Source organism: Pseudomonas sp. KUIN-1 (genome assembly GCF_009176725.1).
GTDB classification, from domain to species: Bacteria; Pseudomonadota; Gammaproteobacteria; order Pseudomonadales; family Pseudomonadaceae; genus Aquipseudomonas; species Aquipseudomonas fragariae.
Window position 1 is genome coordinate 284,262 of sequence record NZ_AP020337.1, and the last position, 56,408, is coordinate 340,669.

Below are 56,408 nucleotides of genomic sequence, written 5' to 3' on the forward strand. Positions count from 1 at the left end.
TGACGGCTGGCTGAAAGTGCCGCTGTATCCGCACCCGTTGCGCGGTCAGAAAATCTGGAACGTGCTGGGCTGGTTCCTGGCCATCGGATTGCTCTCCACGGCATCAGCCTGGATTTTCGTACGCCAGTTGAATCAGCCGCTCAAGCGTCTGGTGTTTGCGGCGCGCCAGTTGGGGCAGGGGCGCAGCGTACGGCTGCCGGTGAGTGACACGCCGAGCGAGATGACCGAAGTCTACCGGGCCTTCAATCAGATGGCCGAAGACGTCGAGCAGGCCGGGCAGGAACGCGAGTTGATGCTGGCCGGTGTTTCCCACGACTTGCGCACGCCGCTGACGCGCCTGCGCCTGTCTCTGGAGCTGATGAACGACAATGAGTTCTCCGAAGGCATGGTGCGCGATATCGAAGACATGGACGCCATTCTCGATCAGTTCCTGGCCTTCATCCGCGATGGGCGCGACGAAGAGATCGAAGAGGTCGATCTGGGGCACCTGGTGCGCGATGTGGTCGCCCCCTTCAATGACGACGAAGACAGCATCCGTCTGTGCCTGGAGCCCATTCCGCCCTTCCCGCTACGCCGCGTGTCGATGAAGCGCCTGCTGACCAACCTGATTGGCAATGCCAAGCACCATGCCGGTAACGGTATCGAAGTCGCCGCCTACGTATCCGGCGACCGAAACGCGCCCTACGTGGTGTTGAGCGTGCTGGACAGGGGGGCGGGCATCGATCCGTCCGAGCTGGACACCATCTTCAACCCGTTCATTCGCGGTGATCGCGCACGCAGTGGCAAGGGCACCGGCCTCGGCCTGGCCATCGTCAAGCGTATCGCTGCCATGCACGGCGGCAACGTCGAGTTGAGAAATCGTTCGGGAGGCGGACTGGAAGCACGCGTAAGGCTGCCGCTGGGGCTGATGCTGCCGAGAGATGCAATTTAAGGCGAGGGCGAAGCGAGAGGGTAAATATAAAGCGCCGTACAGGGTCGCGGGAGGCGTTCGAAAGGTCGACGCATTCTCGTGAACCTGCACGGCGGCTTGCCTGACCCGGCCCTTGGCGGAGGTACTCCCTGTACCCCTAGGTCACGCCGATCCACTTGATCAACGCGTCCCGGCCCCCTGGTCATGCGCGTACCTTCCTCAGGCCGCACAAAGCCGAAAGGTGTCGACTCCTGGAGCCGACACCTTTCTTCTGGATCAATACCAGTTCGGGTCTTTGCGCAGCTCTTCATTCAAGAGCTTTTGCATACCCTCGTCAGGCTTACCCAGGTAACGGTAAGTCGCGTGACGTGTTGGCGATTTGTCTGCAGGAAGACCGGCAGGCACTTCAACCAACATGGCGTAAGCATCTTCCTTGTCGAGGCTGAAAGCCACGATCAGGCGCTTGCTTTTGCACGTATCGGCCGTTTCGCAAAGCGGTCCAACCAGATAGTTGTCACCGTCTTCAGTGGCCGCTGTCATCTGCTGCCCGGAAGTACCGGACAGGTTGATCACCCAATCCGGCAAACGCTCTTCCTTCTTGACGACCTTCGCCCAGGTGGTGCGGTACTCGGGTGCGGAGCTCAGAAGCTCATTGACCCGAGACTGTCCATCATTGGCTGCCATGACCATGGCACTACCGCCCATCAACAGGGCGGCGGCCAGTGTGCGAAATGACGTGTGCATTATCAGCCTCGACCGCGACGACCGAAGAAGAACGACACAACGAACATCACCAGGAAGACGACGAACAGGATCTTGGCGATACCGGTAGCCGTGCCCGCGATACCACCGAAGCCCAGTACTGCAGCGACGATAGCGATGATCAGAAACGTGATTGCCCAACTCAACATGGTGATACTCCTTTTGATGCCGTTTTAATAAGGGTGCTGCTTTTTTTAAGGTCGGGTCAGAAAACCCATTTTTGCTGTGGAGCGACTTCATCTACAGAAACCAGGCCATCGACGTTGCGCAGGCTTGAGGACATGTCCTTGACCACTGGGGCGCTAACGCCGCGATAGGAGATGCTGCTGGTCTGGATGAATTGCTGTCTTGGTTGAGTTGCCTCGTTGGCTTGATTCCAACGCTGGAACTGCTGAATGGCGATCAGAGTGACGAGCAAGGCAAGGAGCAGAAAAAGACCTTGCTGGATATGCAGGGGAGAGATACGCAATTGTGCAATACGCTGGCTGTTCATCTGCAAAATCCCCTGGCCTGAGTGGGCATTCAATCTGATGGGTCGTTGTGTACCGACCTTTGTTGAATGGGTTATTGCAGACTGCATGCCAGTTTTTTGATCGATATAAATTCCTTTAAAATCAATGGCTTAATAAGTTTGGTAAGGGCGTGTTACCAGCAAGCTGCACGATTACCCCTTTGTAATCGTGCGTTCTGCACGAAGCGTTAGACGCTTTGCTCTGAACCGTCAGCCTGCGCTGCGCGCCATGACCTTCAGCGCGTCGCCGTTTACGCCCTTGACGCCACGAATATTTTTCGCGATTTCCACCGCCAGTTCTTTCTCGGCGAAGTTGGCGACCACGCCATTCAGGCTGACAACACCGGCCTTGGTGTCCACTTTGATGTTCAGCCCATCCAGCGTCCGGCTGTAGATCAGGCTTGCCTTGACCTTGCTGGTGATCCAGGCATCGCTCATTTCCTCGGTCGGGGTCAGAGATTGTGGCTGGGTCTTAGCCGCAATCGAATCGGCCGCGCTGAGGCTGATCAGGTTGTTGACGCTGACCACGCCATCGGTGTTGCTGGCCAGGCTACCGGCCAGTTCCTTCGCTTCGGGGCTTTGCGCTCGGCCCTTGAGGGTGATGACGCCGTCCTTGCTGTCGACTTCGATATTCAGCGCTTCGGTCACGCTGCTCCACAGCAGCTTGGATTTCACCGTCGCGACCAGCGTCGCATCTTCGAACCGCTGAGCCATGTTGGTTCGGGTTCCAGGCTCGCTGGCGACAGAAGGGTCCACCTCCAGCTGATTGTCGACCTTTTCGATGCCTTTGGTATCCAGCGCGATGCGCTCGGCCAGTTCGCGGTCCACCTCGTTTTCAACCTTGCCCTTGAGCGTCGCAGTGCCTTGTTCGACACCCACATCGATCTTGAACGGGCTCAGATGCTTGTTCAGCGCGAAAGCTGTCCAGATCGAACCTTCCTGACGCGCCTCGGTGAGCTGAGTAGGCAGGTCAGGCTGGGCGAGTACCGGGCCGCTGCCCAGCAGCGCAGCGGCGGCCGTGATCAGAGCAATCTTTTTCAGTGAAAACATAGAAGCGTTCCTTTTGCGGTGAGATTCCGTCTCCGAATAGACGGTTTTAACGGCATAAACGCGGATTAATCAGGCTGTTCGCCATTAGCTGATCAGAAAGCTACCATGCATGCCGAAGAATCAATCAGAATTGACCATGCAACTTGCCCGATGATTCCGAGACTAACTGAGACAATTCATTAAGGAGCGTAGGAAAAATGGAAGCAGCCACTGAGAATCAGGGCCGTATTCTGCTTGTGGACGACGAGTCCGCCATCCTCCGCACTTTCCGGTACTGTCTGGAAGACGAAGGCTACAGTGTCGCCACTGCCAACAGCGCAGCCCAGGCCGACACGCTCATGCAGCGTCAAGTATTCGATCTGTGCTTTCTCGATTTGCGTCTGGGCGAAGACAACGGCCTGGATGTGCTGGCGCAGATGCGGATTCAGGCGCCGTGGATGCGTGTGGTGATCGTGACTGCCCATTCGGCGGTGGACACGGCTGTGGATGCCATTCAGGCTGGCGCAGCCGATTATCTGGTCAAGCCGTGCAGTCCTGACCAGTTGCGTCTTGCGACGGCCAAGCAGCTTGAAGTCAGGCAACTGTCTGCACGTCTTGAAGCACTGGAAGGCGAGGTTCGCAAGCCCAAGGATGGTCTGGATTCCCACAGCCCTTCGATGATGGCCATTCTGGAAACGGCCCGTCAGGTTGCTGTAACCGATGCCAACATCCTGATTCTGGGTGAGTCGGGTACCGGTAAGGGCGAGCTGGCCAGGGCGATTCATGGCTGGAGCAAGCGGGCCAAGAAGTCCTGCGTCACGATCAACTGCCCGTCGCTGACCGCAGAACTGATGGAAAGCGAGCTGTTCGGCCACAGCCGCGGTGCCTTTACCGGTGCCAGCGAAAGCACGCTGGGTCGCGTCAATCAGGCCGATGGCGGCACCCTGTTCCTCGACGAAATCGGTGACTTCCCGCTGACGCTGCAGCCCAAGCTGCTGCGCTTCATTCAGGACAAGGAATACGAGCGCGTCGGCGACCCGGTGACTCGACGTGCCGACGTGCGCATCCTGGCCGCCACCAACCTCAACCTTGAGGACATGGTGCGCAGCGGACGTTTCCGTGAGGATCTGCTGTACCGCCTGAACGTGATCACCCTGAATCTGCCCGCCCTGCGTGAGCGCAGCGAAGACATTCTGACCCTGGCGGATCGCTTTCTGGCGCGCTTCGTCAAGGAGTACGCTCGTCCGGCTCGCGGCTTCAGCGAGGAGGCCCGCGCGGCGCTGCTCAATTACCGCTGGCCGGGCAACATTCGTGAGCTGCGCAACGTGATCGAGCGTGCCAGCATCATCTGTCCACAGGAGCGCGTAGAGGTCAGTCATCTGGGCATGGCTGAGCAACCGACCAACAACGCACCGCGGGTGGGGGCAGCCTTGAGTCTGGACGAGCTTGAAAAGGCACACATCGGGGCCGTACTGGCAACCAGTGAAACCCTTGATCAGGCCGCCAAGACGCTGGGTATCGATGCTTCGACGCTTTACCGCAAACGAAAACAGTACAACCTATGAAATACCTCAAATGAAGCTGGCCATGAAGTTGCGCACCCGCCTCTTTCTGAGCATTTCGGCGCTTATCACGGTCGCTTTGCTTGGATTGCTGCTGGGGCTCGTCAGTGTCATGCAGATGGCTCGTACTCAGGAATCACTGATTCAGCATAACTTCGCCATCCTCGATCTGGGCTTGAAGCTGCGCCAGAACATGGGCGATCAGTTGGTGTTGATGACCGGTTCCAGTCGCAATGAGCCTGAGCTGCAAAGAATGCAGAAGCAGTTTGAAGAGCTGCTGGAGGAAGGATCGGCGCAGGACACCCAGCAAAATGTGCGCAACGGTTTTGAAAAGACCCGAGGCGATTATCAGCGATTCATCGCCACCTGGCAGCAATACGGCAATGATCCGCGAGGCATACGCGGCAACTCGCAATTGAGCGAAAGTTTCGACACGCTGCGTAACGGTCTGATGGATGTGCATCGCAAGGCGTTGGAGAACATCAGCAACGCCGAGATCAATTCCAGGGATCGAGCATTGTGGATCGCCGGCTTGCTGGGCCTGGTCGGGCTGGCGGTGCTGTGCATCGGTTTTGTCACCGCGCACGGCATCGCCCGCCGTTTCGGTGCGCCGATCGAGGCGCTGGCCAAGGCCGCCGATCGCATTGGCGAGGGTGATTACGAGGTCACGCTGCCCATTTCCTCGGCTGCCGAAATGAACCTGCTGACCCGGCGCTTCGGCATCATGGCCGAAGCCCTGCGTCAGCATCAGGCGACCAACGTCGATGAGCTTCTGGCGGGCCAGCAGCGCCTGCAGGCGGTCCTCGACAGTATTGACGATGGTCTGCTGATGATCGATCGGCAAGGCCACCTGGAGCACCTCAACCCTGTTGCGCAGCGTCAGCTCGGATGGGACGAGAGTCGCCTCGGGCACAGTCTCGGTGAGGCGTTGGGCCGTCCCGAGCTGGATGAGCAATTGCATCTGGTGCTGCGGGGCGGAACGCTGGAGCGCGCGCCGGAAGACCTGGCCATCGAAATCGACGGCGAGTCGCGACTGCTGACCTACAGCATGACACCGGTCAGCCACACCAAGGGCCACATCCTGGGTGCGGTGATGGTGCTGCACGACGTGACCGAGCAGCGTGCTTTCGAGCGGGTACGCAGCGAGTTCGTCCTGCGCGCCTCGCATGAGTTGCGCACCCCGGTCACGGGCATGCACATGGCGTTCGGCCTTCTTCAGGAGCGTTTGCATTTCGCTCCCGAGTCCCGCGAGGCGGATCTGCTCAATACCGTCACCGAAGAAATGCAGCGCCTGATGCAGCTCATCAATGACCTGCTGAATTTCTCGCGTTACCAGAACGGTCTGCAGAAGCTCAAACTCGCGCCGTGCTCCATCGAAACGTTGCTGCAGGAAGCCAAGGCGCGCTTCGAGGATCAGGCCCAAGAGCAGGATATTGTGCTGATGCTGGATATGCAGGAGCCGATGCCGCGCCTGCATGCCGATCAGTCTCAGCTGGAGCGGGTACTGGACAATCTGCTGGACAACGCGTTGCGGCACACGCCGCCGAACGGCCTGATTCGCTTGCAGGCCAGGCGCCACGGCGAGCGGGCGATCATCAGTGTCGAAGACAACGGCGAGGGCATTGCCTATGGGCAGCAGGGGCGGATCTTCGAGCCCTTCGTCCAGGTCGGCCGCAAGAAAGGCGGTGCCGGGCTCGGGCTGGCGCTGTGCAAGGAGATTGTCCAGCTGCACGGCGGACGCATGGGCGTTTATTCACGGCCGGGGCAGGGCACGCAGTTCTATATGGCGTTACCGCTCTGAGGGCTTGAGCACCAGGCCCTCATCGGTTGACTGAGTATCAGCCTTCACACGTTTCAATTCGAGTGATTGAGCACCTCCAGGATGGCCGCGCTCTGTGCGTCCGGCTCGCCGTCGAAGCGTGCCGGGCGATAGTGCATCTGGAAGGCGGCCAGTACCTGACGTGTCGCGACATCCAGCTCACCGGTCTGCGGGGTGCTGTAGCCCAGGCGCGCCAACTGCTGCTGGAACCAGGTGATGCTCGGCAGGTTAGTTGCCAGCAGTGCCTGACGCTGGGCAACCTGGCGTTCATCCGGCCAGTTGCCCAGACCTTCGGCAGCGAGGCGTTTCCACGGGAACAATGGCCCCGGGTCCTGCTTGCGCAATGGGGCGATGTCGCTATGACCGATGATGTGTTTCGGGTCGATCCTGTTGCGTTTGACGATGTCCTTGAGCAGGACAATGATCGACTGGGTCTGCGCTTCGGTATACGGATACCACAGGCGCCCTGTCGGCGTTTCCTTGAAACCCGGATTGACGATCTCGATGCCGATCGAGCTGGAGTTGAGCCAGGTGCGGCCTTCCCACTCGCTTTCGCCGGCATGCCAGGCACGCGCGCTTTCATCGACCAGCTTGTAGATGGTGGCTTTGCTGTCGTCACCGATCAGGTAGTGGGCGCTGACCTCGCCATGCGTCAGTAATTGCAGCGAGTGTTCCAGCGACGTCGAGGTGTAATGCATCACCACGTACTGAGCACGGCCATCGAAATTTACCGAAGGATGGCTGGTGTCCAGCCTTGGGCCGCTGGCACAGGCAGTGAGGAGGAGCATGAGAAAGGCGGATAAATACAGCTTCATGAGGTCGGCAGCGTCGGCAGGAAATGAAACATCATAACAAAATGTATACAAATAGCATGGGGCACCAGCCATTTGTTCAGGTCAAAATGTTTCAGTCAGCCCTGTTCGATGCGGTTGCGACCGTTCTCCTTGGCCTTGTAAAGCGCCTGGTCGGCACGTTTGATGGCGGTGTCGCTCCGCTCTGACGGACGAAAGGCCGTCATGCCGATGGATACAGTGATGGTGACTCGTTCGCCCTTGAAGTGGAAAGGGCATGACTCGACGGCGGCGCGCAGTTCATCGAGCAGTTTCAGCCCGGTGGCAGGAGGTGTCGCAGGCAGCAGCATGACAAATTCTTCGCCGCCAAACCGTGCCATGAAGTCATCGGCGCGCAGGCGTTTGCTGAGGACATTGGCGACGATCTTCAATACCTTGTCGCCAGCCAGGTGCCCGTAGCCATCGTTGATGCGTTTGAAATGGTCCAGGTCCAGAATGCACACCAGCAGGCTGTTTTTTTCTTCGTGCCAGCGGGCCATCTCCCGTTCAAGGCGCTCGCCCCAGGCGGCACGATTGGGCAGTCCGGTAAGCGGGTCGATCAGGGCCTTTTGACGCTGTTCCTCCAAGTGAGTCCTGAAACCCAGGGCCTCCTGCTCCATGCTCGCGACGCGGGCCGCCAGACCTTGCAGGCGCGAGGCCACTTCGCGCTCGCGGGCATCGCGCTTGAGCTGGTAGTGATCCATGGTGCCGAGCAGGGCCTCAAGCCGATTGTCGAGCACCCGCTTGAGGCTGGGCAGATCGGAGGCGTCCTGAACACTGCTTTGCAGGCCGCCCACCTGTTCGCGCAACTGTTCGTTCAGGTCGCGCGCGGTGGACTGGTCCTCGGCGTGATCTTCACTGGCGGCCTGCAGGTGGCTCTGAAACGATTCGAGCCGTTCATTGAGCTGCTTGAGGTAAGTGCCGAACTCCTGTTGGCCGCCGTTGTTGATCGCCAGCATCAACACTGCCAGATCGTCGAGGATCGGCAGCAATTCGTACCAGTTAAGCCCATGTTTCAAGCGTAACTGCATGTCCTCGACCTGCGGGCGAAAGTGCTCTGACAGGGTCAGGTCGTCCAGCAGGCCCAGCAGGGTCTGTTCAATGTGTGCCGCCACCGAGCTATAGCTGGGCTCTGGTGAGGAGGGTAGCGCGTAACCTTCTTCGCCTTCTGCCGACTCGGGCTGCTGCTCGGCCTCTGCGTCGGGTTCTTCAACTGGCACGTCGATTGGCGCGGGTCGCTGCTGGTAGGGCACTGATGGGACAGGCGCCAGGAGATCCGCGAAATCGATGGGTTCGACAGTGATCGGTGCAGGTTCGGCGACGGCCTCTGTTGGTGCTGGAGCAATGTCCGCAGCGGTGGTCGATGGCGCAGGTTCTTCAGGCGTCGCAACGGCGGGTATCACTGCGGCAGGCGCATCGGTTTCCGGGGCCGGCGTTGGCGGCGTGCTGTCTGCGGCAACGGCGGCTGCGGCAGTGGAATCAACGGCCTCGGCTTCGACAGGAGACGCGTCTGGCGGGGCGTAAGTATTCGCTGCTTGCGGCGCGACGTCGGGTTCATGCGATTCCGGCGCCGAGGAGGCGGCGTCTTCGGGATGAGCCGCCTCAGGATGAGGCTCGTGGCCGTGACCCTCGCGCGAACCGAACAGGCGTTGCAGCAGCCCCTGACGGGGACCTTCTTCAGGTTTTTCAATCTGGGTCAGGGCCTGGCCCTGCAAATTGCTCAACTCGCCAAGCAGCAGGGGCAGCTCACGGGCCTGGGAGGCGCGCTCTTCAAGCTCCTTGGCAAAGCGCTTGAGCGGCTTGCGTACGTCGCGTGGCAGCGGCAGTGACTGCAGCTGTGCAACCAGTGCGGTCAGCGCCGAGCTGATTTGCGCGGCCCTGACTTCACGGCGTTGTTCAGAGTCCAGTACGGCTTTTTCGAGGCGCGGGATCAGGGCTGCCAGGCCCGCGTCCATATCGTCCTTGCGGACGATTTCGCGCATTTCCTTCATGCATTCATCGACGGCGCGGTCAGAGCCTTCTGCCGCCAGACTGCTGCGCACCAGACCGCGTCGCAACAAATCGAGCCGCGCATCCCAGCGCTTTTCGAGCGTGTCCTGTTGCTCGATCCCTTTGAGGTATTTCTCTTTCCAACGCTCCGCGTCGTCGCTCATGCAAGGCTTCCACCAGAGGGCACAGGCAGTGAGTCCCCACGCAATGAGTCTGGCAGGCGAATCTCGACAGCGACAGGCAGGTGATCGGAAATGGGTTGCGCCAGTACCTGCACGCGCTCGAGCGTCAGGGTCGGGCTGAGCAAAATGTGATCGAGGCAGCGTTGTGGCCGCCAGCTCGGAAAGGTCGCTTCTATCTGCGGCGCCAAAAGGCCCAGATCCCTTAGCGGCGAGTGTTCCAGCAGGTCATTGGCGTGGGTGTTCATGTCGCCCATCAGCACCTGATGGCGATAACCGCCGATCAGTTCGCGAATGTACGCCAGCTGCCGGGTTCGGGTTCGGGTCCCCAGCGCCAGGTGCATCATGACCACGACCAGGGCATCCTCGCCTTCACCGAAACGCACGAGAATCGCCCCGCGCCCGGCCGGGCCTGGCAGCGGGTGATCCTCGATCTTGGTCGGGCGCAGACGGCTCAATACACCGTTGCTGTGCTGCGCCAGGCGCCCGAGATTGCGATTGAGTTGTTGATACCAGTACGGAAAGCCACCCAACTGGGCGAGATGCTCGACCTGATTGACGAAGCCGGAGCGCATGCTGCCACCGTCGACTTCCTGAAGTGCCACCAGATCGAAATCGTTGATCAGGTCGCCGATCTTCTGCAGGTTGCCAGCCCTGCCGCCATGCGGCAGCAAGTGCTGCCAGCTGCGCGTCAGGTAATGATGGTAGCGCTGGGTACTGATACCCACCTGGATATTGAAACTGAGCAAACGCAGCCTGCCGTCTTGCGGCAGGCCGTTTTGCAGCAGATGATGTTCGTTGACCTGCGGATCATGCAGGCCAACGATACGGGTACTGCCTTTGCCCCAGCGGCGCATGATGTGCGCTTACTTGGCGGCTGCGGCAGCCGCTCGCTCTTTGGCAATCAACTGGTCGGCAACTTCCAGGGTCTTTTCCGGACCACCGGCAGAACCCAGGTCAAAGCGGTACTTGCCATTGACGATCATGGTCGGAACGCCGGTCACTTCGTACTTCTTGGCCAGTTCCTTGTACTGGGCGATCTTGCCCTTGACTGCGAAAGAGTCGAACGTCTTCAGGAAGTCTTCCTTGTTCACGCCCTGTGTGGCGACGAAATCAGCCATGTCATTCTTGTCGGTCAGACGCTTGCCGCCTTTCTGGATGGCTTCGAATACGGCTGCGTGAACCTTGTGTTCGACGCCCATGGTGTCCAGGGTGATGAACAGCTGGCCGTGAGCGTCCCAAGGGCCGCCGAACATGGCAGGGATGCGTACGAACTTCACGTCGGACGGCAGTTTTTCAACCCACGGATTGATGGTTGGCTCGAATGCGTAGCAATGCGGGCAGCCATACCAGAACAGCTCGACGACTTCGATCTTGCCTGGCTCGGCAACAGGCACAGCGCTTGCCAGCTCGACGTATTGCTTGCCGGCCTCGATGGGCGTGGCGGCCTGGGCGGACATACCGAACAGACTGGCGGCAACCAGAGCGGCGCTGATGATCAGATTACGCATGCTTTACTCCTGAGCAGATTGAATCGCCTTCAAGCGACGGTGTTTCGACCGGACGCGAAAGCCTGAGTTCGTTAGTGTAACGCTGAGGTTGTAAAAATGGGCGACCGAGGACGGCCTTTTTGCATAAGCAGTGAAGCAGGTCATGTCTGAATGTTCCAGCACGTCCGTCAGGGCGGGCTGATACGGTGTGAGTGTGGGCCGGGGGACAGGTGTGTCATTATATGCGCACGCATCCAAACGAAACCGACACCTCCTGCCGCACCCCTTGCAGGCAGGTCTTCACCGGAAATCACATGCAACTCAAAAACCCCATCCTCGGTCTGTGCCAACAGGCCACGTTCATGCTCAGCGCCGCCAAGGTCGACCAATGCCCCGACGACGAAGGTTTTGAGGTCGCATTTGCCGGTCGCTCCAACGCGGGCAAATCGAGCGCGCTGAACACCCTGACCCACGCCAGCCTGGCGCGTACATCGAAGACCCCGGGGCGTACCCAGTTGCTGAACTTTTTCGGTCTGGACGAAGATCGGCGTCTGGTCGACCTGCCCGGTTATGGCTACGCCAAGGTGCCCATCCCGCTCAAACTGCACTGGCAGCGTCACCTGGAAGCCTATCTGGGCAGCCGCGAAAGCCTGAAGGGGCTGATCCTGATGATGGATATCCGTCATCCAATGACCGACTTCGACGTGTTGATGCTGGACTGGGCCATCGCCAGCAACATGCCGATGCACATTCTGTTGACCAAGGCCGACAAGCTGACCTACGGCGCGGCCAAGAACACGCTGCTCAAGGTTCAGGCCGAGATTCGCAAAGGCTGGGGCGATGCAGTGAGCATCCAGTTGTTCTCGGCCCCCAAGCGCATGGGGCTGGAAGAGGCCTACACCGTGCTGGCCGACTGGATGGAACTGGAAGACAAGGCACCTGCGGAGTAAATCGCAGGCAAAAAAGACCCCGGACTTCGCATGGGGAGGGGGAAGTTCCGGGGCTTAAGGTCCAGACCTTAGGGTGGGATCTGGATAACTGCCAACACTTAACACAACTAGGAGCACGATCGATTTTTCAACCAATCGACACGTCTGACTCCTGTCCAAACGGTTAAGTTCCAGCAGTGAAGAAAAGTTCACATTTCCTACAATATTTGACGAACCTGCGTACAGGTTCGCCATTTCAGGCTCAGTGAGCCTCGTCCCAATTGTTGCCAACCCCCACTTCTACCAGCAACGGCACGGCCAATTCTGCTGCGCCGCTCATGTGCGGACGGATCTGTTCACTGATCTGATCGACCAGGTCCTCGCGCACTTCAAGCACCAGTTCATCGTGTACCTGCAGGATTACCCGTGCATCCAGGCCGGACTCGTCCAGCCAGCCGTTCACCGCCACCATGGCTTTCTTGATGATATCCGCAGCGGTGCCCTGCATCGGCGCGTTGATCGCCATGCGTTCCGCGCCTTTGCGCAGGGACTGGTTCTTGGCGTTGATGTCCGGCAGGTACAGGCGACGACCGAAGATGGTCTCGACGAAACCTTGCTCGGCAGCCTGGGCGCGGGTGCGTTCCATGTAGTTCAGCACGCCGGGGTAGCGGGCGAAGTAGCGGTCGACGTACGCCTGTGACTGCTTGCGGTCCACGCCAATCTGCTTGGCCAGGCCGAACGCGCTCATGCCGTAGATCAGGCCGAAGTTGATCGCCTTGGCGCTGCGACGCATGTCAGTGGTGACGTTTTCCAGCTCGACGCCGAAGACTTCCGCCGCCGTGGCGCGGTGAACGTCCAGGTCATTGCGGAATGCATGCAGCAAGCCTTCGTCCTGGGCCAGATGCGCCATGATGCGCAGTTCGATCTGCGAATAGTCGGCGGCCAGCAGCTTGTAGCCCTTCGGCGCCACGAATGCCTGACGGATGCGCCGCCCTTCAGCGGTACGAATCGGGATGTTCTGCAGGTTCGGATCGCTGGAGGACAAGCGCCCGGTAACGGCCACCGCCTGATGATAGGAGGTGTGAATACGTCCGGTGCGCGGGTTGATCTGCTCCGGCAGGCGGTCGGTGTAGGTGCTCTTGAGCTTGCTCATCGAGCGGTATTGCATCAGCACCTTGGGCAGCGGGAAATCCTGCTCCGCGAGTTCGGCAAGCACGGCTTCGGCAGTCGATGCCTGGCCGGTGGCGGTCTTGCTGAGAATCGGCATGCCGAGTTTTTCGTAGAGAATCACGCCCAGCTGCTTGGGCGAGCCGAGGTTGAACTCTTCGCCGGCAATGGCGAAGGCTTCGCGCTCCAGCGCGGTCATCTTGTCGCCCAGTTCGACACTCTGGATGCCCAGCAGGTTGGCATCGACCAGCGCGCCCTGGCGCTCGATACGCGCCAGGACAGGCACCAGCGGCATCTCGATATCGTTCAATACCGGCTGCAGGGTCGGAATCGCGGCCAGCCGCGCGTCGAAGACTTCATGCAGGCGCAGGGTCAGGTCCGCTTCTTCGGCGGCGTAATTGCCAGCCTGTTCCAGGGCAATCTGGTCAAAGCTCAGCTGTTTGGCGCCTTTGCCGGCAATCTCCTGGAAATTGATCGGCGTGTGCGTCAGGTACTTGGCCACCAGGCTGTCGCGGTCGTGGCGGGTGGCGGTGGAGTCCAGTACGTAGGATTCCAGAATGGTGTCGAAGCGCACGCCCTGCAGGTCGATGCCTTGAGCCTGATCGCCGTCGATCGCGCAATTGGCAAGCAGGTTGATGGCGAACTTGGCGTGCTGGCCGACCTTGATTTTGTCCGGGTCTTCCAGCAGCGGCTTGAGCGCCTTGAGCACCGTGTCGCGGTCCAGTTGCTGCGGCACGCCCATGTAGGAGTGGGTCAGCGGAATGTAAGCGGCTTCGTGGGTCTGAATGGCGAAGGACAGGCCGACCAGTTGCGCACGCTGGGCATCAGTGCCGTTGCTCTGGGTGACGAAGGCAAACAGCGGCGCGGCCTGCAGCTTCTTCAGCCAGGCATCGAACTGGCCCTGTTCAAGAATGACTTCATAGGCGGCTTCCCTGGCTTCGGCGGTCGGCTCTTCGACGGTCAGCTCCTGGCCGGCGCGCTTGGCGTCGCGTTGCAGGTCTTCGATCCAGCTCTTGAATTCCAGCTCGGCGTACAGCTCCATCAATGTGTCACGGTCAGGCTCGCCGCAATGCAATTGATCCAGCTCGATGTCCAGCGGGACGTCGATCTTGATGGTCGCCAGTTCGTAAGACAAAAAGGCCATCTCACGATGTTCTTCGAGTTTGGCGGCCAGGGTCTTGGCGCCACGGATCGGCAGGGAAGCGACCTTGTCGAGGTTCTCGTAAAGCTCCTTGATGCCACCGCCGATGCCAACCAGCAGACCGACCGCGGTTTTCTCGCCAACGCCGGGCACGCCGGGAATGTTGTCGACCTTGTCGCCCATCAGCGCCAGGTAATCGATGATGTGCTCCGGACCGACGCCGAATTTCTCTTTCACGCCCGCCACATCCAGCACGCTGCCGGTCATGGTGTTGACCAGGGTAATGTGGCCGTCGACCAGTTGCGCCATGTCCTTGTCGCCGGTGGAGATCACCACTGGACGATCGGCCGCCGCGCTGCTGCGTGCCAGCGTGCCGATCACGTCATCGGCTTCGACGCCTTCGACGCACAGAAACGGGTAGCCCATGCCTTTGACGCAGGCATGCAGCAGATCGACCTGCACGCGCAGATCGTCCGGCATGCTCGGCCGGTTGGCTTTGTAGTCGTTGTACAGCGCATCACGGAACGTCCCGCCCTTGGCGTCGAACACCACGGCGAGCGGGCTGTCCGGGTACTGGCGCCGCAGGCTTTTGAGCATGTTGAGCACGCCCTTGACGGCACCGGTCGGCAATCCTTTGGAGGTGGCCAGTGGTGGCAGTGCGTGGAAGGCGCGGTAGAGGTAGGAGGAACCGTCTACCAGGACGAGTGGCGCTTGGGTCATGAGCAGAATCAACCTTTTCGGCGGGGTCGGCGCTAGAATGCGCGGACCATTGACGACAAAGGGACAAGGTTATCATGTGCAAGGTAAATCGACTGATATTGACCGGCCTGTTGGCATTTTGCCCTTTGCTCGCTGTTGCAGCAGAAGATCCACCTTCAGCGGCGCCGGACGTTACTATTCGCACTGACGGTGACAGAACCATTCAGGAATACCGCCAGAATGGCTTTCTGTATGCGGTTAAAATCACCCCGAAACACGGCAAACCCTATTTTCTGGTGCGCGCCGATGGTACAAGCCCCAATTTCATTCGTTCGGACCAACCGGACATGCTGATCCCGCAGTGGGAAATATTCAGCTGGTAGCACCCTACATTCACTTCAATCGTTGGCAGTCCTGATATGTCCGTTTTTACCCCACTGGCTCGGCCCGAGCTGGAAACATTTCTCGCCCCTTACGGGCTCGGCCGTCTGCTTGACTATCAGGGCATCGCTGCCGGTAGTGAAAACACCAATTACTTCATCAGTCTGGAGCAGGGCGAGTTCGTGCTGACTTTGGTCGAGCGCGGTCCGGTTCAGGAAATGCCGTTCTTCATCGAACTGCTCGACGTGCTGCATGAGGCCGATCTGCCGGTGCCTTATGCGCTGCGCACCACCGACGGTCAGGCGCTGCGCGAGCTGGCAGACAAACCGGCGCTTTTGCAGCCGCGTCTGCCAGGCAAGCACATCAGCGAGCCGAACACCCAGCACTGTGTACAGATTGGCGAGTTGCTGGCCAACCTGCATCTGGCGACCCGCGGGCAGATCGTCGAGCGCAAGACTGATCGCGGTCTGGACTGGATGCTGAGCGAGGGGCGCAATTTTCTGTCGCACTTGGGCGAGACTCAGCGAGCGCTGCTTGAAAAGAGCCTTCAGGAGATCGAGGCGTGCAAACCGCAGATCATGGCGCTGCCGCGCGCCAATCTGCATGCCGATCTGTTCCGCGACAACGTACTGTTCGAAGGGACGCACCTGACCGGGTTGATCGATTTCTACAATGCCTGCTCGGGTCCGATGTTGTACGACCTGGCGATTACCCTCAACGACTGGTGTTCCCGCGAAAACGGTCAGCTCGATGCTGTCCGCGCGCGCGCCTTGCTGGGGGCCTATGCAGGCTTGCGACCGTTCACGGCTGCGGAGTCGAAGCTCTGGGCGACCATGTTGCGTATCGCTTGTGTGCGTTTCTGGCTGTCACGTTTGATCGCCGCTGAAACCTTCGCCGGTCAGGATGTGCTGATTCATGATCCTGCGGAGTTCGAGCGCCGCCTGGCCGAGCGCCAGGAAGCGCATATTGCGTTGCCGTTTGCGCTCTGAGACCAGACCTGTCTCCGCGAGTCGATTGTCGTCCCAACGCTCTGAGCTGATCCCAAAAAGTTGGACAGTTGACTATCGTTCCCATGCTCCGCGTGGGAATGCAGTTGGTGACGCTCTGCGTCGCAAGAGGACGCGGAGCGTCCATACCGGCATGCCCACGCGGAGCATGGGCACGATAGTGTTATCCCTGACGACTATCGTTCCTCACGCTCCAGCGTGGGAATGCAGTTCGTGACGCTCCGCGTCACACAGCAGTGCTGCTATGTGGGCGGTGGCAGTCAGAGACTGCTCAGGCAACCCGCCAAATCATCAGCCAGCTTCTGCAAGACTTGCTCGTAACCCTGCGCGGTGGCCGGGGTGTAGCCGCCCAGTGCATCCAGTTCGGCCAGTTTGACCGGCAGGCCGGCGCTCAGGGTTTCGGCCAGGCGCGGGCGCAGGGGCGGTTCGCTGAATACGCAGGTCTTGCCTGCAGCTTTCAGGCGTTCGCGCATGGCGGCGACGTGCTGGGCGCCGGGCTGGATCTCGGCGGCGATGGCGAATACCCCGGCATGCTTGAGCCCATAGGCCTCTTCGAAATAATCGAAGGCTTCGTGGAATACGAAGTAAGGCTTGCCTGCCACTGTGCTGACACGCTGCTTGATACGGGCGTCCAGCGTATCCAGACGTTTGCTGAACGCCTCGGCGTTGCTGGCGTAGCGGGCTGCGTTGGCGGGGTCGGCAGCGCTCAGGTCAGTGGCCATTTTTGCGGCGATCACCCGCGCGTTGACGGTCGACAGCCACAGGTGCGAATCGAGACTGCCGGGGCGGTGGTCGTGGTCATGTTCGTCTGCGTCGTTGTCGTGATCATGCTCGTGGTCATCATGCGAGGCGTTGTCTTCGCCAAAGTGCCGCAAGTGCATGCCCGGCAGTGTCTGTACGGCAACCGCAGGCAGTTTGCGGCCCTGAATGACGCGCGGCAGGAAGGTTTCCATGTCCGGGCCGATCCAGTAGAGCAACTCGACTTCCTGTACACGCCGTACGTCGGACGGGCGCAGCGCGTAGTTATGCGGTGAGGCGCCCGGTGGCAGAAGCACTTCCGGTGTACCGACGCCATCCTGTACAGCCGCCGCAATCAGCTGCAGAGGCTTGATACTGGTCAGCACTCGGACCTCGGCCTGAGCAGGGACGATGATCAGCAGGCTGACCCAGAAAACAGCAGCAAGATTTAAAAGACGGCGCACTCGAATCACTCATATCAGCCAGGAACGGGTAACATAATAACGTCTCTAGCCAATATCGTCGCTGCTCATGCCCAATACTCCCCTGGCCAGTCGCCCCCATGACCACTCTCACTGCGTGCATTCGGCCCTCGCCGAAGCCGATGCGCTATGCGCCAAACAGGGTCTGCGCCTGACCACCTTGCGCCGTCGTGTGCTGGAACTGGTCTGGCAAAGCCACAAGCCGCTGGGTGCCTACGACATCCTTGCGGTGCTGAGTGATGAAGACGGTCGCCGTGCGGCCCCGCCAACGGTTTACCGTGCGCTGGATTTCCTCCTGGAAAACGGTCTGGTGCACCGGATTGCCTCGCTCAACGCCTTCACGGGCTGTAACCACCCCACTCATGCGCATCAGGGCCAGTTCCTGATCTGCCGCCTGTGTCATGCGGCGATCGAGCTGCAGCACCCGGCCATCAGCAATGCCGTGGTCGATGCCGCCGCAGGCGTCGGCTTCGCGGTCGAAGGCCAGACGGTCGAGATCGTCGGCGTATGCGCTGGCTGCAAGGCCGCCTGATGTCGGATGCATTGATACGTCTGGACAAGGTTGCCGTTACGCTTTCCGGACAAAACGTCCTGGATGACATCCAGTTGAGCGTCAAACCCGGCGAGATCGTCACCCTGATCGGCCCCAACGGTGCCGGCAAGACCACGCTGGTGCGTGCGGTGCTGGGGCTGCTCAAGCCTGACTACGGGACCGTCTGGCGCAAGCCGAAACTGCGTGTCGGCTACATGCCGCAAAAGCTGCATGTGGACCAGACGCTGCCGCTGTCGGTGCTGCGTTTCCTGCGTCTGGTTCCCGGTGTGGATCGCACGGCCGCAGCGTCGGCGCTGGAAGAAGTCGGCGCCGGGAAAGTCATCGACAGCCCGATTCAGGGCATTTCCGGTGGCGAGATGCAGCGTGTTCTGCTGGCGCGTGCGTTGCTGCGCAAGCCTGAGTTGCTGGTCCTCGACGAACCGGTGCAGGGGGTCGATGTAGCGGGACAGGCCGAGCTGTACAGCCTGATTACCCGGCTGCGCGACCGCCACCAGTGCGGCGTGCTGATGGTTTCCCACGATCTGCATCTGGTCATGAGCACCACCGATCAGGTGGTGTGCCTGAATCGCCATGTCTGCTGTTCCGGGCATCCCGAGCAGGTCAGCCATGACCCGGCGTTCGTCGAACTGTTCGGCAAGAACGCACAGAGCCTGGCGATCTATCACCACCATCACGATCACGCCCACGATCTGCATGGCGCGGTGGTGAATGACGCTGCGACCTCTCACACTCACGTTCACGGAGACAGCTGCAAGCATGGCTGATTTTCTACTGTATGCCTTGCTCGCAGGCGTTGCGCTGGCCGTGGTCGCTGGCCCGCTGGGATCATTCGTGGTCTGGCGGCGCATGGCGTATTTCGGCGACACACTTTCCCACGCCGCGCTGCTCGGCGTCGCGCTGGGCTTCCTGCTGGATATCAGCCCGACCATCGCGGTGACGGTCGGCTGCCTGCTGCTGGCGGTGTTGCTGGTCACGTTGCAACAGCGCCAACCGCTGGCGTCGGACACGCTGCTGGGGATTCTCGCGCCAAGCACTTTGTCGCTGGGGCTGGTGGTGCTCAGTTTCATGCACGAAGTGCGCATCGACCTGATGGCCTACCTGTTCGGCGATCTGCTGGCCATCAGCCCGGCTGATCTGGGCTGGATTCTGGGCGGCAGCACGTTGGTGCTGGTGCTGATCGTCGCGCTGTGGCGCCCACTGCTGGCAATGACCGTGCATGAAGAACTGGCGCGGGTCGAAGGCCTGCCGGTTGCTACACTGCGCATGACCTTGATGCTGCTGATCGCCGTGGTGATCGCGGTTGCGATGAAAATCGTCGGTGTTCTGCTGATTACGTCGCTGTTGATCATCCCGGCAGCTGCGGCACAGCGTCACGCCCGTTCGCCGGAGCAAATGGCGCTGGGCGCGAGCCTGTTGGGCGTGATAGCCGTGTGTGCCGGGCTATCATTGTCCTGGTTCAAGGACACCCCTGCCGGACCGTCTATAGTGGTATCGGCTGCGGCGTTGTTCTTGCTCAGCTTTGTTCTACCCAGGCGAGCGGTGTAGACTTGCTCGTTTTTTGCGCAAACTAGAGAATCGCAGGAATGAAGCCGTTCGCCCCACGCTATCTGCTGCTTGTCGCATTTTCCATCCTGCTGGGTGCCTGCCAGAGTGCGCCCACTGTCGAGACGCCTGCCTCCGAGGCCCAGCCTGATGCATTCGCTCAGCTTGAGCAGAACATCGCCGGCAATGAGTTGGCAACGGCCGAGGACCAATTGGCGGCGTTGCAGGCTGCCAATCCTGCCGACATCCGTCTGGAGCCTTTTCAGCGTCGTCTGGCCGAAGCCTATCTGAGCCGCAGTCAGATAAGCCTGCAGAAGGGCGACATGAACGCGGCGGCCTCTGCGCTGAGCCGTGCACGCGCCCTGATGCCCAAGGCACCGGCGCTGACCAGTGGCGTCAACGGCGCCATCGCCCATGCGCGCAAGGCCGAGCTGGAAAAAGCCGAAGCGGATTTGAAGGCGGCCGAGGCCAGAAGGGTTGCCAAGCTGATTGATCCATCAGCAGAAAGCACGACGGTTGAGCTCAAGATCGGCGATATGCCTGCATTGCGTCGTCAACTCGACGATATCGCAGCCGATACCGTAGCGTTCAACTGTGAAGTGCTGATGGTGGTGCCGCGCACCGAAGATTACCCTTGGCTGGCTACGTTGCTGACCAAGCGGGTGGTCAAGGCCAATCCGGATTTCGAACTGCAATTACGTCGTCAGATCGAGCGCAATGAAAAAGCGCACATCATCCTCACGCCAGCGAAGTCCTGAGTCGATCCTTCAAGGCGGACGCAGAGCGTCCAGAACTGCATTCCCACGCGGAGCGTGAGGAACGACAAGTGTTCGGGAGTATAAGCGGGGGGAGAGAGCGTCCGGAAAGGCGCTCCCACGCCGGAGCGTGGGAGCGATAAACGCAAGCAGCGTCAGATCAAGCCGGAACAGCCTTGGCTTTCACTTCACGATCCCACACACGGTGCTGAGCAATCGCGTGGAAGAACGGCTTGAACGATTTGCTATCGGACACCTCCAGCAGGCCCGCATCTTCTTCCAAACGTAGCAGACTCAGCAGCTCTTTGGCTTCCCCGGCAAAGGAGATGGCCTTGAGGTGCTTGTAGGCTTCGAGGATGAAGTGCAATGCCACGCCGTCGCCTTTCAGCGCTTCGATCGAAGCCTCGCCTCCCGGCACGAAGACTGCGTCGAACGCGACCGAAGGCAGGCCTTCAGCCGACGCATCCACTGGCAGGCTCTGGCCGTCAGCTGTCTTGACCGGCGCGGAGGTCGGGCCCAGTACCTTGGCGTGTGCGCCTTCGGCAGTCAGTGCAGCCTTCATGGCTTCGACTGCTTTGCCGTTGACGCCGTCAGCCACGAGAATGGCAACCTTGCGCGAAACGATATCGCCAGACAGCAGGTTGACCTGGCTCAGCGCCGGCGACTCTTTTACCGAAGTCTGACGCGCAGGTACGGTACCGGCAGCCGGTGCTGGCAAGCCGAGGTTGGCGGCTACACGCTTGGCCAGATCCATATCGATGTTAGCCAGAATCTCGTTGACCTGACGGGCACGAATGTATTCGCGCTCGACCTTGCCCAACTCGAAGCTGTAGGCCGCGATGATGTGCTCTTTCTCGTGGTGGCTCATGCTCTGGAAGAACAGGGTGGCCTGCGAGAAATGATCGCCGAACGACTCGCTGCGCTCACGCACCTTGTGCGCTTCAACACGCTCAGGGTAGGTCTCGAAGCCGCCATCTACCGGGCCGGCAGGGGTTTCCTTCGGCCAGCCGCCATCGATCGAGTTCGGCTCGTAGGACGCGCGGCCCTTGTCGATAGTGGTGCGATGCTGTGCGTCACGCTGACCGTTGTGGTTCGGCGCAATCGGACGGTTGATCGGGATTTCGTGGAAGTTCGGCCCACCCAGACGGCTGATCTGCGTGTCGGTGTAGGAGAACAGGCGACCTTGCAGCAGCGGATCGTTGGAGAAATCGATACCCGGCACGATGTGGCCCGGGCAGAAGGCAACCTGCTCGGTCTCGGCAAAATAGTTGTCCGGGTTACGGTTCAGGACCATCTTGCCCAGTGGGGTAACCGGTACCAGTTCTTCCGGGATGATCTTGGTCGGATCGAGCAGGTCGAAGTCGAACTTGTGCTCGTCTTCCTCGGCAACGATCTGTACACCCAGTTCCCATTCCGGGTAGTCGCCCATCTCGATGGACTCCCACAGGTCGCGGCGGTGGAAATCGGTGTCCTTGCCGGCCAGCTTCTGCGCTTCGTCCCAGACCAGCGAGCACACGCCGAACTTGGGCTTCCAGTGGAACTTCACGAAGCTCGACTTACCTTCGGTGTTGATAAAGCGGAAGGTGTGGATGCCAAAGCCCTGCATGGTGCGCAGGCTTTTCGGGATCGCACGGTCGGACATGGTCCACAGCACCATGTGCGCGGATTCCGGCACCAGCGACACGAAGTCCCAGAAGGTGTCGTGAGCCGAGCCGCCAGTCGGGATTTCGTTGTGCGGCTCGGGTTTCACCGCGTGCACGAAGTCAGGAAACTTGATCGCGTCCTGAATGAAGAACACCGGCATGTTGTTGCCCACCAGGTCGAAGTTGCCTTCGTCGGTGTAGAGCTTGACGGCAAAGCCACGCACGTCACGCACGGTGTCGCCCGAGCCACGTGGGCCCTGAACGGTGGAGAAACGCACGAACACCGGGGTCTTCTTGCCCGGATCACGCAGGAAGCCCGCTTTACTCAGGGCGCCATGGTCTTCGTAAGTCTGGAAATAACCATGTGCTGCAGTACCGCGGGCGTGGACGATACGCTCCGGAATACGCTCATGGTCAAAGTGCGTGATCTTTTCACGCATGATGAAGTCTTCGAGCAGCGATGGGCCGCGGCTGCCGACTTTCAGGGTGTTCTGGTTATCGGAAATCTTGACGCCGTGGTTGGTGCGCAGGGCCTGCTGGGTCGCGTCCGAGCGAAACTGCTCGAGACTTTCCAGCTTTTCGTTGGTGTTGCCACGGTCCAGGGTGTCGGTACCTGCCATTTCGCTCTTGGGCGTTTCGGTTACAGGTGGTGCGTTCTTGCTAGCCATCAGAGACTCCTTATCTCGCCCCAATCATTGAGTTGGGTTCGCTGAATACGACTTCCCTGGCGTAAGCGGGAAATCACGGTATCCATGAAGTGACCGGAGCAAAAAACAGCCGTTCCTTTTATTTTCAGCATACGATCACCAACGGTCGTGTTATGCCCGTTGCGCAGGACAGCTGGTAAATAAATGCTAAGCACAGCGGGCCGGACAGGCTAAAATGCGCGCCCGGCTTTATCCGGCCGAGGTAACGAAGCAGGTGGTGCTCTAGCCACTGCGCTGATTTTTTAACGCGCCCCACAAGGTTCGCTCCGTGATCGAGTTTCATAACGTCCACAAAACCTATCGGGTGGCAGGCAAGGAAATACCGGCCCTGCACCCCACCAGCCTGCGCGTCGACAGCGGCCAGGTGTTCGGCATCATCGGCCACTCCGGCGCGGGCAAAAGTACCCTGCTGCGCCTGATCAACCGCCTGGAAACCCCCAGTGGCGGACAGATCGTGGTCGATGGCGAAGACGTCACTGCGCTCGATGCCAACGGCCTGCGCCGCTTCCGCCAACAGGTCGGGATGATCTTCCAGCACTTCAATCTGCTGGCGTCCAGAACCGTGGCCGACAACGTCGCCATGCCGCTGACCCTGGCAGGCGATATGCCGCGCAAGCAGATCGACCAGCGCGTGGCCGAATTGCTGGAACGGGTCGGGTTGTCCGATCACGCCAAGAAGTACCCGGCACAACTGTCGGGCGGCCAGAAGCAGCGCGTCGGCATCGCCCGTGCACTGGCCACCAAACCCAAAATCCTGCTGTGCGATGAAGCCACCAGCGCGCTGGACCCGCAGACCACTGCGTCGGTCTTGCAACTGCTGGCCGAGATCAATCGCGAGCTGAAGCTGACCATCGTGCTCATCACCCATGAAATGGACGTGATTCGTCGCGTCTGCGATCAGGTGGCCGTCATGGACGCCGGGGTGATTGTCGAGCATGGCAAGGTCGCTGATGTGTTTCTGCATCCGCAGCACGCCACGACCAGGCGCTTTGTGCAGGAAGACGAGCAGATCGACGAAAACGAGCAGCGTGACGACTTCGCTCACGTTCAAGGCCGTATCGTGCGTCTGACGTTTCAGGGCGAGGCCACCTACGCGCCGTTGCTCGGCACGGTAGCGCGGGAAACCGGCGTCGATTACAGCATCCTTGCCGGTCGTATCGACCGCATCAAGGACACCCCTTACGGGCAGTTGACGCTGGCCGTCACCGGCGGCGACATGGACGCTGCCTTCGCGCGCTTCACCGCCGCTGATGTTCATATGGAGGTGCTGCGCTGATGGACGCTTTTCTGAACCTGTTTTCCAATGTCGACTGGTACGAGATCTGGGTGGCCACTGGCGACACGCTGATCATGCTCGGTGTATCGCTCGGTTTCACCATCCTGCTCGGCCTGCCGCTGGGCGTGCTGATGTTTCTCACCTCGCCGCGTCAGTTGCTGGAGCACAAGCAGCTGTATGCGACGGTCGGGGTGATCGTCAACATGCTGCGCGCGCTGCCGTTCATCATCCTGCTGATCGTGATGATGCCGTTGACCGAGATCATTACCGGTACGTCACTGGGCATCCTCGGCACCTTGCCGCCGCTGATCGCAGGCGCCACGCCGTTCTTTGCGCGTCTGGTAGAGACCGCACTGCGCGAAGTGGATCGCGGCATCATCGAAGCCACGCAGGCCATGGGCGCGACGACTCGGCAGATCATCGTCAAGGCACTGCTGCCCGAGGCGCGGCCGGGCATTCTGGCGGCGATCACGGTGACCGCCATTGCGCTTGTGTCGTTCACGGCCATGGCCGGTGCCGTGGGCGCTGGCGGGCTGGGCGACCTGGCGATCCGTTATGGTTATCAACGATTCCAGAACGATGTGATGTTCGTGACGGTCGTATTGTTGCTGGTGCTGGTGCAGATTCTGCAGACCATCGGCGACAGACTGGTCGCGCATTTCACACATCGTTGATCGAATCCGTTGGTATTGGCCCGCCTGTGCGGGCCCAAAGGAGTTGTTGCATGAAAAAACTATTGGCCATATTCGCCGCTGTCACCGCCTTGTCCGCGCAGGCCAACGAAACTCTGACCGTCGCGGCCTCTGCCGTGCCGCACGCCGAGATCCTCGAGTTCGTCAAACCGACCCTGGCCAAAGAAGGCGTGGACCTGAACATCAAGGTGTTCAATGACTACATCCAGCCTAACGTGCAGGTGTCGCAGAACCGTATGGACGCGAACTTCTTCCAGCACCAGCCGTACCTGGACGAGTTCAACAAGGGCAAAGGCACTGATCTGGTGGCTGTGGCCAAGGTTCACATCGAGCCTTTCGGCGCTTACTCGGAGAAGTTCAAGACGCTGGCAGAGCTGCCCAATGATGCCAATGTCGCCCTGCCCAACGATGCCACCAACGAAGGCCGCGCCTTGCTGCTGCTGGCCAAGGCAGGCCTGATCACTCTCAAGGAACCGGGCAACATCCTGTCCAAGCCTTCGGATGTGGTGAATAACCCGAAAAACCTGAAATTCCGTGAACTGGAAGCGGCCACGCTGCCCCGCGTGCTGACTCAGGTCGATCTGGCGCTGATCAACACCAACTACGCTCTGAGCGCCAAGCTTGACCCGACCAAGGACGCGCTGATCCTCGAAGGTGCCGATTCGCCCTACGCGAACATTCTGGTGGCCCGCCCGGACAACAAGGACTCGGACGCGATGAAGAAGCTGGTAGCCGCCTTGCAGAGCCCGGAAGTGAAAACCTTCCTGGCCGAGAAGTACAAAGGCGCGGTGTTGCCGGCGTTCTGATCTGATCGCACCTTGCGGTTCTCGCGCCAGCGCTCTGCGTCCCTTGCGACGCAGAGCGTCGGGCTGCATTCTGGAACGCTCTATCGCTCCCACGCTCTGCGCTCATAGTTATACATGCGCGTCGTGGGAGCGAGCTTGCTCGCGAAGAGGCCGGTAAAGCCTCCAGGAAATAGAGCGTTTGGACCAAGTCGTCGTGAGCAATGCGGATCGCCGCCCCGGTTACTCCCGTAGGAATCTCATAGGCCCTAATCCCTTCCCAGCAACCCCGGCAATTGCTTCACCAGCTTCCTGTTGTTCAGCGGTGCGCGGATAAAGCCGCGCTGCGTGCCGTCCGGGCCGATCAGGGCCAGGTTACCGCTGTGGTCGACGAAGTAGTTCGGTTTACCGGTATCGGCCGGAATGAACGGGATGCTCACGGCACTGGCCAGTGTCTGGATATCAGCGACAGGTGCCGTCAGGCCGATGTACTGCGGGTCGAAGTAGCCCAGGTATTGCTTGAGCTGCTGCGGTGTGTCGCGGTTCGGGTCGACGCTGACCAGCACTACCCGCATGCGCTTGACTGTCTCTTCGGGCAGCTCGGACCTGATCTGCTTGATCTGCGCCAGGGTCGTGGGGCAGATGTCCGGGCAGAAGGTGTAGCCGAAGAACATCAGCGTCCATTGGTCTTTCAAGCCATCAAGGGGCACGGCCGCGCCGTTCTGGTCGGTCATGCTCAGGGCCGGCAATTGGCGGCTTTTGGGGAGCAGGACAATACCGGCGTCGTTGAGCGCCGCCTGATCCTGTGAGCTGCGGCCGGGCAGCACCTGACTGAGAATCACACCCAGAATCAGGGCGACGATGGCGGCAGCAATGAAAACGCTTTTCTGAGTACGGGTCATGGTGTCAGTGCGAGTAGTGATCGGCGTGCGGCCGGGGATGATGGCCTATATTGCGCGCCGAGCCTAGGTCTAGGGCGTGGTGACATCGAACAGCGTATAGGCCAGCGTCAGGTGTTTTACATCGTCGGGCATGTCCCGGTCGATGATGAAGCGTACCGGCATCTCGATGCGCTCGCCCGGCTGCAATGTCTGTTGCGTGAAGCAGAAACATTCGGTCTTGTGAAACCACGCAGCCGCTTTTCCGGGTGAAATACCCGGGACGGCCTGGGCTTTCATCGGTCTGTCGGTCGGGTTCTGCGCGATGAAGATCATCTCGTTGACCGTGCCGGGATGGACCTGCATCTGGCTGGCCTGTGGATAAAACGCCCAGGTCATTCCGGCAACGTTGCTGGCGGTGAACTGCACTTCGACCTGGCGCGAAGCGTCCTCACCCGGTAGGGCATTGTCATGTCCGGTCAGCACGCCATAGAGCGACGGCAATGCCAATCCACCTATCAGCATGATCACTATTAAGCACGTCAAACGCAGGACGAGCCGTTTGGACAAAAGAGGCTGGCTCATGCGTGGCTCACTTTTTTATGTCGGACAGCGTGTCGAAAGAGCTGCGGGCGACTTCAGAGTAGCCTGCTTATTCAAAACGCGAGCTGCAGCGCGCCCGCATGGCCGGGCACGGCAGCGGTATATAGCCAATGTATCTAAATGTGAGTCACATATAGCAAAACCGTCTTAGGCGTTTAGTTAAGCAAGCTAACGTATGACTTTCCATCAACCAACCACGGGGCCTGACGCCTCCAGGAGTCCCAGCAGCCATGAACACCGCCGCATTGCGCGAGCAGATACAACTAGCCCATCAACATGAGGCCCGGACCGGCCACTTGCTGCAACAGTTGGCACAAAAGCTCCCACATCTCCATCCTGCCATCCACCTGCCGGAAGTCGATGCGAAAGATGTTCTGGCGCGCTTCGTCACGGCCTACATCGATCTGGTACCCGATCTGCTGGACGCAGCTCATGAGGTCGCGCTGGAAGCCGGGATCGAAGGTCAGATAAAGCCGGTGCTGAAAATCGCCGAGCATTTTTTCGCGGCCCCACCTTCCATCATGGATGGGCATGAAGGCCTGGAAAGCCTGCTGGACGAGGCTTATCTGGCCCACCGGTTGGTCGAGGAAGTGAATGACCTGTACATCAAGCATTTCGGTCAGCCGCTGATACCGTCAAATACCACGGTTGCCAGCGTGATTGCCCACCAGTTGATCGGCGAGCAATTTGCCAACCAGCTGGACGAAGCGGTTCACCATGCCGTCGACGAGTTGCTTGATGAAGAGAGTTTCGCGCTGGACTCGGTCGAGGCCTACCGCGAGAAGCTGATCAGCCCTGAAACAGGAGCGGCCTGGCAGCGCTGGCCAAGCCTGTCACGGCAATTGGGCGTCGGCCTGGAGCTGGAGCGCTCCGCGGTCTGATTCAGAGGCCCGAATCACTGTCTTCGCCGGCAATGGAAGGAGCCGGATATCGCTCCGCTGCTACGCGAAGACCCATCCGGCTCCCATGTTTCCAGAGCTGTGATAACAGGGTGGCGACTATCAGGCTGCGCCCGAGCCGATCCCCGTTGTGGTGTAGATCCGCCCTTCAAGACGACGCTTCAAGCCCCGCGGTTCGATAAGCAACCGGGTGCCATGAGCGGCATTGGAACGACCCCATTCTTCCAGCAGTTCCAGACACGAGTGGTCGATGTAGGACAGATTGCCCAACGGCACATGCACCGTGCTGCCCTGTGGGATAGTGCCCAGTGCCTGAGTCAGCGCCGGTACCTTGAGGAAGGTTGCGGCACCGACCAGACGCAGCTCGAATTCCTTCTCGCCCGCCAGTTCGACCACATTGATCTTCAGACGCGAAGCCTTGAACGCAAGCTTCACCAGGGTCAGGCCGAAACCGACCAGTACACCGGTCAGCAGGTCGGTGAAGATGATCGCCACAGCAGTCGCCGCATACGTGAACATCGGCATCCGGCCATAGCGGCCCAGACCACGAAATGCCTTCAGGTCGACCAGCTTCAGACCGGTGTAGACCAGCACGCCGGCCAGACTCGCGACCGGAATGCTTTGCAGCACGCTCGACAGCAGCAATACGAACGCCAGCAGCCACAGGCCGTGGAAGATCGTCGAGAAGCGCGTGGTGGCACCGGCCTGGACGTTGGCCGAACTGCGTACGATAACGCCGGTCATCGGCAATGCACCGAGCACGCCGCAGAGCATATTGCCCACACCTTGAGCGCTGAGCTCCTTGTCGAAGTCCGAACGCTGGCCACTGTGCATGCGGTCGACTGCCGACGCAGAAAGCAGCGTCTCGGCACTGGCGATGAACGCTACGACGATAGCGGCCACCAGAATGGCCGGATCGGCCAGGTTCATCAGGTCAGCCGGGCGAAGCCAGTCGATGGCGTCGGCCAGGTTGTCAGGCACTTCGACACGCTTGACCTGCAAGGCCATGAACAGACTGATACCGGTTGCGATACCCACGCCCAGCAGTGCGCCGGGTACGAAGCGCAAAGACTGCGGACGGAGTTTTTCCCAGCCCCACATGATCAGCATGGTGCCCAGACCGAGCATACCGGCCTGCATGCCGGTGCCTGGCCCGAAGGCCTGGATCAGTGTGGACGGGAAGGCGATCAGATTGTCCAGCCCGGAGGGTTTGGGACCGCTGTCGAACATCACGTGTGCCTGTGACAGTACGATCAACACGCCGATACCGGCGAGCATGCCATAGACCACCGCAGGTGCCGTGACCCGGAACCAGCAACCAAGCTTGAATCGACCTGCCAGCAGCTGAAGCAATCCGGCGAGTACCAGGATAGGACCCAGCATGGCCATGCCGTGCTCGCGTACCACTTCAAAAACCAGTACTGCCAGACCGGCTGCGGGACCGCTGACCTGCAACGGCGAACCGGCTATCCAGCCGACTATCAGTCCGCCCACGATGCCGGTGATCAGACCCTTGGCCGGAGGCATGCCGGATGCAATGGCGATCCCCATGCACAGCGGCAGGGCGACCAGGAACACGACCACGGAAGCGAGCAGCTCCCGTGGTAAAGCGGTTTTCAATGCTGTAATACCCATGACGCTTCTCCGGGATTCTTCAGACGAGGCAAGACGGGCGACGCGCATCCTGCGCAGCCGCCATCAGCTGATAAAGAAGGGCTTGCCGTCAGTCGGACTGGTGATCAGTCGGCTGAAAAGCGTGCTTTCGGTGAAGCCATCGGCGTCGGTCCCGTACCGTCGAGCGGTATGAAACGATCGAGCTCGGCGTCATAAGCCAGGATCTCGCTGGTTTCGATGCTGTAGACCCAGCCATGAATGAACAATTGGCCGCTGGCCATTTTCGCTGCGACCGAAGGGTGGGTGCGCAGGTGTTGCAACTGGGAAATCACGTTTTCCTGAGTCAGGACCTGCATGGTTTCCAGTTCGCCGCTGCAGCTGCAGTTCTGCTCGACCACCGTGCGGGCAACCTCGGCATGGCGCAACCAGGCTTTTACCGTAGGCATCTTGTCCAGGCTGTCGGGGTTGAGCACTGCGCGCATGGCGCCGCAGTCAGAGTGTCCGCAAACGATGATGTGCTGCACGCCCAGTGCAACCACTGCGTATTCCAGAGCGGTGGACACGCCGCCGTTCATCTGGCCATACGGCGGTACGACGTTGCCGACGTTACGCGTGACGAACAGGTCGCCCGGGGAGCTTTGGGTAATCAATTCGGGCACGATGCGCGAGTCGGCGCAGGTGATGAACATGGCCCGTGGCGACTGAGCGGTCGCCAGCTTCTTGAACAGCTCTTCCTGCTGGGGGAAGACCTCTTTACGGAAATGCACAAAGCCATCGACGATATGTTTCAACGCTACGTCGGCGCTGTCTGAATGGCTTGATGTGCTGGACGACGTAGCCGAATGCTGTTTACCGATGTCTGTCATGTCTTCATCCTCTCTGACGAATTGATGTGGATTCTTCATGCCTGTTTGACCAGAGCCGGATGTGATCCCTCTCTGAAGGGCATCACGAACAAATCCCTTGAGCGCTATCGCTGATGACACTCCGAGTTACAGACTAATCGCCGAAGCTTAAACGAAACTGAATGCGATGGCTCTGGGACGCGGGTTTGCACGATAGTACCAAGTTCGTCACAGCAGCGACATTTGCCCTCCCGGCGGACAAAACGCATCGCAATCGAGTGCAAATCCACCCCGTTTGTTCAATCCGAGTCGTTTGATTGCCAAGGCATAGCGTTGAGCCAGCAGGTCGGCAAACGGTCCTTCGCCACGCATTCGAGAACCAAACGTGCTGTCGTACACGGCTCCGCCGCGACTTTGACGAATCAGACTCATGACATGCTCGGCGCGTTGCGGGTAATGCGTCTTCAGCCACTCGTCGAACAGCGGCGCGACTTCCAGCGGCAGGCGCAACATCACGTAGCTGGCGCTCAGGGCGCCTGCAGCCTTCGCTTCGCTCAGCAGTGCCTCCAGCTCGCTGTCATTGATCATCGGGATCATCGGCGCACACAGCACACCGACCGGGACCCCCGCCTGACGCAGTACCCGAATGGCCCGCAGGCGGGCCTTGGGCGCTGCGGCCCTGGGTTCGAGGATGCATTTGAGCTCGTCATCCAGTGTGGTCAGGCTGATGAACACCGACACCAGCCGCAGTCTGGCCATCTCTGCCAGCAGATCCAGATCGCGCAGGATCAGCGAGCCTTTGGTAATGATGCTGACCGGATGCCGATAGCGCAGTAACACCTCAAGCGTCGCCCGGGTGATGCGGTACTCACGCTCGATCGGCTGGTAGGGGTCGGTGTTGGCCCCGAGGGTAATGGGCGCGCAGCGGTAGCCGGGTTTGGACAGCTGTTGCTCCAGCAGCGCCGCGGCGTTGGTCTTGGCGATCAGCCTGGTCTCGAAGTCCAGGCCGGGCGACATGTCCCAGTAGGCGTGGCTGGGTCTGGCGAAACAATAGATGCAGCCGTGCTCGCAGCCCCGGTAGGGATTGATCGACCTGTCAAAGGGGATATCCGGCGAGCTGTTGCGGGTAATGATGCTTTTGGCTGTTTCGCTGGTGACCTGGGTGCCTTGCGTGAGCGGCACTTCCTGATACCAGCCATCATCTTCGGCCACCGACTGACTGGGTGCGAAGCGGTTATGCGGATTGCTGGCAGTACCTCGGCCACGAACCGGATAGGGGCTGGACATCGGGCATTACTCATATACTGTTCATGCATACAGTACAGTATAAAGCCTGGATGAATCACCATGGCCGGCCTGCAAAACACCGCCCGCCTGACGGGCGGTGCCTTGGGCAGGCAGGGCGACGATCAGGCATCGCCCTCGTGGGTCAGTTCCAGCACGCGGTCAACCAGCTTGTTGATGCCCGAGGCCGCCTCGCTGATGCTCTTGGCGACCATGTAGGCAGGTGTGCTGACCAGTTTTCGGGCTTCGTCCTCGACGATGTCATCGACGGCGCATTCCGCATGGCTGCCGCCCATTTTGGTGATGGCCGCAGCGGTTTCAGGGTCGTTGCCGATGGTGCAGGTAACGCCGGGGCCATAGATCTTGGCCGCGAGTGCCGGGGTGATGCAGATCAGCCCGACCGGTTTGCCGGCTTCGGCAAACGCCTCGGCCAGCTCCAGCAGTCCGGCTTCGACCTGGCAGGCCGGGCCTTGCAGGGCAAGGTCGGAAAGATTCTTTGCCGAGCCAAAACCGCCCGGGATGATCAGGGCGTCAAAGTCTTCGGCATTTGCTTCGCGGATGTCCTTCACTTCGCCGCGTGCAATGCGCGCAGACTCGACCAGCACATTGCGCGACTCGGGCATTTCCTCACCGGTCAGGTGATTGACCACATGATGCTGAGTGATATCGGGCGCAAAGCACTGAACCTGCGCACCGCGCTGATCCAGACGCAGCAGGGTGAGGACGCTTTCGTGAATCTCGGCACCGTCGTAGACGCCACAGCCGGAGAGGATTACAGCCACTTTTTTCTGCATCGATTTCGGCTCCTTTTGCTCGATCAACCTGAGGCTTGTTTTAATTTGTCTGTTCAGTTGATCGCTTAACGGGCCGAGTGTTCAGTTCAGGCATTGCTGGTTGTGCAAAGGTGCATGGGGAGGGCGGTGGTCGCGCTGTCGCCGAGCGATGCCTGTCAGCCTGCGCTCGGGAGGGGGACTGAGCGTTTATTCGTCGGATTTTTTCGTCAGGTCGACGGGCACGGTGATCGGCTCCTCCAGGTCGGAGGCCGCTGCCGATGCGCAGAAGCGGCTCCTTTCTTCACGCTCTTCACGGGCGATACGGGCGTTCTTGATGCGTCGGCGTATCCACAGGGCCAGCCCCAGCAGTATCAGTGCGCCCAGCACCCAGAGTTCATATTTCTTGACGTTGCCCAGCAAGCCTTCGAGCACCGCGCCGAAATGGTAGGCAGCTGAACCCAGCGCTGCGGCCCAGACAGCCGCGCCGATACCGTTCAGCAGCAGATAACGCCCGGGAGGATAGCCCGACAGGCCGATGGCCACAGGCATGACCGTTCGCAGGCCGTACACGAAGCGGAAGCCCAACACCCAGATGTCCGGGTGCTTGCGGACCAGCCGCAGCGCCTTGTCGCCCATGAGTTGCCAGCGAGGTTTGCGCGCCAGGAGCTTGCGGCCATGCTTGCGCCCCATGAAATACCACAACTGGTCACCCGCATAACTGCCAAAAAAGGCTACGAGGATGACGATGTTGAGGTCCATGTATCCGCGAAACGCCAGAAATCCGGCAAGAACCAGAATGGTCTCGCCTTCAAAAAAGGTGCCGAGGAACAGGGCGAAGTAGCCGAATTCGTTCAAGAAATTCTGGAGCATTGTCTGGATGCTGGCGAAATGAACGCGCAGCCTAACGCGCCCAAGGCAATCATGAAAGTGTCCATATGTGTCTCGACGTTAAAGATTCTTGCAACCACAATGGTCCTATCCCTTCAAAGGCCGTGACCGCGACGTGCAGTCGCAGGTCGAACCATGACTGTCACACATTGGTCATAATGGCGGCTTATAACTGTCGCGCTTGCCCGCGTAAGCGGGCTCAGGAGTCTCGCCGTGAGCTTTACCCCCGCTAACCGCCTGTTTCCTCTCACTCGTCTGCGCCGTAATCGCCGCGACGACTTTTCCCGTCGGCTGGTGCGTGAAAACGTTGTCACTGTCGACGATCTGATTCTTCCGGTATTTGTACTCGATGGTGAAAACCGTCGTGAATCCATCGCCTCGATGCCTGGCGTCGAGCGCTTGAGCGTGGATCTGTTGCTCAAGGAAGCCGAGCACTGGGTCGCGCTGGGTATCCCTGCGCTGGCGCTGTTCCCGGTGACACCACCGGAAAAGAAATCCCTCGACGGCGCCGAAGCCTGGAACCCGGACGGCATCGCCCAGCGCGCGACCCGCGCCCTGCGTGACCGTTTCCCGGAGCTGGGCGTCATCACTGATGTGGCGCTGGACCCGTTCACCACGCATGGTCAGGACGGCATCCTCGACGAAGAGGGCTATGTTCAGAACGACATCACTGTCGACGCGCTGGTGAAGCAGGCGCTGTCGCACGCCGATGCCGGTGCTCAGGTGATCGCTCCGTCGGACATGATGGACGGTCGTATTCAGGCCATCCGCGAGTCTCTGGAGCTGGCCGGGCATGTGAATGTCAGGATCATGGCCTATTCGGCCAAGTACGCCAGTGCCTACTACGGCCCGTTCCGTGATGCGGTGGGTTCCTCCCTGAATCTGGGCAAGGCCAACAAGGCCTCCTATCAGATGGACCCGGCCAACAGCAACGAGGCCCTGCACGAAGTGGCGGCCGACCTTGCCGAAGGCGCCGACATGGTCATGGTCAAGCCAGGCATGCCTTATCTGGACATTCTGTACAGGGTCAAGGATGAGTTCAAAGTGCCGACCTTTGTTTATCAGGTCAGCGGTGAATACGCGATGCACATGGCCGCAATCCAGAACGGTTGGCTGAGTGAAGGGGTGATTCTCGAATCCCTCACTGCCTTCAAACGCGCCGGCGCCGACGGCATCCTTACCTACTTTGCTGTTCGCGCCGCTCAACTGTTGAAGGGGCAATAGCCTCACAGGAACATTCATGAATACCGAAGCACTCATCGAAGCCGCTGTTCAAGTCGATGTCCCGGAGGCAACGCCCGTGGTCGAACCTGACATCGAAGTAATCCCGGCCATCGAGGCACCCGCCGCTCTGGTGCCCGCTATCGTCGCGCCCAACCTGGACGACAGCAGCCTGTATATCCACCGTGAACTGTCGCAACTGCAGTTCAATATCCGGGTTCTGGAACAGGCGCTCGATGAGTCCTACCCGTTGCTGGAGCGGCTGAAGTTTCTGCTGATCTTCTCCAGCAACCTCGATGAGTTCTTCGAGATTCGTGTTGCAGGCCTGAAGAAGCAGATCACCTTTGCCCGTGAACAGGCGGGCGCCGACGGTCTGCAGCCGCATCAGGCGCTGGCCAGGATCAGCGAGCTGGTGCACGGTCATGTGGATCGTCAGTACGCGATCCTCAACGACATTCTGCTGCCGGAGCTGGAGAAACATCAGGTCCGCTTCATTCGTCGCCGTCACTGGACGGCCAAGCTCAAGGCCTGGGTACGACGCTACTTCCGCGACGAGATCGCGCCGATCATCACCCCGATCGGTCTCGACCCGACGCACCCGTTCCCGTTGCTGGTCAACAAGAGCCTGAACTTCATCGTCGAGCTTGAAGGTATCGATGCTTTCGGGCGCGACTCCGGTCTTGCGATCATTCCCGCGCCGCGTCTGCTGCCGCGTGTGATCAAGGTGCCGGAAGAGGTCTGCGGGCCTGGCGATAACTTCGTGTTCCTGTCGTCGATGATCCACGCCCACGCTGACGATCTGTTTCAGGGCATGAAGGTCAAGGGCTGCTACCAGTTCCGCCTGACCCGAAACGCTGACCTGGCGCTGGACTCCGAAGATGTGGAAGACCTGGCGCGCGCACTGCGTGGCGAGCTGTTCTCGCGTCGCTATGGTGATGCGGTACGTCTGGAAGTGGCGGACACCTGCCCGAAACACCTGTCGGACTACCTGCTCAAGCAGTTCAACCTGCACGAGTCCGAGCTGTATCAGGTGAATGGCCCGGTCAACCTGACGCGTCTGTTCAGCATCACCGGCCTGGATAGCCACCCAGAATTGCAATACCCGCCGTTCACGCCAGCCATCCCCAAGCTGCTGCAGAACAGCGAAAACGTTTTCAGCGTGGTCAGCAAGCAGGACATCCTGTTGCTGCACCCTTTCGAGTCGTTCACGCCGGTGGTCGACCTGCTGCGCCAGGCGGCAAAAGACCCGCACGTGCTGGCGGTACGCCAGACGCTGTATCGCAGCGGCGCGAACTCGGAAATCGTCGATGCACTGGTCGATGCCGCGCGTAACGGCAAGGAAGTCACTGCGGTGATCGAGTTGCGTGCGCGTTTCGACGAAGAGTCCAACCTGCAACTGGCCAGCCGCCTGCAGGCCGCCGGTGCGGTGGTGATCTACGGCGTGGTCGGCTTCAAGACCCACGCCAAGATGATGCTGATCCTGCGTCGCGAAGCCGGCGAGATCGTGCGTTATGCGCATCTCGGGACCGGCAACTACCACGCCGGTAACGCACGTCTGTATACCGACTACAGCCTGCTGACCTCCGATGACGCCCTGTGCGAAGACGTCGGCAAACTGTTCAGCCAGTTGATCGGCATGGGCAAGACGCTGCGCATGAAGAAGCTGCTGCATGCGCCGTTCACGCTCAAGAAAGGCATGCTCGACATGATCGCCCGCGAGACGCAATTTGCGCTCGATGGCAAACCTGCGCACATCATCGCCAAGTTCAACTCGCTGACCGATCCGAAGATCATCCGGGCGTTGTACAAGGCCAGCCAGTCCGGTGTGCGCATCGATCTGGTGGTGCGCGGCATGTGCTGCCTGCGTCCGGGCATCGCCGGGGTTTCGCACAATATCCATGTGCGCTCGATCATCGGCCGCTTCCTGGAGCACACGCGGGTGTTCTACTTCCTCAATGGCGGCGACGAGCAGATGTTCCTGTCGAGTGCCGACTGGATGGAGCGCAACCTCGACAAGCGCGTCGAGACCTGCTTCCCGGTGGAAGGCAAGAAGTTGATTCTGCGTGTGAAGAAGGAGCTGGAAAGCTACCTGACCGACAACACCCACAGCTGGCTGTTGCAGTCGGACGGGCGTTACGTGCGCAGCACGCCGACCGGCAACCAGAACCCGCGAAGCGCCCAGGCGACCCTTCTGGAGCGCCTGAGCAACCCGGTCCTCAGCGTACGCTGAAGACGATGCCGACTCGGGTCAGCCACTCCGCTTCCAGGGCGAAGTCGGCCTGAGTCAGCTGGTTGTTTTCCAGCCAGCCTTTCGGGAATTCGGCGTCCAGATTCGGGCCGTCGGCACGCAACGTCACACGCGGCATCTCCTGGGTGCCGCGAATGTGGTGAAACAGAATCGCAAAGCGCAACAGCACGCACAGGCGAATCAGCTTGATGCCTTCAGCGCCGAAATCGGCGAACTTGTCCTTGGGAATGTTACGGCGATGACCGCGCACCAGCAGTGCGAGCATTTGCTGGTCTTCGCGTGAGAAGCCGGCAAGGTCGGAGTGCTCGATCAGGTACGCGCCGTGCTTGTGGTAGTGATAGTGGGCGATGTCCAGGCCGATCTCGTGCACCTTGGCCGCCCAGCTCAGCAGTTCGGCATAACTCTCGTGCTGCAATTCCCAGCTCTCGGCAACCTGCTCCAGCGCATGCAGCGCCTTGGCTTCGACGCGTGCAGCCTGTTCCAGATCGACGTGATAACGCTCCATCAACGAGCTGAGTGTGCGTTCACGTACGTCTTCATGATGGTGGCGACCCATCAGGTCGTACAGCACGCCTTCACGCAGGGCACCTTCGCAGTGATCCATGCGCTTGAGTTCGAGGGCGTCGAAGATGGCTTCCAGAATCGCCAGGCCTGCGGGAAAAATGGCGCGACGGTCGGGCTTGATGCCATCGAAGTCGATCTTGTCCACGTCACCCAGCTTGAACAGCTTGCGCTTGAGCCAGGCCAGCCCTTCGGCGTTGACCTCGCCAGCGCCGTAACCATTGGCCTTGAGCGCCAGACCGATAGCACGAATGGTGCCTGACGAGCCGATCGCTTCATCCCACTTGAGGCGATGCAGCGCGTGTTCAATGCTCATGATTTCCAGGCGCGCAGCGGTGTACGCCTGAGCGTAACGGGCCGGTGTCACCTTGCCGTCGCGGAAGTAGCGCTGGGTAAAACTCACGCAGCCCATCTGCAGGCTTTCCCGCAGCAGCGGTTCGAAGCGCTGGCCGATGATGAATTCGGTACTGCCGCCGCCGATGTCGGCGACCAGACGTTTGCCCGGGGTGTCGGCCAGCGTGTGGGAAACGCCCAGGTAAATGAGGCGCGCCTCTTCGCGGCCGGAAATCACTTCCACCGGGTGGCCGAGAATTTCTTCGGCGCGGTGAATGAAGTCGTTGCGGTTACGCGCCTCGCGCAGGGCATTGGTGCCCACGATGCGCACCGCACCGGGCGGCAGCCCGTTGATCAACTGGGCGAAACGTTTCAGGCAGTCGAGACCGCGCTGCATGGATTCTTCGGTCAGCTGGCGCTCTTCGTCGATGCCAGCGGCCAACTGCACCTTCTCGCCCAGGCGCTCAAGAATGCGAATCTCGCCCTGATTGGCTTTTGCCACAACCATATGAAAGCTGTTGGAGCCCAGGTCGATAGCGGCGATCAGTGAAAAATTCTTGGGTGTTGAGTGCGGCATGGTCAGGAAGTCCGGTTCGATAACCGGACCATCGTGCCACGATCCATGCCTGCCGCCAACGCGAAGCTGTTCAGGCACCGGAAATACCCGGTATTACTCGCGCGCGTGGCGTATGGCTATCAATGCCATGTGACGCAGAGCGTCACCAAAATGCATTGCCACGCTAAAGCGTGCGGAACGAGAGGTATCCCTAAGAACGCCATCGTGTCTATGCGCCGCGCTCAGCGTAATACACAAGTCTTCGTGGGAGCCAACTTGCTCGCGAAGAGGCCGGTGCAGCCCCCGGAAATATGGTGTTTGGACCAACGCCTTCGTGAGCAAGCTCACTCCCACCAGGATTTCTGTCCAGCCCGATACAGCATGTACACAGTCTTCGTGGGAGCGAGCTTGCTCGCGAAGAGGCCGGTGCAGCCCCCGGAAATATGGCGTTTGGACCAAAGTCTTCGTGAGCAAGCTCACTCCCACCAGGATTTCTGTCCAGCCCGATACAGCATGTAGCTGTGACGCGGAGCGTCACGAAATGCATTTCCACGCGGAGCGTGAGGAACGATAAGTGCCCGCAACATGCTCCGCGCTCAGCGTAATACACAGTCTTCGTGGGAGCGAGCTTGCTCGCGAAGAGGCCGGTGCAGCCCCCGGAGATATGGTGTTTGGACCAACGCCTTCGTGAGCAAGCTCACTCCCACAAAGATTTCTGTCCAGCCAGACACTGCCGCTTCAGCCCTTTTCCAGGCTCTTCGGGGTTTGTGTATAACGCTGATCGCTTCGCGTGGACATGCTGTTCCGGACGCTCTGCGTTCAGCGTCAGGCGTGCTCCACTGTGCCGATGAAGTTCGCCAGTTCCGGGGTTTTCGGGTTGGCAAAGAGTTCTTTCGGGTCGCCCACTTCGTGCACCTTGCCCTGGTGCATGAACACCAGCTTGTCGCCCACTTCACGCGCGAAACGCATTTCGTGGGTGACCATGATCAGGGTCATGCCATCGGCTGCCAGCTGGCGGACCACGCTGAGCACTTCGTTGACCAGCTCCGGATCCAGCGCCGAGGTGATTTCGTCGCACAGCAGTACCTTGGGCGACATCGCCAGCGCGCGGGCAATCGCCACGCGTTGCTGCTGACCACCGGACAGGCGATCCGGGAAGGCGTCGAACTTCTCGCCCAGGCCGACGCGTTCGAGCATCTTCCTCGCCAGTTTGGCGGCCTCGGCCTTAGGCACTTTCTGCACGACCTGCGGCGCCAGCATGACGTTCTCGCCCACGCTCAGGTGCGGGAACAGGTTGAACTGCTGGAACACCATGCCGACCTTCTGGCGCAGCGTGCGCAGGTCGGCGCGTGCGGCGTCCAGGTATTCGCCATCGACCTCGATCACGCCATCGTTGATCGACTCCAGACCGTTGAGCGTGCGCAACAGGGTGCTTTTGCCCGAGCCGCTGCGACCGATGATCGCCACGACCTGGCCTTCTTCGACCGATAGATCGATGCCTTTGAGCACGTGATGATCGCCATAGTATTTATGCAGGGCGGAAATTCTAAGCAGAGGCATGCAGTCTCCTTTCCAGATGGCGCGCGCACAGCGACAAGGGGTAACACAGGATGAAGTAGCCCAGAGCAACGAAGCCATAGACCATGAAAGGTTCGAACGTAGCGTTGGCCAGCATGCTGCCGGTCTTGGTCAGTTCGGTGAAGCCGATGATCGACGTCACCGCTGTGCCTTTGACCACTTGCACGGAAAAGCCGACCGTCGGCGCGACCGCGATGCGCAGCGCCTGCGGCAGAATCACATAGCGCATCTGCTCGAACGGGGTCAGCGCCAGGCTCGCGGATGCTTCCCACTGGCCCTTGGAGATCGACTCCACACAGCCGCGCCAGATCTCCGCAAGGTAGGCGCTGGTAAACAGCGTCAAGGCCAGTGCCGCCGCCGCCCAGGGCGAAATGTTCAGGCCCATCAGGGCGACACCGAAGAACACCAGAAACAGCTGCATCAACAGCGGCGTGCCCTGAAACAGTTCTATATAGAGTTTCGCGGTCACGCGCGGGCCGGATTTTTCCGAGGTGCGCATGCCCATGATCAGCAAGCCGATCAGCCCGCCGCCGATGAACGCCACCAGCGACAAGGCCACGGTCCATTGCAGGCCGATCAGCAGATTGCGCACGATGTCCCAGAGGGTGAAATCCATCAGCGGTTCCTCGAGATGTAGCGACGTCCGATCCAGGCCAGCAGTTGCCGGATCAACAGCGCCATGGCCAGGTAGATCAGCGTGGTCACGATGTAGGTTTCGAACGAGCGGAAGTTGCGTGACTGAATGAAGTTGGCAAAGAAGCTCAGCTCTTCAGTGGCAATCTGCGAGCAGACTGCCGAGCCGAGCATGACGATGATGATCTGGCTGCTCAGTGCCGGCCAGACCTTGCCCAGCGCCGGAACCAGCACCACGTGGCGAAAGGCTTCGTAGCGACTCATCGCCAGCGCAGCCGATGCTTCAAGCTGGCCCTTGGGAATCGCCTGGATACCCGCCCGCACGATTTCGGTCGAGTAGGCACCCAGGTTGATAACCATCGCCAGCACCGCTGCCTGCCATTCCGTGATCTGCACGCCCAGCGACGGCAGACCGAAGAAAATGAAGAACAGCTGGACCAGAAACGGTGTATTGCGGATCAGCTCGACATAGATGGCGAAGATCGTCGCAAAGGGCTGGATCTTCCAGGCCCTCACGACGGCACCGACAATGCCAAGGCTGACACCGAGCAAGGTGCCTATAGCGGTCAGTTCCAGCGTGAACAGAGCCCCACGCAACAGCACGTCGAGGTTCTGCAGGACCGGTGTGAAGTCGAAGTGATAAGCCATGGGTGAATCCTGTGACCGAAAAAAGCAGTGATCAGAGATCGGCGGGTAGCGGGTCCTTCAGCCATTTCTGCGACGCTTTTTCCAGCGTACCGTCAGCCTTGGCAGCGTTCAGAATCTCGTTGACCTTGCCCAGCAGTTCCGGCTGACCTTTGTTCACGCCAACGTACACCGGCGAGTCCTTGAGTTTCACTTTCATCGCCGGAATGCGCTTGGGATTGCGCTCACTGATGGCGACCATCACCACGTTGCCGCTGGCGATCAGGTCAGTCTGGCCAGCGAGATAGGCCGCGATGGTCGAGTTGTTGTCTTCAAAGCGCTTGATGGTCGCGCCCTCGGGAGCAACGTTCGACAGCTCGATATCCTCGATCGCGCCACGGGTCACGCTGATAGTCTTGCCTTTCAGGTCAGCGATGTCCTTGACCGGCGAATCAGGTGGGCCGAATACCGCCAGATAGAAAGGTGCGTAGGCGCGCGAGAAGTCGATGACTTTCTCGCGATCCGGGTTCTTGCCCAGGCTGGAGATCACCAGGTCGACCTTGCCGGTGGTCAGGAACGGAATGCGGTTGGTGCTGTTGACCGGGGTCAGCTCCAGCTTGACCTTCAGCTTGTCGGCCAGCAGCTGTGCGGTGTCGATGTCCAGGCCGCGCGGTTTCATGTCCGGGCCGACCGAGCCGAATGGCGGGAAGTCCTGCGGAACGGCCACCTTGAGGGTGCCGCGCGCTACAACGTCGTCCAGGCCGTTGGCGTGGGCGGGTGTCTGGCTCAGCATCAGACTGGCAAACAATGCAGTAAGCAGGGCGCTGTAACGCTTGGTCATATGAAGTCTCCGGGCGAAACGAAAGGTGTTGGCCTGTCTCCAGTGCACAGCGCATGCCATTCGCTCTTGAGCTGCCATGAATAAGGGTTTGCAGCGTGTTTATGGTCTTACTGGTCTGACCAGTTGAGCGGCGCCGCGCCCTGCTTTGGCGCGCTTTAAAGCCTTGCCGCCCCAGGGCTGGGCGTCGCTTGCCGAATGTTCGAGATGGGGATAAAAGGGATTTTTACTGGACTGACTGGCCTGAACAGTGATGCCGCACACTTCACTCGCAGTACCCGAATCAGCCCTCCGGGCCATTCGCAAATTGATCGCCGAGCAAGGGTACAAGCCCGGCGAAAGCCTGCCGTCGCAACGCGATCTGGCGGTATTGCTGGGGGTCAGTCGTGCGTCCTTGCGTGAAGCCTTGTCGTCGCTCAGCGCACTCGGAGTGGTCAGTGTCCAGCCCGGCAAAGGCGTCTTCGTGCAGTCGATTTCTGAACCAGAACAGCGCACGGGTGGTTTTTCCTGGCCTTATGAAGCTCAGGTTTCCCCGGCCGACACTTTTCAGTTGCGCTATGCACTGGAAGGTTTCGCTGCAGGCATGGCCGCCGTGACCCTGACCGCCGACGAGCGCGATGTACTGGAGGACAACGTCGAAGCCATGCGCCTGGAATTGCGGGCCGGTGACTTCGAGGCTGCGGCGCGGCTGGACTTCGAGTTTCATCGGCACATTCTGGCCGCCAGCGGCAATCAGGCGATGCTCGGGATCGTGACTGCCGGGGCCGACATCTTCCTGGAAAGCCAGAAGATGCCGTTCATCCGGGCGGCCAGGGTCATGGAGACCTGGCAGGAGCACCGCAAGATCCTTCGCGCGCTGGCCCGACATGCGTCAGGGCCTGCGCAAAAGGCCATGCAGGACCATATTCGTGGCGCGGCACTGCGCACCGGCATCGTCTTCGTTTCACCCGCGAACTGAGCTACTGCCATAACCTCAGTCATGTTCTACGATAGCAAGACTCAATGAAGCTTCGCTTCCTGAATAGCATAAGGACCGCTATGATGAGCGTCGTTTTTAGCCTATGACCTCGGAGACTTCCATGAGTAGCGACCTTATCAAACACGTCACCGACGGCACCTTTGACGCCGAAGTACTCGAGGCTCAGGGTCCTGTGCTTGTTGACTATTGGGCTGAATGGTGTGGCCCTTGCAAAATGATTGCCCCGGTTCTGGACGAAATCGCCAGCACCTACAAAGGCAGGCTGACGGTTGCGAAGTTGAACATCGATCAAAACCCGGACACTCCAGCCAAGCATGGTGTTCGTGGTATTCCTACGCTGATGCTGTTCAAGGGCGGCAATGTGGAAGCGACCAAAGTTGGTGCGCTGTCGAAGTCGCAGCTGACTGCGTTTCTCGAAGGAAACGGTATCGACCTTCCTAAACCTGTTTGAGACGTTTCAAAGCCCCGCAAAATGCGGGGTTTTTTTCGGGTGTCGTACTAGACGCCTGGAAAATCAGGTGGTACATTCGGCCCCGCAACGGCTTCTCCGTTGCCCCCTGCTAGCCGTCGCCGACGCTCTCCTTTCGATTTAGTACGCGATCCTGTCGCCTTTTCTGCGGCGCGGCCTCATTAAGCCAAAAGCTTAATTTCCCCCTCCATACATGATTACGTCATTCCCCATATGAACCTGACTGAACTCAAGCAAAAGCCGATTACCGAATTGCTCGAAATGGCCGAACAGGCTGGCATCGAGAATATGGCCCGTTCGCGCAAGCAGGACGTCATTTTCTCCCTGCTCAAACGGCACGCCAAAAGTGGCGAGGAAATATCCGGTGATGGCGTGCTGGAGATTCTCCAGGACGGCTTCGGTTTCCTGCGCTCTGCAGATGCTTCCTACCTGGCCGGCCCGGATGACATCTATGTCTCCCCCAGCCAGATCCGCCGCTTCAACCTGCGTACCGGCGATACCATCGTTGGCAAGATCCGTCCACCCAAGGAAGGCGAGCGTTATTTCGCTCTGCTCAAGGTCGACACGATCAACTACGACCGTCCGGAAAACGCCAAGAACAAGATTCTGTTCGAAAACCTGACGCCGTTGTTCCCGACGATTCGCATGAAGATGGAAGCCGGTAACGGTTCCACCGAAGACCTGACCGGTCGTGTGATCGATCTGTGCGCACCGATCGGTAAGGGCCAGCGTGGTCTGATCGTTGCTCCGCCGAAGGCGGGCAAGACCATCATGCTGCAGAACATCGCGTCGAACATCACGCGTAACAACCCGGAAGTGCATCTGATCGTTCTGCTGATCGACGAGCGCCCGGAAGAAGTGACCGAGATGCAGCGCACCGTGCGCGGCGAAGTGGTCGCCTCGACGTTCGACGAGCCGCCAACCCGTCACGTACAGGTTGCCGAAATGGTGATCGAGAAGGCCAAGCGCCTGGTCGAGCACAAGAAAGACGTCGTTATCCTGCTCGACTCCATCACCCGTCTGGCCCGTGCCTACAACACCGTCATCCCGAGCTCCGGCAAGGTATTGACCGGTGGTGTCGACGCTCACGCACTCGAGAAGCCAAAGCGTTTCTTCGGTGCTGCGCGTAACATCGAAGAAGGCGGCTCGTTGACCATCATCGCCACCGCACTGGTTGAAACCGGTTCGAAGATGGATGAAGTGATCTACGAAGAGTTCAAGGGTACCGGCAACATGGAACTGCCTCTGGATCGCAAGATCGCAGAGAAGCGCGTGTTCCCGGCCATCAACATCAACCGCTCCGGCACACGCCGTGAAGAGCTGTTGACCGCTGATGACGAGCTGCAGCGCATGTGGATCCTGCGCAAGCTGCTGCACCCGATGGACGAAGTCGCGGCTATCGAGTTCCTCATCGACAAGCTTAAGCAGACCAAGACCAACGACGAGTTCTTCCTGTCCATGAAACGCAAGTAACTGGCAGGCTGAAACAAAAAATGGTGTCCTTCGGGGCACCATTTTTTTTGCCTGCATGCCGCCGATTAGCTGCCTTGACGGGCTGGAGCAGGTACGATGTGTGTCTATTGGATAAATGGCCGGGTTAATGAAATTCAAAGATCTTAGGGATTTCGTGCAGCAGCTTGAGCAGCGCGGAGAGTTGAAACGCATTCAGATGCCGATCTCGCCTGTGCTGGAAATGACTGAAATCTGTGACCGTACCTTGCGTGCCAAGGGCCCGGCCCTGCTGTTCGAAAAACCGGTCGGTTTTGATATCCCGGTGCTGGGCAACCTGTTCGGCACGCCAGAGCGCGTCGCCATGGGCATGGGTGCCGAAGCGGTCAGTGAGCTGCGTGAAATCGGCAAGCTGCTGGCGTTCCTCAAAGAGCCTGAGCCACCCAAGGGCTTGAAGGACGCGTGGTCCAAGCTGCCGATCTTCCGCAAGGTCATCGCCATGGCGCCGAAGGTCGTCAAGGATGCGCCCTGCCAGGAGGTCGTCATCGAAGGCGATGACGTCGACCTCGGCATGCTGCCTGTACAGACCTGCTGGCCGGGCGATGTCGCGCCGCTGATCACCTGGGGCCTGACGGTCACCAAAGGCCCGAACAAGGAGCGCCAGAACCTCGGCATCTATCGCCAGCAGGTCATCGGTCGCAACAAGATCATCATGCGCTGGCTCAGCCATCGCGGCGGCGCGCTGGACTTCCGCGACTGGTGCGTCAAGCATCCCGGCGAGCCTTATCCGGTGGCCGTCGCACTGGGCGCGGACCCGGCGACCATTCTCGGTGCCGTGACGCCGGTACCGGACAGTCTGTCCGAATATGCCTTTGCCGGGCTGCTGCGTGGCTCGCGCACCGAACTGATCAAGTGCCGTGGCAGCAATCTGCAAGTTCCGGCCAGCGCCGAGATCGTCCTCGAAGGTGTGATTCACCCGGGCGAGATGGCCGACGAGGGGCCTTACGGGGACCACACCGGCTATTACAACGAAGTCGACAGCTTTCCGGTGCTGACCGTCGAGCGTATCACCCACCGTATCAAGCCGATCTACCACAGCACCTACACCGGTCGTCCACCTGATGAGCCGGCGATTCTGGGCGTCGCGCTGAACGAAGTGTTCGTGCCGATTCTGCAAAAGCAGTTTCCGGAGATCGTCGATTTCTACCTGCCGCCCGAGGGTTGCTCGTACCGCATGGCGGTGGTGACCATCAAGAAACAGTATCCCGGCCATGCCAAGCGCGTGATGCTGGGTGTCTGGTCGTTCTTGCGCCAGTTCATGTACACCAAGTTCGTGATCGTCACCGACGACGATATCAATGCGCGGGACTGGAACGACGTGATCTGGGCCATCACCACGCGCATGGACCCCAAGCGCGACACGGTCATGATCGACAACACGCCCATCGATTACCTCGATTTCGCCTCGCCGGTGTCCGGCCTGGGTTCGAAAATGGGGTTGGATGCCACGAACAAATGGCCAGGTGAGACTAGCCGCGAGTGGGGCAGGGCGATCGTCAAGGACGAAGCCACCACACGCCGGGTGGACGAAATCTGGACTCAGTTGGGAATAGACTGATGCGCGTAACCTTGCAGCCATCAGGTGCGGTGCTGGAAACCCTGCCGGGCGAGCGGATACTTGATGCGGCACAACGCCTGGGTTACGAGTGCCCGCAGAGCTGTCGCAATGGCAACTGCCATGTCTGCTCGGCCCTGCTGGTCGAAGGCCGGGTGATGCAGTCAGGGCTGACGCTTGATCACGGCGAAATTCATACCTGTGTGGCCGAGCCGCTGACAGAGTGCTTGGTGCTGTGGGATGGCGTGTTGGCCAAGGGTGAACTGCCGGTGCGCAGTTTTGCCTGCCAATTGAGCGAATGCGTCGAGGTGGGTGGCGATGTCTGGCGGGTCGGCCTGCGCGCCCCGGCCGGCAAGCCGCCGCGTTATCATGCCGGGCAGTACCTGATGATCGAGCGCGAGAACGGCGAGAAGTCGGCGTTTTCCATCGCATCGGCGCCGCACAGCGGTCGCGACCTGGAGCTGCACGTGCTGGCCCGTGAAGACAGTGCGCGCAGCCTGATCGAACAACTGCAACGCAACCGCATGGCGCGGGTCGAGCTGCCCTTTGGCGACACCCACCTCGCCGAGCTGCCGGACGGGCCGCTGGTGCTGATCGCGGCCGGTACGGGCATGGCGCAAATGAACAGTTTGTTGGAACACTGTCGCTCCACAGGCTTCAGTCATCCTGTGCACCTGTATTGGGGCGTGCGTCGTCCCGAGGATTTCTACCAGGTCAGCCATTGGGATGAGTGGGCGAAACTGCCGAACCTGTTCCTGCACAAGGTCGTCAGCGACCTGTGCGGTTGGGAGGGGCGTTGCGGTCTGCTGCACGAGGCGGTTTGCGAGGATATCAAGGACCTGTCGGCCGTTCACGTCTACGCCAGCGGCTCGCCTGCGATGATCTACGGAACCCTGGACGCCCTGGTTGACGCCGGAATGGATGCACATCAGATGCGCGCAGACGTATTCGCCTACGCACCGCGTCCGTAATGCCGGACTGACGGCTGCAGGAGTGGAGTGTAAATTGCTTTAACTGATTACAACCGATGGCGATGCCTGTTCGTCGCCAGGCAACTTTTAGTAGAGGCAGGTCCTTGGCCTGTGGCAACAACCGAACCACGACACCCTGATGCCGCTCAACCACGAGCGAGTCGGCGGGGCTCGGTAAAAACTGGCAGTCAGACTGTCAGGGAGGCAAATGGAGAATCCAATCAACGAGTTGGCCGCTGCAGTGCATGACGGTCTTGGCCTGACGTATCCGCCCGTTATCGATATGGGCCCACAGCTTACCCGCGAGCAACTGCTCGCATCCATGAACGCCACCATGCGTCGTCACAAGGGCGGCCCGGTCTGGCTGTTCGCCTATGGTTCACTGATCTGGCGTCCCGAGTGCACCGCCGTGGAGAGCCAGCGCGCCCGAGTGCACGGTTATCACCGCGGACTTTACCTCTGGTCGCACGAACACCGTGGCACGCCGGAAGTGCCGGGGCTGGTATTCGGTCTGGACCGTGGCGGTTCATGCACCGGCTTCGCGTATCGTCTGCCGGATGAATGCCTGGAAAAATCACTGCTGGCCTTGTGGGAGCGCGAGATGCCGTACCCCTCGTATCGCCCGCACTGGCTCAATTGTCGCCTTGAAGATGGCCGGAAGGTACAGGCCCTGGGCTTTGTGCTGGAGCGGCATCTGCCCAGCTACGCAGGCAACCTGCCGGACAGCGTGCTGAGCCAGGTGCTCGCCAGCGCCAGAGGGCGCTATGGAACCACCCGCGAGTACGTCGAGCAGACCGCCAAGGCCCTGCGTAGCCACGCCATGCCAGACCTGAATCTGGAGGCGCGGCTCAAGCGCTGCAAGTCAGAGACTGCCTGATCAGCCTTTGGTGTCGCGAGATGTGCTGGCGACCTGTTTGTGCCGCAGCGTCGGCGCAAGGAACACCATCGCCAGAATGCACGCGCCGATCAACAGCACGAAGCCGCCATCCCAGCCGAAGTGGTCAACCGTGTAGCCCATCGCTGCGCTGGCCGCGACCGACCCGCCCAGATAGCCGAACAGCCCGGTAAAGCCGGCGGCCGTGCCTGCTGCCTTCTTCGGTGCCAGTTCCAGAGCCTGCAGGCCGATCAGCATCACCGGTCCGTAGATCAGGAAACCGATGGACACCAGCGCGATCATGTCGACGGTCGGATTGCCTTCAGGGTTCAGCCAGTACACCAGCGTGGCGATGGTCACCAGAAACATGAACACCATGCCGGTCAGGCCGCGATTGCCCTTGAAGATCTTGTCCGACATCCAGCCGCACAGCAGCGTGCCCGGAATGCCCGCCCACTCGTAGAGGAAATACGCCCAGGAAGTCTTGTCGACCGTGAAGTGTTTGGCTTCTTTCAGATAGGTCGGTGCCCAGTCCAGCACGCCATAGCGCAGCAGGTAAACGAACACGTTGGCCATGGCGATGTACCACAGGAACTTGTTGCGCAGCACATACTTGACGAAGATTTCCCGGGCGCTGAATTCTTCCTCGTGGCTGGCATCGTAGCCTTCCGGGTAATCGTTCTTGTAGTGCTCGATAGGCGGCAGGCCGACCGATTGCGGGGTGTCACGCATGGTCGCGAAGGCGAACACCGCGACCAGCAACGCAACCGCCGCCGGCACGTAGAACGCCGCATGCCAGTCGTTGGTCCAGCCCATGCCGAGCAGGAACAGCGGGCCGATCAGGCCGCCGCCGACGTTGTGCGCCACGTTCCACACCGACACCACACCGCCGCGCTCTTTCTGCGACCACCAGTGGACCATTGTCCGCCCGCTCGGCGGCCAGCCCATGCCCTGTGCCCAGCCATTGATGAACAGCAGCACGAACATGATCGTGACACTGGACGTCGCCCACGGCGCGAAGCCGAAGATGAACATGATCCCGGCAGAGACCAGCAGGCCGAACGGCAGGAAGTAACGCGGGTTGGAGCGATCCGAAACGATGCCCATGAGGAATTTCGACAAGCCGTAGGCAATGGCAATGGCAGACATCGCCACGCCCAGCTGGCCACGCGTGTAGCCTTCGTCGATCAGATACGGCATCGCCAGCGAGAAATTCTTGCGCAGCAGGTAGTAACCCGCATAGCCGATAAAGATGCCTGCGAAGATCTGCCAGCGCAGACGCCGATAGGTGCTGTCGACCTTTTCTTCGGGAAGGGGTGCCTGATGCCTGGCAGGACGGAAAAACCCAAACATGGAGAAGCTCCTGATTATTGTTGTTTTTGCGAATGCGAATATTACATTTTCATTACAGAAAAAAGCAGTGCCTTCGGGCTGATTCTTTGTAGGAAATGCAGGCAATCAGCTGTTGTTTTACGAACATTGCGTAAATGTTTACAGGTGTTTCAAGTATTTGGGATGGATCCTACAGGCGTATCGGAAGTCGTGTGCTGACTGATGTGTCGGCAGGTTCATACCATCGTCATCACCGCGCCCTGGAGGTGCACCACGACGATGAGCCCCTACAACAATGAGAATGACCGCGTTCATGATTACCGCAGCACTGGCCGCTCACGTCGGCGCTGCAGAGCCATTTCTGGTGCCGATATACACGCCGACACCGGTTTTTCCGCCTGAGCTGGTCAAGACCCGCTATGCAGGCAAAGTCCGCGCCCAGTTGTGGATCAAGTCCGATGGGCAGGTTCGTGAAGTCCGGGCCGTCGAGAGCGGGCATCCGCAGCTCGCCGCAGCGGTGGAGCAGGCACTCCGCCAATGGCGCTATAAACCCTGGGTCGGAACAGTCGGCGCGCCGCCCATGACCACGATCACCGTGCCCGTCATTTTTGGTTCCCACGGCTATCGGCGCTTCAACACCGAAGTGACCGTGGGCCTGGGAAACATCCGCTGCGGCTACCTGAACCACGAAGTGAAATCCGCCCGCCAGGACTATCCCAAGGAACCACTGAGTAAGGTCGACGTGTTCTGGTACACCGGGCAGGCGCTGTTCGGCAGCCATGTTGCCCACCTGCGCAGCGAGCCCCTGCGCCAGGTCCTGCTTGAGCAACTGGGCGCCGCGATACCGATGATGGTCAGCAATTGCCGAAGCAATCCCGATCGTCTGTACGGCGATTATCTGCCAGCGCCGATCAAGACGTTGATCGTCGGGTTGGCCGAGCAAGCGGAGTGCGGCGAATGAGCTGCGTGCTGGGTTGTATTGATCATGGTCGTCGTGAGCGCCGCGTACTTGTGGGAGTGAGCTTGCTCACGAAGGGGCCGGTACAGCCGACGGATATCTCTCGTTTCGCACGCGTCAGCGGGAATCCCTTCTGTAGGGATCAGCGTCACAGTTTGCGCCACGACGCACATTCAAGATTGAACTCAGAGTCTCAAGAGCCGAATGACCAAGCATTGAAACGAAAAGGTTTACTGCTCTGTGAGTGCGCCTTCGCGAGCAAGCTCGCTCCCACAGTTCAGGTAATCCCCCTGCTTTTGAACGAGTTTCAGTCTGGAGGTCTGAACCGGATATTGTCGTCAGTTACCAAAATGATCCGACCTCCAGGTAGGTGGATCATTTGCCGGAGAATGTCAGGTCTATCGTGTGGTTCCGGACTCAAAGCATTGCTGCCTCGAGTCCGACACCCTCAGAGAAATGATCAGTGAGCGGCGCTCATATTCTGAATCGCTTCAAGCTGATTAATAGTCAGTACATGCCAAACGTTAAAGCCCATAGATTAACTCGGACTACTGAGTTTAAGAGTTTGGTCCAGGGCGAAATGAGCTGGATTATCAGGGCTTCGCTATCATCGCAGCCAGCTCGCCAATAGTTTTTGCGTTTGCGATCTCGGTGTCAACATCGGGAGTGAACTCGATGCCTTTCACAACGGCATACTCAAGTTCGCTATTAACAGCGTCCTCAAGGTAGGCGGCATCAACCGTAGTACTGGGATAGTTAGGGATATTTTTGTTAATAACGTTCCCTACAAAAATGCCTGCATCCGCGAGTTGGTCTACGTAAAATTTTTTGAAACGATCAGGGATGTCGAGCCTTTTTTGGATCATGCTGGTAAATACTGAAGCTAAAAGCTTGTTTTTATCCAGAGGCTTGTACTCCTTGCTCAGATCGGAAAAACTGGTTTCCCTGGTGATCTTACTCATGGCTGCAGCTGTGCTTCCATAGTCTAGATCTACATCAAGGCGAAACCATCCATGAATAGCTGATTGAATAACGTTTTCGATTTCATACTGGTCCATTGTACACCTCCCTTCGCATCGAAAATGATGCATATCCATACTCTCCGTAGTAGAGGCATCCGACTACTATCAAATGTACTAGCTATGCCTGAGTGTTTCACCTTGCTACGATAAATGCAGGGCAGAAGCAGTAAGGCGCTGCATGAATGTAAATGAGCTGCTGGAGGCAGTACCAAACATTGTCGGCAAGTGCCGAGATAATCCGATGCGCAGATAGGTGGATTATTTGCCGAAAAATGTGAGAAAGGCGCTGTAAGGGTGGGGCGCGTCAGCGAAGTGCCGGGGCCAACGCGTTAATGCGTTGGCACCGGCACTGTTGGTGAGCGGTTAGTGAGTCGCGCTCATATTTTGAATCGCTTCAAGCTGACTCATGTCAAGCGCCCCGTGAGCGCTGATCGCATTCGAGAAGTCGGTGATCGCGATTTCGATAGTGCCTCTCAGCACCTTGATCGCATTATCGATTTCTCGCGACGCCTCAGGCCCGAACGTCATCTCTATCGCTCGGTTGGATTCGGCCTCTTTAGCGCGAGCTTCCTCGGCGTTGCGTAGGGCCAATGCGTGCTCGGCTTCTTCGACCTGACGCTGTGCAAGCTGGAATGCTGCTTCTATGGCTCGCTGCTGCGCAGCCTGTTCTTCCGCGAGTCGGCGAGCCGCCTCTTCCGCCTCGGCTCTTGCGCGCGCGGCTTCTTCGGCTCGGGCTTCCAGGGCAAGGCGCTCAGCGTGTTGGCGATCAAGTTCTAATAGCCTGGCAAATAGGTCTTCGATGCTGCGCTTGAAGTTCTCCAAACCAAGAATGCTGTCTAAGAAATATCTCGCTTCGGCTACCAAATCCGCAAGGCCGCCGTTCCCCGGCGCAACTCGTATGTTTTCCTTAGGCGTATTGGCAAGCTCGATATATCCCGGCTGCAGATGTGCTCGTTTACTGCTGATCAGATGGTTTGCGGCATGTATGTGTTTGTCGGCTATTTCTAAATAGTTCATCCCGCTCCAGTCGCCGACGTAAGCTGCAATCTCGGCTTGTAGATCGCCACGTAATTGTTGCAGGTGATGATGTAGTTCTTCCATAGACGATTTCCTTTTTATATTGGTTAATATGAGAATGCGTTAAGTGTTTAACTTTTGAATCCTGGCTTGCCATTTTTTGCTCGCCATTCTTTGATTACTTTTAGAATGCCCTCGGGAGTATCTTCCTGGCCTTCTTCGGGATAAAATATTACGTCTGTTTGTGCCGGGTGTTCTGTTATTTTTACAAAATGCTCAACTGAGCGATCCATATGTTTAATAAACTCATCTCCATGAAGTTGGCTGTATTCGGAAGAGAGCCCTTTCAAAAACTCCAGGAACTCTTCTTCGGTATAATCTTCTATCTTTTCTTTAAAGATCATTCTCATGGCTCCTGTGATGGTCAATATGTTGTCTTGGGGTCATGATAACCAAGTTGTCGATGTCGTACACTGCACCTCCGTTTGCAATATGTTTTTTATGGTGGATTTCAAATTTTGTACGGCCCCCAGCTTGGTCGACTAGCCTTGGGTATGGCGCACCGCCATCTCGCATTATTTCAAGGTTATGTTGAGTAAACTGTTTAACTAACTCGGGATCATTGGCTACGGCTATCCAGGTTGCTTTCCTCAGTGAGTCAAAATTACCAAATCGTCGTCCACGCAATTGATCTGCGATATGCGCCGGAATTGATGCGCCCTCTGCCCGAGTTTTGTCCCCTAGCCAAACTCCATTGACCGCTTCACCATACCCACTCGCAACCCCCGGAATCGACCTCGGGTCCTTGAACAGCAGGTAGCTATTCGGCAGCCCTGAATCAATCGGCGATATGAGAATGTAATCATCAGGATCATCTCGATCAATCGCCGGGTAAGCTTCAAGCTCGGGTACAAAAGGTGTCACCACGTTGCCTGGATCTACCGGCAAAGCGGGTGGTCCTGCGGGTGAGCTTGTCGAGCTGTCCGCCGGTCGTGCTATTGGCGTCCATATCAGTGCCGGTGTCGATTCCCCGTCACGGATAAACTCGTAGGAATTGTTCTGTGCGTTATAGGTGAAAGTTCTTACGCGAACCTTGGTACCAACTTCCACACCGTCCGTAGCTACCCAGCGTGCAGCGCCGCTTGTGCCAGCTTCATCGGATGTCAGTCGATGAGGCACATCCAGCGTGCCTTTGACGCTGGCAAGGTAGTGCAGATCGATATGCGGCGGCAGGTTGAGCTGCGACAGAGGTGTGGCGATAACGGCGGGCGGCAGTTCTGCGTCGCCCAACGGTTGTGGATACATCGCCAGCAACGTAACCAGATTGCTGCCCAGTGTTCTGGTTGCAATCCTGATGAGTTGATCCTTCGCGATGTTGGTCGCGACGGTTCTGATGCCTGTTGCTGCGGTGGTGGTTGACGCGGGGGCAATAACTGACCACAGCTTGTCGATGCCAGCGGCCTGTCGTGCATCCTGACTCGCCGGTTTATTGGCCAGCGACAGTTCAGCATGGCGCATGGAAAGCGCTGCTGATTGTTCGTTGAGCAGCGTGACCGACTCGGCAAGAAGCTTTGCTTCGTAGGTCTGAGATAACGCCTGTATCCACGCTTCATGGGCCTGCTGCACACGTGGCGGATCACCCTGGCTGTAGTACACCAGATAGTTCAGGTGGTCTTTTTGTGTAGCATGGTCAAGTTCTTGACCGGTGAGACTCAGAGCCTGAGCGCGACGCTCGTCCAGTAACGACCCTTTGGATTCAATTAAATAATTTATCCTGGCCTTTTCCTGGAGTATCAAGTCGCGTAGTTGCTGTTCGTCCGAGTGGACGACATTCAGATCGAGCCTCGACACTATTTCTGCTTGAATAGAATTCGGCAGCGCTGCGGAAGCCTGAGAGTAGCGTTGTGCCAATCCAGATTGTAACGAGGGATAGGACGCTGTCAGCGTTTCAAGAGCCTGTCGATGTGCCTGATCTTTTTCGGCCTGTGCGCGTACCTGCGCTTCAATACGTGCTCGTTCTGAGGCTTCTGCCTGGGCTCTTGCTTGAGCTGCTGCATCTTCTGCAGCCCGACGCTCTGCCTGCGCTTGAGCTTCAGCATAGGCTTGAGCCTGCGCTGCTTGCTGTTGTGCTCGCGCCCGTAAACGCCTCCTTCTGCGTTTACTGCTAGAGGCTCCAGTATTAGTAAAGCTGCCTCCAAAAAAGCCAGTGTTTTGGGGCTTGGATGAGCTTCCATGACTTAGGGTTACAGTGCCACTTGTCTGGTCATGTAATATATTTGTTTGTCGCTTTCTTCGTGTAGCCATACAGTTCTCCTTGTCTGTATGGCGATGTTGTTTTAATTCCTAAGTGTCAGTGATATACATATTTATTAATAAGCTCGTGTTTCTGGCTAATGGGATGACTTTATGAGATCAGCGCTTAACGCGATCACCACTTTCCCCACAGCCCTGCGCCCACCCAACAAATCAATCGCCTCCCCAGCCCTTTCCAGCGGATAAACCGTCGACACCAGCGGCGTCAATTTCCCTTCTTCAAACCACGCAAACAACTGCTTGAAGTTCGCCGCATTGTCCTGCGGTTGTCGCTGGGCAAACGAGCCCCAGAACACGCCGACCACCGAAGCGCCCTTGAGCAGGGTCAGATTGACGGGCAGTTCGGGGATGCGGCCGCTGGCGAAGCCGACGACCAGCAGGCGACCGTTCCAGGCGATGCTGCGGATGGCCAGGTCGAAGAGGTCGCCGCCGACCGGGTCGTAGATCACGTCGGCGCCGTTGCCATTGGTGAGGCGTTTGATTTCGTCCTTGAGGCTGGTTTCGCTGTAGTTGATCAGTTCGTCGGCGCCTGCGTTTCTGGCGACTTCGAGTTTTTCTGCGCTGCTGGCGGCGGCGATCACGCGTGCTCCGAGGGCTTTGCCGATTTCTACGGCGGCCAGGCCCACACCGCCGGATGCACCGAGCACCAGCAGGGTTTCGCCGGGTTGCAGGCGGGCGCGTTGTGTGAGGGCGTGCATGGAGGTGCCGTAGGTCATGCTGAATGCGGCCGCCGTGGTGAAGTCCATGCCCAGTGGAATCGGCAGCACGTTGTAGTGGGGAACGGCGACCTGCTCGGCAAAGCTGCCCCAGCCGGTGAGCGCCATGACGCGGTCGCCAGGTTTCAGGTGGCTGACGTTTTCCCCGACGGCGGCTATCACGCCTGCGGCCTCGCCACCCGGTGAGAACGGGAAGGGTGGTTTGAACTGGTACTTGCCTTCGATGATCAAGGTGTCGGGAAAGTTGACCCCGGCGGCGTGCACGTCGAGCAGAATTTCGTTCTTTTTGATCGCGGGGCCGGGCACGTCTTCGAGTACCAGTGTGCTGGCAGGACCGAAGGCTTTGCATAACAGGGCTTTCATCGGGCTATTCCTTTTCCGGTAATGGCCGATAAAGTCAGTTAAGCGGGTTCTCGGGTCAACAAGCATGGCCCTGCCTGATAAGCACACATAAGCTGTAAGCTACGTGGCAAACCGTATTAAGGAGTGGACTGTGAAAGCGTGGATTCTGATGTTGCTGGCCTTGTCATTGCCTGTCATGGCGCAAGAGGAAGCCAAGGAAGAAGGCGGCCCGCCAAAAGCGGCCTATGTCTCGCTGACGCCTCCGTTCGTGGGTAACTACGCACTCGATGGCGGCCCCAAGCTGCGTGTCTACAAGGCCGACATTGCCTTGCGTGTAACCGGTGCCGACGCCGAGGCCGCCGTGAAGCGCAATGACGCACTGATCCGCAATCAACTGGTG

53 protein-coding genes (2 of these 53 cut by a window edge) are annotated in these 56,408 nt (G+C 59.3%); 24 read left to right on the top strand and 29 right to left on the bottom strand.

Going from position 1 to position 56,408, the window contains the following annotated elements:
• Positions 1-931 carry the 3' portion of an ATP-binding protein gene (locus KUIN1_RS01400; protein WP_003403907.1) on the top strand. The gene continues 380 nt to the left of window position 1, outside the view, so 931 of the gene's 1,311 nt are visible here — the last part of the coding sequence; the start codon falls outside the window, past its left edge; the stop codon is at positions 929-931.
• Positions 932-1,186: 255 nt separating this feature from the next.
• On the opposite strand, the gene KUIN1_RS01405 is transcribed toward KUIN1_RS01400, so the two are convergent.
• The 4 genes from KUIN1_RS01405 to KUIN1_RS01420 form a co-directional block, all read right to left on the bottom strand.
• Complete coding sequence (locus KUIN1_RS01405) at positions 1,187-1,654, bottom strand: inhibitor of vertebrate lysozyme family protein (protein WP_003403906.1); 468 nt, start codon at positions 1,652-1,654, stop codon at positions 1,187-1,189.
• Between the two features lie 2 nt (positions 1,655-1,656).
• Positions 1,657-1,821: a DUF1328 domain-containing protein gene (locus tag KUIN1_RS01410; protein ID WP_002555679.1), complete on the bottom strand. Its 165-nt coding sequence runs from the start codon at positions 1,819-1,821 to the stop codon at positions 1,657-1,659.
• Positions 1,822-1,877: 56 nt separating this feature from the next.
• Positions 1,878-2,165 (bottom strand): hypothetical protein, encoded by a 288-nt coding sequence (locus KUIN1_RS01415; RefSeq protein ID WP_116886709.1) that lies wholly within the window; start codon positions 2,163-2,165, stop codon positions 1,878-1,880.
• 228 nt (positions 2,166-2,393) lie between these two features.
• On the bottom strand, positions 2,394-3,233 hold the full coding sequence (locus tag KUIN1_RS01420) for a BON domain-containing protein (protein WP_116886707.1): 840 nt from the start codon (positions 3,231-3,233) through the stop codon (positions 2,394-2,396).
• Positions 3,234-3,430: 197 nt separating this feature from the next.
• Between KUIN1_RS01420 and algB the strand changes: the two genes are divergently transcribed.
• Entirely contained in the window at positions 3,431-4,777 is a 1,347-nt protein-coding gene (algB, locus tag KUIN1_RS01425; RefSeq protein ID WP_003318895.1) for a sigma-54-dependent response regulator transcription factor AlgB, read from the top strand.
• A 10-nt stretch (positions 4,778-4,787) separates the two neighbouring features.
• Complete coding sequence (locus KUIN1_RS01430) at positions 4,788-6,575, top strand: KinB sensor domain-containing domain (protein ID WP_011266285.1); 1,788 nt, start codon at positions 4,788-4,790, stop codon at positions 6,573-6,575.
• 53 nt (positions 6,576-6,628) lie between these two features.
• Here the strand turns inward: KUIN1_RS01430 and KUIN1_RS01435 are convergent, their stop codons facing one another.
• The 4 genes from KUIN1_RS01435 to KUIN1_RS01450 all read right to left on the bottom strand — a co-directional run bounded on the left by KUIN1_RS01435 (position 6,629) and on the right by KUIN1_RS01450 (position 11,102).
• A complete protein-coding gene (locus KUIN1_RS01435) occupies positions 6,629-7,408 on the bottom strand; it encodes an N-acetylmuramoyl-L-alanine amidase (RefSeq protein WP_024652530.1) in 780 nt (259 codons plus the stop codon).
• 95 nt (positions 7,409-7,503) lie between these two features.
• Complete coding sequence (locus KUIN1_RS01440) at positions 7,504-9,576, bottom strand: GGDEF domain-containing protein (RefSeq protein WP_011266287.1); 2,073 nt, start codon at positions 9,574-9,576, stop codon at positions 7,504-7,506.
• On the bottom strand, positions 9,573-10,448 hold the full coding sequence (locus KUIN1_RS01445; RefSeq protein WP_011266288.1) for an endonuclease/exonuclease/phosphatase family protein: 876 nt from the start codon (positions 10,446-10,448) through the stop codon (positions 9,573-9,575). Before KUIN1_RS01445 ends, KUIN1_RS01440 begins: the two co-directional genes overlap by 4 nt.
• 9 nt (positions 10,449-10,457) lie before the next feature.
• Positions 10,458-11,102 carry a thiol:disulfide interchange protein DsbA/DsbL gene (locus tag KUIN1_RS01450; protein WP_003403888.1) on the bottom strand — a complete coding sequence of 215 codons (645 nt, stop codon included), beginning with the start codon at positions 11,100-11,102 and terminating at the stop codon, positions 10,458-10,460.
• A gap of 293 nt (positions 11,103-11,395) precedes the next feature.
• Here KUIN1_RS01450 and yihA point away from each other — a divergent pair, with 293 nt between their 5' ends.
• A complete protein-coding gene (gene yihA, locus KUIN1_RS01460; RefSeq protein WP_003341625.1) occupies positions 11,396-12,031 on the top strand; it encodes a ribosome biogenesis GTP-binding protein YihA/YsxC in 636 nt (211 codons plus the stop codon).
• Between the two features lie 241 nt (positions 12,032-12,272).
• Here the strand turns inward: yihA and polA are convergent, their stop codons facing one another.
• Positions 12,273-15,038, bottom strand: coding sequence for a DNA polymerase I (polA, locus tag KUIN1_RS01465; RefSeq protein WP_024652531.1), 2,766 nt, complete (start codon positions 15,036-15,038; stop codon positions 12,273-12,275).
• A gap of 74 nt (positions 15,039-15,112) precedes the next feature.
• Here polA and KUIN1_RS01470 point away from each other — a divergent pair, with 74 nt between their 5' ends.
• Both KUIN1_RS01470 and KUIN1_RS01475 read left to right on the top strand, forming a co-directional pair.
• The gene (locus KUIN1_RS01470; protein WP_003397794.1) at positions 15,113-15,400 is read left to right on the top strand and encodes a DUF2782 domain-containing protein; all 288 of its coding nucleotides are present in this window, start codon (positions 15,113-15,115) and stop codon (positions 15,398-15,400) included.
• Positions 15,401-15,436: 36 nt separating this feature from the next.
• Positions 15,437-16,387, top strand: coding sequence for a homoserine kinase (locus tag KUIN1_RS01475; protein ID WP_011266290.1), 951 nt, complete (start codon positions 15,437-15,439; stop codon positions 16,385-16,387).
• Between the two features lie 278 nt (positions 16,388-16,665).
• On the opposite strand, the gene znuA is transcribed toward KUIN1_RS01475, so the two are convergent.
• Positions 16,666-17,607 carry a zinc ABC transporter substrate-binding protein ZnuA gene (gene znuA / locus KUIN1_RS01485; RefSeq protein WP_116866494.1) on the bottom strand — a complete coding sequence of 314 codons (942 nt, stop codon included), beginning with the start codon at positions 17,605-17,607 and terminating at the stop codon, positions 16,666-16,668.
• 67 nt (positions 17,608-17,674) lie between these two features.
• Here znuA and KUIN1_RS01490 point away from each other — a divergent pair, with 67 nt between their 5' ends.
• From KUIN1_RS01490 to KUIN1_RS01505, 4 genes are read left to right on the top strand one after another with little or no spacing between them, the layout of a single operon-like run.
• Positions 17,675-18,157: a Fur family transcriptional regulator gene (locus KUIN1_RS01490; protein WP_003425978.1), complete on the top strand. Its 483-nt coding sequence runs from the start codon at positions 17,675-17,677 to the stop codon at positions 18,155-18,157.
• Positions 18,157-18,942: a zinc ABC transporter ATP-binding protein ZnuC gene (znuC, locus tag KUIN1_RS01495; protein ID WP_116887014.1), complete on the top strand. Its 786-nt coding sequence runs from the start codon at positions 18,157-18,159 to the stop codon at positions 18,940-18,942. Before KUIN1_RS01490 ends, znuC begins: the two co-directional genes overlap by 1 nt.
• On the top strand, positions 18,935-19,723 hold the full coding sequence (znuB, locus tag KUIN1_RS01500) for a zinc ABC transporter permease subunit ZnuB (RefSeq protein WP_003341611.1): 789 nt from the start codon (positions 18,935-18,937) through the stop codon (positions 19,721-19,723). The genes znuC and znuB overlap by 8 nt, the downstream gene beginning before the upstream one ends.
• A gap of 38 nt (positions 19,724-19,761) precedes the next feature.
• Positions 19,762-20,478 (top strand): PA5502 family lipoprotein, encoded by a 717-nt coding sequence (locus tag KUIN1_RS01505; protein WP_054091538.1) that lies wholly within the window; start codon positions 19,762-19,764, stop codon positions 20,476-20,478.
• 157 nt (positions 20,479-20,635) lie between these two features.
• Here KUIN1_RS01505 and katE read toward each other — a convergent pair whose 3' ends face one another.
• A complete protein-coding gene (katE, locus tag KUIN1_RS01510; protein ID WP_058398431.1) occupies positions 20,636-22,786 on the bottom strand; it encodes a catalase HPII in 2,151 nt (716 codons plus the stop codon).
• A gap of 307 nt (positions 22,787-23,093) precedes the next feature.
• On the opposite strand from katE, the gene KUIN1_RS01515 reads away from it, so the two are divergent.
• The 3 genes from KUIN1_RS01515 to KUIN1_RS01525 are packed head-to-tail and all read left to right on the top strand — an operon-like array spanning position 23,094 to position 25,599.
• Positions 23,094-24,101 carry a methionine ABC transporter ATP-binding protein gene (locus KUIN1_RS01515; RefSeq protein ID WP_011266296.1) on the top strand — a complete coding sequence of 336 codons (1,008 nt, stop codon included), beginning with the start codon at positions 23,094-23,096 and terminating at the stop codon, positions 24,099-24,101.
• The gene (locus KUIN1_RS01520) at positions 24,101-24,775 is read left to right on the top strand and encodes a methionine ABC transporter permease (protein WP_003317371.1); all 675 of its coding nucleotides are present in this window, start codon (positions 24,101-24,103) and stop codon (positions 24,773-24,775) included. Before KUIN1_RS01515 ends, KUIN1_RS01520 begins: the two co-directional genes overlap by 1 nt.
• A gap of 50 nt (positions 24,776-24,825) precedes the next feature.
• Entirely contained in the window at positions 24,826-25,599 is a 774-nt protein-coding gene (locus tag KUIN1_RS01525; protein WP_003403866.1) for a MetQ/NlpA family ABC transporter substrate-binding protein, read from the top strand.
• 245 nt (positions 25,600-25,844) lie between these two features.
• Here the strand turns inward: KUIN1_RS01525 and KUIN1_RS01530 are convergent, their stop codons facing one another.
• Positions 25,845-26,477 carry an SCO family protein gene (locus tag KUIN1_RS01530; protein ID WP_116887005.1) on the bottom strand — a complete coding sequence of 211 codons (633 nt, stop codon included), beginning with the start codon at positions 26,475-26,477 and terminating at the stop codon, positions 25,845-25,847.
• 69 nt (positions 26,478-26,546) lie between these two features.
• Positions 26,547-27,038 (bottom strand): cytochrome c oxidase assembly protein, encoded by a 492-nt coding sequence (locus KUIN1_RS01535; protein ID WP_011266298.1) that lies wholly within the window; start codon positions 27,036-27,038, stop codon positions 26,547-26,549.
• Positions 27,039-27,286: 248 nt separating this feature from the next.
• On the opposite strand from KUIN1_RS01535, the gene KUIN1_RS01540 reads away from it, so the two are divergent.
• A complete protein-coding gene (locus tag KUIN1_RS01540) occupies positions 27,287-27,937 on the top strand; it encodes a hypothetical protein (protein ID WP_011266299.1) in 651 nt (216 codons plus the stop codon).
• A gap of 120 nt (positions 27,938-28,057) precedes the next feature.
• On the opposite strand, the gene KUIN1_RS01545 is transcribed toward KUIN1_RS01540, so the two are convergent.
• The 5 genes from KUIN1_RS01545 to KUIN1_RS01565 form a co-directional block, all read right to left on the bottom strand.
• Complete coding sequence (locus tag KUIN1_RS01545; RefSeq protein WP_003403858.1) at positions 28,058-29,590, bottom strand: SulP family inorganic anion transporter; 1,533 nt, start codon at positions 29,588-29,590, stop codon at positions 28,058-28,060.
• 104 nt (positions 29,591-29,694) lie between these two features.
• Positions 29,695-30,435, bottom strand: coding sequence for a carbonic anhydrase (locus KUIN1_RS01550; RefSeq protein ID WP_003414103.1), 741 nt, complete (start codon positions 30,433-30,435; stop codon positions 29,695-29,697).
• A 207-nt stretch (positions 30,436-30,642) separates the two neighbouring features.
• Positions 30,643-31,701, bottom strand: coding sequence for a PA0069 family radical SAM protein (locus KUIN1_RS01555; protein WP_024652631.1), 1,059 nt, complete (start codon positions 31,699-31,701; stop codon positions 30,643-30,645).
• A gap of 122 nt (positions 31,702-31,823) precedes the next feature.
• Positions 31,824-32,492, bottom strand: coding sequence for an isoprenoid biosynthesis glyoxalase ElbB (gene elbB / locus KUIN1_RS01560; protein WP_003403852.1), 669 nt, complete (start codon positions 32,490-32,492; stop codon positions 31,824-31,826).
• A 186-nt stretch (positions 32,493-32,678) separates the two neighbouring features.
• Positions 32,679-33,341: a DedA family protein gene (locus tag KUIN1_RS01565; RefSeq protein ID WP_011266302.1), complete on the bottom strand. Its 663-nt coding sequence runs from the start codon at positions 33,339-33,341 to the stop codon at positions 32,679-32,681.
• A 231-nt stretch (positions 33,342-33,572) separates the two neighbouring features.
• On the opposite strand from KUIN1_RS01565, the gene hemB reads away from it, so the two are divergent.
• Positions 33,573-34,583 carry a porphobilinogen synthase gene (gene hemB, locus KUIN1_RS01570; protein ID WP_003403849.1) on the top strand — a complete coding sequence of 337 codons (1,011 nt, stop codon included), beginning with the start codon at positions 33,573-33,575 and terminating at the stop codon, positions 34,581-34,583.
• A gap of 16 nt (positions 34,584-34,599) precedes the next feature.
• Entirely contained in the window at positions 34,600-36,810 is a 2,211-nt protein-coding gene (gene ppk1, locus KUIN1_RS01575) for a polyphosphate kinase 1 (protein WP_024643076.1), read from the top strand.
• On the opposite strand, the gene ppx is transcribed toward ppk1, so the two are convergent.
• The 5 genes from ppx to KUIN1_RS01605 form a co-directional block, all read right to left on the bottom strand.
• Positions 36,797-38,299: an exopolyphosphatase gene (ppx, locus tag KUIN1_RS01580; protein WP_003403846.1), complete on the bottom strand. Its 1,503-nt coding sequence runs from the start codon at positions 38,297-38,299 to the stop codon at positions 36,797-36,799. The two genes, ppk1 and ppx, sit on opposite strands and share 14 nt — an antisense overlap.
• A gap of 804 nt (positions 38,300-39,103) precedes the next feature.
• Positions 39,104-39,838 carry an amino acid ABC transporter ATP-binding protein gene (locus tag KUIN1_RS01590; RefSeq protein ID WP_003432251.1) on the bottom strand — a complete coding sequence of 245 codons (735 nt, stop codon included), beginning with the start codon at positions 39,836-39,838 and terminating at the stop codon, positions 39,104-39,106.
• Positions 39,825-40,475, bottom strand: coding sequence for an amino acid ABC transporter permease (locus tag KUIN1_RS01595; protein WP_032608017.1), 651 nt, complete (start codon positions 40,473-40,475; stop codon positions 39,825-39,827). Before KUIN1_RS01595 ends, KUIN1_RS01590 begins: the two co-directional genes overlap by 14 nt.
• Positions 40,472-41,137, bottom strand: coding sequence for an amino acid ABC transporter permease (locus KUIN1_RS01600; protein ID WP_003403260.1), 666 nt, complete (start codon positions 41,135-41,137; stop codon positions 40,472-40,474). Before KUIN1_RS01600 ends, KUIN1_RS01595 begins: the two co-directional genes overlap by 4 nt.
• A gap of 31 nt (positions 41,138-41,168) precedes the next feature.
• Complete coding sequence (locus KUIN1_RS01605) at positions 41,169-41,954, bottom strand: transporter substrate-binding domain-containing protein (RefSeq protein WP_011266305.1); 786 nt, start codon at positions 41,952-41,954, stop codon at positions 41,169-41,171.
• Between the two features lie 250 nt (positions 41,955-42,204).
• Here KUIN1_RS01605 and KUIN1_RS01610 point away from each other — a divergent pair, with 250 nt between their 5' ends.
• The 6 genes from KUIN1_RS01610 (at position 42,205) to KUIN1_RS01635 (ending at position 48,311) form a co-directional block, all read left to right on the top strand.
• Positions 42,205-42,909 carry a FadR/GntR family transcriptional regulator gene (locus tag KUIN1_RS01610; protein ID WP_024643077.1) on the top strand — a complete coding sequence of 235 codons (705 nt, stop codon included), beginning with the start codon at positions 42,205-42,207 and terminating at the stop codon, positions 42,907-42,909.
• Positions 42,910-43,030: 121 nt separating this feature from the next.
• Positions 43,031-43,381 carry a thioredoxin TrxA gene (gene trxA, locus KUIN1_RS01615; protein WP_003403255.1) on the top strand — a complete coding sequence of 117 codons (351 nt, stop codon included), beginning with the start codon at positions 43,031-43,033 and terminating at the stop codon, positions 43,379-43,381.
• Between the two features lie 231 nt (positions 43,382-43,612).
• On the top strand, positions 43,613-44,872 hold the full coding sequence (gene rho / locus KUIN1_RS01620; protein WP_002551560.1) for a transcription termination factor Rho: 1,260 nt from the start codon (positions 43,613-43,615) through the stop codon (positions 44,870-44,872).
• A gap of 127 nt (positions 44,873-44,999) precedes the next feature.
• On the top strand, positions 45,000-46,466 hold the full coding sequence (gene ubiD, locus KUIN1_RS01625; protein WP_003317344.1) for a 4-hydroxy-3-polyprenylbenzoate decarboxylase: 1,467 nt from the start codon (positions 45,000-45,002) through the stop codon (positions 46,464-46,466).
• Positions 46,466-47,434: a CDP-6-deoxy-delta-3,4-glucoseen reductase gene (locus KUIN1_RS01630; RefSeq protein WP_116887008.1), complete on the top strand. Its 969-nt coding sequence runs from the start codon at positions 46,466-46,468 to the stop codon at positions 47,432-47,434. Before ubiD ends, KUIN1_RS01630 begins: the two co-directional genes overlap by 1 nt.
• A 208-nt stretch (positions 47,435-47,642) precedes the next feature.
• Positions 47,643-48,311, top strand: coding sequence for a gamma-glutamylcyclotransferase (locus tag KUIN1_RS01635; RefSeq protein WP_003403249.1), 669 nt, complete (start codon positions 47,643-47,645; stop codon positions 48,309-48,311).
• Here KUIN1_RS01635 and glpT read toward each other — a convergent pair whose 3' ends face one another.
• Positions 48,312-49,661 (bottom strand): glycerol-3-phosphate transporter, encoded by a 1,350-nt coding sequence (glpT, locus tag KUIN1_RS01640; protein ID WP_003403247.1) that lies wholly within the window; start codon positions 49,659-49,661, stop codon positions 48,312-48,314.
• 274 nt (positions 49,662-49,935) lie between these two features.
• On the opposite strand from glpT, the gene KUIN1_RS01645 reads away from it, so the two are divergent.
• Positions 49,936-50,601, top strand: a complete 666-nt coding sequence (locus tag KUIN1_RS01645; protein WP_430624539.1) for an energy transducer TonB — start codon at positions 49,936-49,938, stop codon at positions 50,599-50,601.
• A 590-nt stretch (positions 50,602-51,191) separates the two neighbouring features.
• On the opposite strand, the gene KUIN1_RS27865 is transcribed toward KUIN1_RS01645, so the two are convergent.
• From KUIN1_RS27865 to KUIN1_RS01670, 5 genes are all read right to left on the bottom strand, one after another.
• Entirely contained in the window at positions 51,192-51,656 is a 465-nt protein-coding gene (locus tag KUIN1_RS27865; RefSeq protein WP_232060011.1) for a hypothetical protein, read from the bottom strand.
• 327 nt (positions 51,657-51,983) lie between these two features.
• Positions 51,984-52,721 carry a hypothetical protein gene (locus tag KUIN1_RS01655; RefSeq protein ID WP_054092357.1) on the bottom strand — a complete coding sequence of 246 codons (738 nt, stop codon included), beginning with the start codon at positions 52,719-52,721 and terminating at the stop codon, positions 51,984-51,986.
• 47 nt (positions 52,722-52,768) lie between these two features.
• Positions 52,769-53,041 (bottom strand): bacteriocin immunity protein, encoded by a 273-nt coding sequence (locus tag KUIN1_RS01660; protein WP_011266311.1) that lies wholly within the window; start codon positions 53,039-53,041, stop codon positions 52,769-52,771.
• The gene (locus tag KUIN1_RS01665; protein ID WP_116887011.1) at positions 53,031-54,941 is read right to left on the bottom strand and encodes an S-type pyocin domain-containing protein; all 1,911 of its coding nucleotides are present in this window, start codon (positions 54,939-54,941) and stop codon (positions 53,031-53,033) included. The genes KUIN1_RS01660 and KUIN1_RS01665 overlap by 11 nt, the downstream gene beginning before the upstream one ends.
• 86 nt (positions 54,942-55,027) lie before the next feature.
• Complete coding sequence (locus KUIN1_RS01670) at positions 55,028-56,029, bottom strand: NADPH:quinone oxidoreductase family protein (protein WP_116887012.1); 1,002 nt, start codon at positions 56,027-56,029, stop codon at positions 55,028-55,030.
• A 130-nt stretch (positions 56,030-56,159) separates the two neighbouring features.
• Here KUIN1_RS01670 and KUIN1_RS01675 point away from each other — a divergent pair, with 130 nt between their 5' ends.
• A protein-coding gene (locus tag KUIN1_RS01675; protein ID WP_003403230.1) for a flagellar basal body-associated protein FliL crosses the window boundary here: on the top strand, positions 56,160-56,408 show its 5' portion. The gene runs 159 nt beyond the window's last position; 249 of the gene's 408 nt are visible here — the first part of the coding sequence; the start codon lies at positions 56,160-56,162; the stop codon falls past the right edge of the window.

Coding starts and splice junctions, on each gene's coding strand:
- KUIN1_RS01405 (WP_003403906.1), bottom strand. CDS start 1,654: ATGCACACGTCATTTCGCACACTGGCCGCCGCCCTGTTGATGGGCGGT.
- KUIN1_RS01410 (WP_002555679.1), bottom strand. CDS start 1,821: ATGTTGAGTTGGGCAATCACGTTTCTGATCATCGCTATCGTCGCTGCA.
- KUIN1_RS01415 (WP_116886709.1), bottom strand. CDS start 2,165: ATGAACAGCCAGCGTATTGCACAATTGCGTATCTCTCCCCTGCATATC.
- KUIN1_RS01420 (WP_116886707.1), bottom strand. CDS start 3,233: ATGTTTTCACTGAAAAAGATTGCTCTGATCACGGCCGCCGCTGCGCTG.
- algB (WP_003318895.1), top strand. CDS start 3,431: ATGGAAGCAGCCACTGAGAATCAGGGCCGTATTCTGCTTGTGGACGAC.
- KUIN1_RS01430 (WP_011266285.1), top strand. CDS start 4,788: ATGAAGCTGGCCATGAAGTTGCGCACCCGCCTCTTTCTGAGCATTTCG.
- KUIN1_RS01435 (WP_024652530.1), bottom strand. CDS start 7,408: ATGAAGCTGTATTTATCCGCCTTTCTCATGCTCCTCCTCACTGCCTGT.
- KUIN1_RS01440 (WP_011266287.1), bottom strand. CDS start 9,576: ATGAGCGACGACGCGGAGCGTTGGAAAGAGAAATACCTCAAAGGGATC.
- KUIN1_RS01445 (WP_011266288.1), bottom strand. CDS start 10,448: ATGCGCCGCTGGGGCAAAGGCAGTACCCGTATCGTTGGCCTGCATGAT.
- KUIN1_RS01450 (WP_003403888.1), bottom strand. CDS start 11,102: ATGCGTAATCTGATCATCAGCGCCGCTCTGGTTGCCGCCAGTCTGTTC.
- yihA (WP_003341625.1), top strand. CDS start 11,396: ATGCAACTCAAAAACCCCATCCTCGGTCTGTGCCAACAGGCCACGTTC.
- polA (WP_024652531.1), bottom strand. CDS start 15,038: ATGACCCAAGCGCCACTCGTCCTGGTAGACGGTTCCTCCTACCTCTAC.
- KUIN1_RS01470 (WP_003397794.1), top strand. CDS start 15,113: ATGTGCAAGGTAAATCGACTGATATTGACCGGCCTGTTGGCATTTTGC.
- KUIN1_RS01475 (WP_011266290.1), top strand. CDS start 15,437: ATGTCCGTTTTTACCCCACTGGCTCGGCCCGAGCTGGAAACATTTCTC.
- KUIN1_RS01490 (WP_003425978.1), top strand. CDS start 17,675: ATGCCCAATACTCCCCTGGCCAGTCGCCCCCATGACCACTCTCACTGC.
- znuC (WP_116887014.1), top strand. CDS start 18,157: ATGTCGGATGCATTGATACGTCTGGACAAGGTTGCCGTTACGCTTTCC.
- znuB (WP_003341611.1), top strand. CDS start 18,935: ATGGCTGATTTTCTACTGTATGCCTTGCTCGCAGGCGTTGCGCTGGCC.
- KUIN1_RS01505 (WP_054091538.1), top strand. CDS start 19,762: ATGAAGCCGTTCGCCCCACGCTATCTGCTGCTTGTCGCATTTTCCATC.
- katE (WP_058398431.1), bottom strand. CDS start 22,786: ATGGCTAGCAAGAACGCACCACCTGTAACCGAAACGCCCAAGAGCGAA.
- KUIN1_RS01520 (WP_003317371.1), top strand. CDS start 24,101: ATGGACGCTTTTCTGAACCTGTTTTCCAATGTCGACTGGTACGAGATC.
- KUIN1_RS01525 (WP_003403866.1), top strand. CDS start 24,826: ATGAAAAAACTATTGGCCATATTCGCCGCTGTCACCGCCTTGTCCGCG.
- KUIN1_RS01530 (WP_116887005.1), bottom strand. CDS start 26,477: ATGACCCGTACTCAGAAAAGCGTTTTCATTGCTGCCGCCATCGTCGCC.
- KUIN1_RS01535 (WP_011266298.1), bottom strand. CDS start 27,038: ATGAGCCAGCCTCTTTTGTCCAAACGGCTCGTCCTGCGTTTGACGTGC.
- KUIN1_RS01540 (WP_011266299.1), top strand. CDS start 27,287: ATGAACACCGCCGCATTGCGCGAGCAGATACAACTAGCCCATCAACAT.
- KUIN1_RS01545 (WP_003403858.1), bottom strand. CDS start 29,590: ATGGGTATTACAGCATTGAAAACCGCTTTACCACGGGAGCTGCTCGCT.
- KUIN1_RS01550 (WP_003414103.1), bottom strand. CDS start 30,435: ATGACAGACATCGGTAAACAGCATTCGGCTACGTCGTCCAGCACATCA.
- KUIN1_RS01555 (WP_024652631.1), bottom strand. CDS start 31,701: ATGTCCAGCCCCTATCCGGTTCGTGGCCGAGGTACTGCCAGCAATCCG.
- elbB (WP_003403852.1), bottom strand. CDS start 32,492: ATGCAGAAAAAAGTGGCTGTAATCCTCTCCGGCTGTGGCGTCTACGAC.
- KUIN1_RS01565 (WP_011266302.1), bottom strand. CDS start 33,341: ATGCTCCAGAATTTCTTGAACGAATTCGGCTACTTCGCCCTGTTCCTC.
- ppk1 (WP_024643076.1), top strand. CDS start 34,600: ATGAATACCGAAGCACTCATCGAAGCCGCTGTTCAAGTCGATGTCCCG.
- ppx (WP_003403846.1), bottom strand. CDS start 38,299: ATGCCGCACTCAACACCCAAGAATTTTTCACTGATCGCCGCTATCGAC.
- KUIN1_RS01590 (WP_003432251.1), bottom strand. CDS start 39,838: ATGCCTCTGCTTAGAATTTCCGCCCTGCATAAATACTATGGCGATCAT.
- KUIN1_RS01600 (WP_003403260.1), bottom strand. CDS start 41,137: ATGGCTTATCACTTCGACTTCACACCGGTCCTGCAGAACCTCGACGTG.
- KUIN1_RS01605 (WP_011266305.1), bottom strand. CDS start 41,954: ATGACCAAGCGTTACAGCGCCCTGCTTACTGCATTGTTTGCCAGTCTG.
- KUIN1_RS01610 (WP_024643077.1), top strand. CDS start 42,205: ATGCCGCACACTTCACTCGCAGTACCCGAATCAGCCCTCCGGGCCATT.
- trxA (WP_003403255.1), top strand. CDS start 43,031: ATGAGTAGCGACCTTATCAAACACGTCACCGACGGCACCTTTGACGCC.
- rho (WP_002551560.1), top strand. CDS start 43,613: ATGAACCTGACTGAACTCAAGCAAAAGCCGATTACCGAATTGCTCGAA.
- ubiD (WP_003317344.1), top strand. CDS start 45,000: ATGAAATTCAAAGATCTTAGGGATTTCGTGCAGCAGCTTGAGCAGCGC.
- KUIN1_RS01630 (WP_116887008.1), top strand. CDS start 46,466: ATGCGCGTAACCTTGCAGCCATCAGGTGCGGTGCTGGAAACCCTGCCG.
- KUIN1_RS01635 (WP_003403249.1), top strand. CDS start 47,643: ATGGAGAATCCAATCAACGAGTTGGCCGCTGCAGTGCATGACGGTCTT.
- glpT (WP_003403247.1), bottom strand. CDS start 49,661: ATGTTTGGGTTTTTCCGTCCTGCCAGGCATCAGGCACCCCTTCCCGAA.
- KUIN1_RS01645 (WP_430624539.1), top strand. CDS start 49,936: ATGAGAATGACCGCGTTCATGATTACCGCAGCACTGGCCGCTCACGTC.
- KUIN1_RS27865 (WP_232060011.1), bottom strand. CDS start 51,656: ATGGACCAGTATGAAATCGAAAACGTTATTCAATCAGCTATTCATGGA.
- KUIN1_RS01655 (WP_054092357.1), bottom strand. CDS start 52,721: ATGGAAGAACTACATCATCACCTGCAACAATTACGTGGCGATCTACAA.
- KUIN1_RS01660 (WP_011266311.1), bottom strand. CDS start 53,041: ATGATCTTTAAAGAAAAGATAGAAGATTATACCGAAGAAGAGTTCCTG.
- KUIN1_RS01665 (WP_116887011.1), bottom strand. CDS start 54,941: ATGGCTACACGAAGAAAGCGACAAACAAATATATTACATGACCAGACA.
- KUIN1_RS01670 (WP_116887012.1), bottom strand. CDS start 56,029: ATGAAAGCCCTGTTATGCAAAGCCTTCGGTCCTGCCAGCACACTGGTA.